Annotated in this window: 52 protein-coding genes and 1 pseudogene (2 of these 53 cut by a window edge); 24 read left to right on the top strand and 29 right to left on the bottom strand. The window is 70.6% G+C overall.

Features of this window, described 5'->3' with window-relative positions; all coding sequences use genetic code 11:
• Positions 1–785, top strand: partial view of a CehA/McbA family metallohydrolase gene (locus ACIBEI_RS27090; protein WP_398892838.1) — the 3' portion only. The gene continues 781 nt to the left of window position 1, outside the view; the window shows 785 of its 1566 coding nt (coding positions 782–1566); its start codon lies beyond the left edge, outside the window; the stop codon is at positions 783–785.
• 170 nt (positions 786–955) lie between these two features.
• Here the strand turns inward: ACIBEI_RS27090 and ACIBEI_RS27085 are convergent, their stop codons facing one another.
• The 3 genes from ACIBEI_RS27085 to ACIBEI_RS27075 form a co-directional block, all read right to left on the bottom strand.
• On the bottom strand, positions 956–2818 hold the full coding sequence (locus ACIBEI_RS27085; RefSeq protein WP_398892837.1) for a protein kinase: 1863 nt from the start codon (positions 2816–2818) through the stop codon (positions 956–958).
• A gap of 155 nt (positions 2819–2973) precedes the next feature.
• A complete protein-coding gene (locus ACIBEI_RS27080) occupies positions 2974–4491 on the bottom strand; it encodes an alpha/beta hydrolase (protein ID WP_398892913.1) in 1518 nt (505 codons plus the stop codon).
• A gap of 124 nt (positions 4492–4615) precedes the next feature.
• Positions 4616–5263, bottom strand: a complete 648-nt coding sequence (locus tag ACIBEI_RS27075) for a TetR/AcrR family transcriptional regulator (protein ID WP_398892836.1) — start codon at positions 5261–5263, stop codon at positions 4616–4618.
• Positions 5264–5484: 221 nt separating this feature from the next.
• Between ACIBEI_RS27075 and ACIBEI_RS27070 the strand changes: the two genes are divergently transcribed.
• Together ACIBEI_RS27070 and ACIBEI_RS27065 are read left to right on the top strand one after the other, a co-directional pair.
• Positions 5485–6516, top strand: a complete 1032-nt coding sequence (locus tag ACIBEI_RS27070) for a medium chain dehydrogenase/reductase family protein (RefSeq protein WP_398892835.1) — start codon at positions 5485–5487, stop codon at positions 6514–6516.
• A 126-nt stretch (positions 6517–6642) separates the two neighbouring features.
• The gene (locus ACIBEI_RS27065) at positions 6643–7038 is read left to right on the top strand and encodes a nitroreductase/quinone reductase family protein (RefSeq protein WP_398892834.1); all 396 of its coding nucleotides are present in this window, start codon (positions 6643–6645) and stop codon (positions 7036–7038) included.
• A gap of 33 nt (positions 7039–7071) precedes the next feature.
• Here the strand turns inward: ACIBEI_RS27065 and ACIBEI_RS27060 are convergent, their stop codons facing one another.
• From ACIBEI_RS27060 to ACIBEI_RS27045, 4 genes are all read right to left on the bottom strand, one after another.
• On the bottom strand, positions 7072–8769 hold the full coding sequence (locus ACIBEI_RS27060) for a protein kinase (RefSeq protein ID WP_398892833.1): 1698 nt from the start codon (positions 8767–8769) through the stop codon (positions 7072–7074).
• Between the two features lie 196 nt (positions 8770–8965).
• A complete protein-coding gene (locus ACIBEI_RS27055; RefSeq protein ID WP_398892832.1) occupies positions 8966–9736 on the bottom strand; it encodes a TetR/AcrR family transcriptional regulator in 771 nt (256 codons plus the stop codon).
• Positions 9733–10647, bottom strand: a complete 915-nt coding sequence (locus tag ACIBEI_RS27050) for an SDR family NAD(P)-dependent oxidoreductase (RefSeq protein WP_398892831.1) — start codon at positions 10645–10647, stop codon at positions 9733–9735. Before ACIBEI_RS27050 ends, ACIBEI_RS27055 begins: the two co-directional genes overlap by 4 nt.
• 63 nt (positions 10648–10710) lie before the next feature.
• Entirely contained in the window at positions 10711–11484 is a 774-nt protein-coding gene (locus ACIBEI_RS27045) for an SDR family oxidoreductase (protein ID WP_398892830.1), read from the bottom strand.
• A 133-nt stretch (positions 11485–11617) separates the two neighbouring features.
• On the opposite strand from ACIBEI_RS27045, the gene ACIBEI_RS27040 reads away from it, so the two are divergent.
• The gene (locus ACIBEI_RS27040) at positions 11618–11848 is read left to right on the top strand and encodes a hypothetical protein (RefSeq protein WP_398892829.1); all 231 of its coding nucleotides are present in this window, start codon (positions 11618–11620) and stop codon (positions 11846–11848) included.
• On the top strand, positions 11845–12144 hold the full coding sequence (locus tag ACIBEI_RS27035; protein WP_398892828.1) for a type II toxin-antitoxin system PemK/MazF family toxin: 300 nt from the start codon (positions 11845–11847) through the stop codon (positions 12142–12144). Before ACIBEI_RS27040 ends, ACIBEI_RS27035 begins: the two co-directional genes overlap by 4 nt.
• Positions 12145–12236: 92 nt before the next feature.
• Here ACIBEI_RS27035 and ACIBEI_RS27030 read toward each other — a convergent pair whose 3' ends face one another.
• The 7 genes from ACIBEI_RS27030 to ACIBEI_RS27000 form a co-directional block, all read right to left on the bottom strand.
• Positions 12237–13688, bottom strand: a complete 1452-nt coding sequence (locus ACIBEI_RS27030) for an aldehyde dehydrogenase family protein (RefSeq protein WP_398892827.1) — start codon at positions 13686–13688, stop codon at positions 12237–12239.
• Between the two features lie 46 nt (positions 13689–13734).
• Positions 13735–15465 carry an amidohydrolase family protein gene (locus tag ACIBEI_RS27025; protein ID WP_398892912.1) on the bottom strand — a complete coding sequence of 577 codons (1731 nt, stop codon included), beginning with the start codon at positions 15463–15465 and terminating at the stop codon, positions 13735–13737.
• Positions 15466–15590: 125 nt separating this feature from the next.
• Complete coding sequence (locus ACIBEI_RS27020) at positions 15591–16709, bottom strand: LLM class flavin-dependent oxidoreductase (protein WP_398892826.1); 1119 nt, start codon at positions 16707–16709, stop codon at positions 15591–15593.
• A 110-nt stretch (positions 16710–16819) separates the two neighbouring features.
• Positions 16820–17602: an SDR family NAD(P)-dependent oxidoreductase gene (locus ACIBEI_RS27015; protein ID WP_398892825.1), complete on the bottom strand. Its 783-nt coding sequence runs from the start codon at positions 17600–17602 to the stop codon at positions 16820–16822.
• 211 nt (positions 17603–17813) lie between these two features.
• Positions 17814–19010, bottom strand: coding sequence for an ATP-grasp peptide maturase system methyltransferase (gene tgmC / locus ACIBEI_RS27010; protein ID WP_398892824.1), 1197 nt, complete (start codon positions 19008–19010; stop codon positions 17814–17816).
• Positions 19007–19978 carry an ATP-grasp ribosomal peptide maturase gene (gene tgmB, locus ACIBEI_RS27005; RefSeq protein ID WP_398892823.1) on the bottom strand — a complete coding sequence of 324 codons (972 nt, stop codon included), beginning with the start codon at positions 19976–19978 and terminating at the stop codon, positions 19007–19009. Before tgmB ends, tgmC begins: the two co-directional genes overlap by 4 nt.
• Positions 19978–20610, bottom strand: a complete 633-nt coding sequence (locus ACIBEI_RS27000; RefSeq protein WP_398892822.1) for a DUF6415 family natural product biosynthesis protein — start codon at positions 20608–20610, stop codon at positions 19978–19980. Before ACIBEI_RS27000 ends, tgmB begins: the two co-directional genes overlap by 1 nt.
• 261 nt (positions 20611–20871) lie before the next feature.
• On the opposite strand from ACIBEI_RS27000, the gene ACIBEI_RS26995 reads away from it, so the two are divergent.
• Genes ACIBEI_RS26995 through ACIBEI_RS26985 form a run of 3 tightly spaced genes read left to right on the top strand, consistent with a single transcriptional unit; the run spans position 20872 to position 22510 of the window.
• The gene (locus ACIBEI_RS26995; protein WP_398892821.1) at positions 20872–21132 is read left to right on the top strand and encodes a hypothetical protein; all 261 of its coding nucleotides are present in this window, start codon (positions 20872–20874) and stop codon (positions 21130–21132) included.
• Positions 21104–21631 carry a DUF6879 family protein gene (locus tag ACIBEI_RS26990; RefSeq protein WP_398892820.1) on the top strand — a complete coding sequence of 176 codons (528 nt, stop codon included), beginning with the start codon at positions 21104–21106 and terminating at the stop codon, positions 21629–21631. The genes ACIBEI_RS26995 and ACIBEI_RS26990 overlap by 29 nt, the downstream gene beginning before the upstream one ends.
• A 24-nt stretch (positions 21632–21655) precedes the next feature.
• The gene (locus ACIBEI_RS26985; RefSeq protein ID WP_398892819.1) at positions 21656–22510 is read left to right on the top strand and encodes a helix-turn-helix domain-containing protein; all 855 of its coding nucleotides are present in this window, start codon (positions 21656–21658) and stop codon (positions 22508–22510) included.
• 150 nt (positions 22511–22660) lie between these two features.
• Here ACIBEI_RS26985 and ACIBEI_RS26980 read toward each other — a convergent pair whose 3' ends face one another.
• On the bottom strand, positions 22661–22975 hold the full coding sequence (locus ACIBEI_RS26980) for a GntR family transcriptional regulator (protein ID WP_398892818.1): 315 nt from the start codon (positions 22973–22975) through the stop codon (positions 22661–22663).
• Positions 22976–23135: 160 nt separating this feature from the next.
• On the opposite strand from ACIBEI_RS26980, the gene ACIBEI_RS26975 reads away from it, so the two are divergent.
• The 4 genes from ACIBEI_RS26975 (at position 23136) to ACIBEI_RS26960 (ending at position 25892) form a co-directional block, all read left to right on the top strand.
• On the top strand, positions 23136–23462 hold the full coding sequence (locus ACIBEI_RS26975) for a hypothetical protein (RefSeq protein ID WP_398892817.1): 327 nt from the start codon (positions 23136–23138) through the stop codon (positions 23460–23462).
• An 8-nt stretch (positions 23463–23470) separates the two neighbouring features.
• Positions 23471–23665 carry a hypothetical protein gene (locus ACIBEI_RS26970; RefSeq protein ID WP_398892816.1) on the top strand — a complete coding sequence of 65 codons (195 nt, stop codon included), beginning with the start codon at positions 23471–23473 and terminating at the stop codon, positions 23663–23665.
• Positions 23666–24272: 607 nt separating this feature from the next.
• Complete coding sequence (locus ACIBEI_RS26965) at positions 24273–25001, top strand: hypothetical protein (protein WP_398892815.1); 729 nt, start codon at positions 24273–24275, stop codon at positions 24999–25001.
• A gap of 105 nt (positions 25002–25106) precedes the next feature.
• Positions 25107–25892: a hypothetical protein gene (locus ACIBEI_RS26960; protein ID WP_398892814.1), complete on the top strand. Its 786-nt coding sequence runs from the start codon at positions 25107–25109 to the stop codon at positions 25890–25892.
• A gap of 123 nt (positions 25893–26015) precedes the next feature.
• Here the strand turns inward: ACIBEI_RS26960 and ACIBEI_RS26955 are convergent, their stop codons facing one another.
• The 3 genes from ACIBEI_RS26955 to ACIBEI_RS26945 form a co-directional block, all read right to left on the bottom strand.
• Positions 26016–26684: a response regulator transcription factor gene (locus ACIBEI_RS26955; RefSeq protein ID WP_398892813.1), complete on the bottom strand. Its 669-nt coding sequence runs from the start codon at positions 26682–26684 to the stop codon at positions 26016–26018.
• Positions 26685–26960: 276 nt separating this feature from the next.
• Entirely contained in the window at positions 26961–27881 is a 921-nt protein-coding gene (locus ACIBEI_RS26950) for an LLM class F420-dependent oxidoreductase (RefSeq protein WP_398892911.1), read from the bottom strand.
• Between the two features lie 62 nt (positions 27882–27943).
• The gene (locus ACIBEI_RS26945) at positions 27944–29176 is read right to left on the bottom strand and encodes an amidohydrolase family protein (protein ID WP_398892812.1); all 1233 of its coding nucleotides are present in this window, start codon (positions 29174–29176) and stop codon (positions 27944–27946) included.
• 223 nt (positions 29177–29399) lie between these two features.
• Between ACIBEI_RS26945 and ACIBEI_RS26940 the strand changes: the two genes are divergently transcribed.
• The 3 genes from ACIBEI_RS26940 to ACIBEI_RS26930 all read left to right on the top strand — a co-directional run bounded on the left by ACIBEI_RS26940 (position 29400) and on the right by ACIBEI_RS26930 (position 33141).
• Positions 29400–32354, top strand: coding sequence for a BTAD domain-containing putative transcriptional regulator (locus ACIBEI_RS26940; RefSeq protein ID WP_398892910.1), 2955 nt, complete (start codon positions 29400–29402; stop codon positions 32352–32354).
• Positions 32355–32583: 229 nt separating this feature from the next.
• Positions 32584–32796: a hypothetical protein gene (locus tag ACIBEI_RS26935; RefSeq protein ID WP_398892811.1), complete on the top strand. Its 213-nt coding sequence runs from the start codon at positions 32584–32586 to the stop codon at positions 32794–32796.
• Between the two features lie 192 nt (positions 32797–32988).
• Complete coding sequence (locus tag ACIBEI_RS26930) at positions 32989–33141, top strand: hypothetical protein (protein WP_398892810.1); 153 nt, start codon at positions 32989–32991, stop codon at positions 33139–33141.
• A 72-nt stretch (positions 33142–33213) separates the two neighbouring features.
• Here ACIBEI_RS26930 and ACIBEI_RS26925 read toward each other — a convergent pair whose 3' ends face one another.
• From ACIBEI_RS26925 to ACIBEI_RS26905, 5 genes are all read right to left on the bottom strand, one after another.
• Positions 33214–33540 (bottom strand): hypothetical protein, encoded by a 327-nt coding sequence (locus ACIBEI_RS26925; protein WP_398892809.1) that lies wholly within the window; start codon positions 33538–33540, stop codon positions 33214–33216.
• Positions 33541–33942: 402 nt separating this feature from the next.
• Positions 33943–34491: a hypothetical protein gene (locus ACIBEI_RS26920; RefSeq protein WP_398892808.1), complete on the bottom strand. Its 549-nt coding sequence runs from the start codon at positions 34489–34491 to the stop codon at positions 33943–33945.
• A gap of 211 nt (positions 34492–34702) precedes the next feature.
• Positions 34703–35926 carry a serine hydrolase domain-containing protein gene (locus ACIBEI_RS26915; protein ID WP_398892807.1) on the bottom strand — a complete coding sequence of 408 codons (1224 nt, stop codon included), beginning with the start codon at positions 35924–35926 and terminating at the stop codon, positions 34703–34705.
• Between the two features lie 201 nt (positions 35927–36127).
• On the bottom strand, positions 36128–36787 hold the full coding sequence (locus ACIBEI_RS26910; RefSeq protein ID WP_398892806.1) for a response regulator: 660 nt from the start codon (positions 36785–36787) through the stop codon (positions 36128–36130).
• Positions 36775–38055 carry a sensor histidine kinase gene (locus ACIBEI_RS26905; RefSeq protein WP_398892805.1) on the bottom strand — a complete coding sequence of 427 codons (1281 nt, stop codon included), beginning with the start codon at positions 38053–38055 and terminating at the stop codon, positions 36775–36777. The genes ACIBEI_RS26910 and ACIBEI_RS26905 overlap by 13 nt, the downstream gene beginning before the upstream one ends.
• Positions 38056–38260: 205 nt before the next feature.
• Between ACIBEI_RS26905 and ACIBEI_RS26900 the strand changes: the two genes are divergently transcribed.
• The 3 genes from ACIBEI_RS26900 to ACIBEI_RS26890 are packed head-to-tail and all read left to right on the top strand — an operon-like array spanning position 38261 to position 41878.
• Positions 38261–38503: a hypothetical protein gene (locus tag ACIBEI_RS26900; RefSeq protein ID WP_398892804.1), complete on the top strand. Its 243-nt coding sequence runs from the start codon at positions 38261–38263 to the stop codon at positions 38501–38503.
• Positions 38500–39264 carry an ABC transporter ATP-binding protein gene (locus ACIBEI_RS26895; RefSeq protein ID WP_398892803.1) on the top strand — a complete coding sequence of 255 codons (765 nt, stop codon included), beginning with the start codon at positions 38500–38502 and terminating at the stop codon, positions 39262–39264. Before ACIBEI_RS26900 ends, ACIBEI_RS26895 begins: the two co-directional genes overlap by 4 nt.
• 4 nt (positions 39265–39268) lie before the next feature.
• Positions 39269–41878: an FtsX-like permease family protein gene (locus tag ACIBEI_RS26890; RefSeq protein ID WP_398892802.1), complete on the top strand. Its 2610-nt coding sequence runs from the start codon at positions 39269–39271 to the stop codon at positions 41876–41878.
• Positions 41879–41998: 120 nt separating this feature from the next.
• Here the strand turns inward: ACIBEI_RS26890 and ACIBEI_RS26885 are convergent, their stop codons facing one another.
• Complete coding sequence (locus ACIBEI_RS26885; RefSeq protein ID WP_398892801.1) at positions 41999–43615, bottom strand: FadD3 family acyl-CoA ligase; 1617 nt, start codon at positions 43613–43615, stop codon at positions 41999–42001.
• Between the two features lie 88 nt (positions 43616–43703).
• On the opposite strand from ACIBEI_RS26885, the gene ACIBEI_RS26880 reads away from it, so the two are divergent.
• The 4 genes from ACIBEI_RS26880 to ACIBEI_RS26865 all read left to right on the top strand — a co-directional run bounded on the left by ACIBEI_RS26880 (position 43704) and on the right by ACIBEI_RS26865 (position 46751).
• Positions 43704–44858 (top strand): lipid-transfer protein, encoded by a 1155-nt coding sequence (locus ACIBEI_RS26880; RefSeq protein ID WP_398892800.1) that lies wholly within the window; start codon positions 43704–43706, stop codon positions 44856–44858.
• Positions 44859–44920: 62 nt separating this feature from the next.
• Entirely contained in the window at positions 44921–45364 is a 444-nt protein-coding gene (locus ACIBEI_RS26875; RefSeq protein WP_398892799.1) for a Zn-ribbon domain-containing OB-fold protein, read from the top strand.
• Entirely contained in the window at positions 45361–46131 is a 771-nt protein-coding gene (locus ACIBEI_RS26870) for an enoyl-CoA hydratase/isomerase family protein (RefSeq protein ID WP_398892798.1), read from the top strand. Before ACIBEI_RS26875 ends, ACIBEI_RS26870 begins: the two co-directional genes overlap by 4 nt.
• Before the next feature lie 113 nt (positions 46132–46244).
• Positions 46245–46751, top strand: coding sequence for a hypothetical protein (locus ACIBEI_RS26865; protein ID WP_398892797.1), 507 nt, complete (start codon positions 46245–46247; stop codon positions 46749–46751).
• 283 nt (positions 46752–47034) lie between these two features.
• On the opposite strand, the gene ACIBEI_RS26860 is transcribed toward ACIBEI_RS26865, so the two are convergent.
• Complete coding sequence (locus tag ACIBEI_RS26860) at positions 47035–49410, bottom strand: PQQ-binding-like beta-propeller repeat protein (protein WP_398892796.1); 2376 nt, start codon at positions 49408–49410, stop codon at positions 47035–47037.
• A gap of 290 nt (positions 49411–49700) precedes the next feature.
• Positions 49701–50597, bottom strand: a complete 897-nt coding sequence (locus tag ACIBEI_RS26855) for a VOC family protein (RefSeq protein WP_398892795.1) — start codon at positions 50595–50597, stop codon at positions 49701–49703.
• Between the two features lie 135 nt (positions 50598–50732).
• On the opposite strand from ACIBEI_RS26855, the gene ACIBEI_RS26850 reads away from it, so the two are divergent.
• A complete protein-coding gene (locus ACIBEI_RS26850) occupies positions 50733–51380 on the top strand; it encodes a TetR family transcriptional regulator (RefSeq protein ID WP_398892794.1) in 648 nt (215 codons plus the stop codon).
• Positions 51381–51532: 152 nt separating this feature from the next.
• Here the strand turns inward: ACIBEI_RS26850 and ACIBEI_RS26845 are convergent.
• Both ACIBEI_RS26845 and ACIBEI_RS26840 read right to left on the bottom strand, forming a co-directional pair.
• Positions 51533–52039, bottom strand: a pseudogene (locus ACIBEI_RS26845) (nitroreductase/quinone reductase family protein); the annotation flags it as partial.
• Positions 52039–53256, bottom strand: coding sequence for an acyl-CoA dehydrogenase family protein (locus ACIBEI_RS26840; RefSeq protein ID WP_398892793.1), 1218 nt, complete (start codon positions 53254–53256; stop codon positions 52039–52041). The gene ACIBEI_RS26840 and the pseudogene ACIBEI_RS26845, both read right to left, overlap by 1 nt.
• A gap of 124 nt (positions 53257–53380) precedes the next feature.
• Here ACIBEI_RS26840 and ACIBEI_RS26835 point away from each other — a divergent pair, with 124 nt between their 5' ends.
• Positions 53381–54571 (top strand): thiolase C-terminal domain-containing protein, encoded by a 1191-nt coding sequence (locus ACIBEI_RS26835; RefSeq protein WP_398892792.1) that lies wholly within the window; start codon positions 53381–53383, stop codon positions 54569–54571.
• 389 nt (positions 54572–54960) lie between these two features.
• Here the strand turns inward: ACIBEI_RS26835 and ACIBEI_RS26830 are convergent, their stop codons facing one another.
• Positions 54961–55141: the end of a dihydrofolate reductase family protein gene (locus ACIBEI_RS26830; protein ID WP_398892791.1), read on the bottom strand. Its footprint extends 431 nt past the window's final position; only the last 181 of its 612 coding nucleotides appear in the window; its start codon lies beyond the right edge, outside the window; it ends in the stop codon at positions 54961–54963.

Below are 55141 nucleotides of genomic sequence, written 5' to 3'. Positions count from 1 at the left end.
ACGGTCACGTCGTCGCGCTCGGCACGGATCCGGGGACGTTCGTCGACTGGCGCTACCGGGCGCGCGACAACCGCTTCGGCAAGTACGCGCGGCGGATCCGCGAGGCGGGCGGGCTGGTCGTGCCCGCGCATCCGCACGCCACGTGCGTCGGCTGCAACTGGAAGTTCGGCTTCGGCGAGGCGGACGCGGTCGAGGTGTGGAACGGCCCGTTCGGCCCCGACGACGAGGTGTCGCTGGCCGACTGGGACAGCATGCTGGTCGCCTCCGTGCGGGAAGGGCGGGGTGACGGTGAGGGTGGGGGTGGCCGGGGCTGGATTCCGGCGATGGGCAACAGCGACGCCCACCGGGATCCCGACCCGGTCGGCACGCCGCAGACCGTCGTCCTCGCCGACGACCTGACCCGCGAGGCGATCCAGGAGGGGATCCGCGCGGGGCGCTCGTACGTGGCCGAGTCGCAGAAGGTGTCGCTGTCGTTCACTGTGGCCGGACCGAAGGGTGAACACGCGGGGATCGGGGGGCGGTTGAAGGTCGACCGGGACGATCCGGTCACCGTGACCCTGGAGGCGTCGGGTGTGCCGCGCTGTACGGTCCGGTTCGTCACGGACCAGGGGGTGCTGCACACAAGTGCGGTTCTGCCGGTGTCCGGGGGTGGGGTGGTGGAGTGGCGTACGACTGCGCAGTACGCGGCGTATGTGCGGGCGGAGGTGCGGCATGAGGCTGCGGTTGGGCCGTTGCCCGGGGCGATGGCCGCGTTCACCAATCCGATCTTTCTCGGGCGGGGGTGAGGGTGTGTGTCTTGTGGCGGTCGGATTGGGTTGCTCGCGCAGTTCCTCGCGCCCCTAAAAGATTGCGCAGTTCCCCGCGCCCCTGATGACTGCGCCGGTCCCCGCGGGCCTAAAAGATTGCGCAGTTCCCCGCGCCCCTGATGACTGCGCCGGTCCCCGCGGCCCTACTGCTAGGCGCCTCCTGCCATGCGGGATCGCTGGATGGATGTCAGCCGGTTCACGAAGAGGATGGCCAGTACGGCGGTCACGAAGCCGACGAGGTTGGTGATCTGGGCGCTGACGATGTCGTCCGTGGCGCCGACTGCGAAGTCCTCGTCGTACCAGCTGCTGATCGAGTCGTTCAGGTACGTCAGGACGTAGAACAGCCAGGACCACCACCAGGTGTGCAGCAGCCACCGACCGGCGCCCGTCGGGCGGCCGGTCGACACTGTCCAGACGTCGTTGCCGATCTGCTTGGGCATGTAGAGGTTGACTACCGGGATGAACCAGGAGCCGGCCGCCAACCCGAGCGAGTGGCGCACGCGCCCCGGTTCGAAGGCCTCGGCGTTGTTGCGCGTGCGCTGGAACCAGAACGACCACACGATCACCACGACCACACCCACCAGCGGGTCGAGGATCTCCGACGCCATCGTCGCCAGTCTCAGGTTCTCGAAGTCCGCGATGAGGGAGGGGTCGGACGTACTGTCCGCCGCGGTGAGTGGGATGTAGGCCAGTTCCAGGACGACGGACCGGAACAGCAGGGGCAGCGTGTAGAGGGCGAGCAGGACGGTCAGGGCCGTCGCGAGTCCCCGGGTCGAACGGGCGGACACGTTACGGGAGTTGGAGAGGGAGTGGTGGGGCGTATGCGGCCCGCTCCGGTGGAAGCCGCCCGGCGGGAGACCGCCCTGGTGAAAGCCTCCCGGTTGATATCCGGCCGGCGGCAGGCTGCCCGGCGGGGGGCTGTTCTGCCACGGCGGCGTCGACGGGTCGTAGCCGACGGGCGGGCCGAAGCCCGGCACCGGGGAGTGTGCGGGTGCGGGGCTCTGCGCGTGGCCCTGCGCCGGGGCGGCCGGACTCCGCACGGCGCCCGCTCCCGGGCCGGGGCCCGACGCCTGTCCGGCGAGTGCGTGGCTCTGCGGGTCCTCGCTGTTCAGTAGTTGCACGGCGTGCCGGCCCAGCTCCGCCAGTACCTCCCCCGGCAGCCACGCGCCGCCCGTGCCCTCCGCGCCCTCGAAGCCGTCGATGGACGTCAACAGCGAGTCCAGCGTGGGCCGTTGGGCCGGATCCTTCTCCAGGCACGCCGCTATCAGTGCGTGCCAGGGCTCGGGTATCCCCTGGAGTTCCGCCTCCTCCGACGCTATGCGGAAGAGCAGCGAGTGGATCCCGCCCTCGCCCGCGCCGAAGGGCAGCCGGCCCGTCACGGTGTACGCCAGCACGGCGCCGAGACAGAAGACGTCACTCGCGAACGTCACCCGCTCCCCGCGCACCTGCTCGGGCGACATGAAGCCCGGCGACCCCACGAGAGCGCCCGTCATGGTGAGGCCGTCGCCGGACTGGGTGGCCGTGTCGAGGGCGCGCGCGATGCCGAAGTCGATGACGCGGGGCCCGTCGATCGTCACCAGCACGTTGGAGGGCTTGAGGTCGCGGTGCACGAGACCCGCGCCGTGGATGGCCTGGAGCGCGCGGATGAGCCCGATCGCCAGCGCTCGTACGGACGTCGCTGGCAGCGGTCCGTACTGCTTGTCCACCACTTCGGAGAGCGAGGGGCCGGCGACGTAGCCGGTGGCGACCCAGGGCGTCGCCGCCTCCGTGTCGGCGTCCAGCACGGGCGCGGTCCAGTCGCCGCCGACCCGCCGCGCCGCCTTCACCTCCTGCGTGAAGCGCCGCCTGAAGTCCGGCTTGCGGGCCAGCTCCTCCTTGACGACCTTGACCGCGACCGTACGGCCGCGCTCGGAACGGGCCAGATACACCCGCCCCATGCCGCCTTCACCGAGTCTGCCGAGCAGTCGGTAACCGCCGATCCAGCCCGGATCTGCCGGGTCCAACCCGTCCATGCGTGCTCCCTCTCCCCCGGCGGCGCGTTCGCCTGAGAATAGGGGAGGGGCGCAAGTGACGTGTGCGGGACCCGTGTCTGCCGGTGGTCGGGTTCCGGTCAACAGTCGTGTTTCCAAAGGCAGTAACGGTCGTGTTCCCAACGGCAGTTCGGTGCCTATCGGCAGTACGTGTCCCTGGCGGGCCGTTCCCCCGTGACCAGGTAGCGGGTGACGGTCGCGTCCCCGCAGGCGTTGCCGTTGCCGAGGTAGGCGTCGTGTCCGGTGGCGTTCACGGTCACCATGACGGCCCGTTTGCCGAGGGCGGCGCGGAGTTCGCGGGCGCCGGCCAGCGGGGCGGCGGGGTCGCGCTCGTTCTGGACCATGAGGACGGTGGAGGGTCCGCGGTCGGTGATCCGTACCGGGTCATGCTTCGGCCGATACGGCCAGGCGGCGCAGAGGGTCGCGTTCCTCGGCATTCCGGCGGTCAGCGGGTACTTGGCGCGGCTCTCGTCGACCTCCTTCTGGTAGCGGGCGGCCGACGCGGGCCACGTCCCCTCGTTGCAGAAGGTCGCGGAGGCCACGGCGAGGCCGTTCTGCAACAGCGCCTCCGGGGGCGGCTCGGGCGCGGGCGGGACGGTGCCCTTCCGGGCGGCCAGGATCAACTGGGCTGCCGCCGGGAAGCCCTCGGGGTCGTAGAACGCGTCGAGCAGGCTCTGCCGCAGCACGTTGCCGTTCAGCTCGGCCGGATTGGCGCCCGGCCAGGGGATCGGCTCGCGGTCGAGGCGGGCGGCGAGCCGCAGGAACATCGGCCGCACCTGGTCCGCCGTATCGGCCAGCCGGTACGGATTCCCGGGCGCCGAGGCCCACTTGGCGAACTCGGGGAAGACGCTCTCGACCCCTTTCTCGAACCCGGCCCACAGGCCACGGGCGACCTGGCCGCCGTGGGCGTCCGCGTTGGCGTCCAGATTGCTGTCGAGCACGAACCGGTCGGTGCGGTGCGGGAACAGCTGGTTGTAGACGGCGCCGAGATACGAGCCGTACGAGACGCCCCAGGCGGACAGCTTCCGCTCGCCGAGCGCCGCCCGGACGCGGTCGACGTCATGCGCGTTGGCGACGGTGTCGATGTGCCGCAGCAGCTCCCCGCCGTTGCGCTCACAGGCGGCTGACATCCGCCGGGCGGCGGTCACGTTCCCGGCGACGGACCCGTCCGGTCCCGCGGGCCACGGCCGGAACGTGGTCGGGGCCAGGTCCTGCCCTTCGAACCCACAACTCACCGGCGCGGACCGCCCGTTGCCCCGAGGATCGAACACGACCAGGTCGTACGCCTCCCGCACCTCCCGCGGCAGCGTCCGCGCCTTCGCCGACTGCTCTTCGAGACTGCTGCCACCGGGCCCGCCGGGGATCAGCAGCAAGGCACCGCGGCGCACGGCCGGCTTCTCACTCCGGATACGGGAGACGGCGATACCGATCTTCTCGCCCTCGGGGTCGGCGTAGTCCATCGGCACGTCGACGGTCGCGCACTCCTGCCGGGGGCCGAAGCCGTTCCCCTCGCACTTCGTCCAGTCAAGTGGCTTGTCCCGTGCGGTGGTTGGAGTGGTCCGGGTGGTCGAAGCGGTCGCGGTGAGCGGCAGGGCGAGCCCGAGCACCACGCCGGAGACGGCGGTCAGGGCGATGTTCCGCTTGCTCTTCTTCATCATGGAAAGAGCCTCGCGAATCCGCGCCGCCCTCCCCATCCGGCCACCCGGCCTCTTGGCACGGCGGTTTCCCGAACCGGCGGCATCGGGGGAGAGGTTCCGGTGCCGGCGCGGCACGGCGTGGTCAGGGCCTGAGCAAGTCGTCCAGTTCGGCCTCGTACAGCAGCGCGGGGTCGAAGCCCATCCCGGTGAAGTGGCCGGCGAGCTCCAGGGACAGGACGCCGTGCAGCCGGGTCCAGAAGGCCAGGCCCCGGTGGAGGGCCGCGGGCGGGGCGGGGTGGCCGGCCGCCCACTGGCGGTGGCTTTCCAGGTGGGTGTCGAACGGCGTCGCGGGACCGTCCGAGGGCAGTGCGGCGCAGGCGTCGAGCAACGTCGCCATGATGCCCTGCGCGATCCCGGTGACGTCGTCCGGAGCGTGGTAGCCGGGCACGGGCGTGCCGTAGATGAGGAAGTAGCGGTGGGGGTCCGCGAGGGCCCACTCGCGCAGGGCGTGCGCGAGCGCGGTGAGGTCGGCGCCGGATCCGGAGGACGTCCGGAGGGCGTCGGCGAGGCTGCCGTACGCGTCCCTGATCAGCTCGGTGATCAGTTCGTCGCGGCCGGCGAAGTACCGGTAGAGCGCGGGGCCGCTCATGCCCATCTGCTTGGCGATCGCGTTGAGGGAGAGCGCGGTCGCACCCGCCGTGGCGATCTGCTCCCACGCGCGTTCCTTGATCTCCGTACGCACCTGGGCGCGGTAGCGCTCTCGCGGGGTGGTCGTGCCGGTCTCCGCCATGACCTGCCGCCTTCCGTACTCGTGGGGTGCTCGTGGGGATGCCTGCGGGCTACATGTTCAAGATTTAGTTAGAGGCTATCACTGAACCTCTTGACGTCGCCCTTCTCGTGAAGTTATAACTTCTAACAGAAGCGAGAGCGAGTAACTCACCTCGTCGCTCGCCGAGCCGCTCACCGAGTGGCTCACGCGGATCCCGAACACAGAGCGCAGTGGAGGAAGTCATGAACGCCGAAGCACTCGTCGAGGTCGTCCTGCCGGGCAAGGTCGAGCCGGAGGGGCTGGAGATCCGGCACGGAGCCGTGCCCGTCGCGGGCCCCGGTCAGGTCCTGATCCGGATGGAGGCGACCGGCGTCTCCTTCGCCGAGCAGCAGATGCGCCGCGGCCGCTACTACGACCAGCCGGCGTTCCCCTTCGTCCCCGGTTACGACCTGGTCGGCACCGTGGCCGCGACCGGTGAGGGCGTCGAGCCGGGCCTGGCCGGCACCCGGGTGGCCGCACTGGTCAAGGTCGGCGGCTGGGCCAGCCACGTACTCGTCGACGCGGCGGACGTCGTGCCGGTGCCCGACGGGGTCGGCGCGGCGGAGGCCGAGACGCTGGTGGTCAACGGCATCACCGCCTGGCAGATGCTGCACCGCAAGGCCCGCGTCCGGGCCGGGCACACCGTCCTGGTGCACGGCGCCAACGGCGGTGTCGGCTCGGTCCTGGTCCAGCTCGCCCAGGCGGCGGGCGCGAAGGTGATCGGCACGGCGTCCGCGCGCCATCACGACGCGCTGCGTGCCCAGGGCGTCACCCCCATCGACTACCGCACCGAGGACATCCCCGCCCGGGTCCGTGAACTCGCCCCCGGCGGAGTGGACGCCGTCTTCGACCACGTCGGCGGGCGCAGCGCGATCGACTCCTGGCACCTCCTCGCTCCCGGCGGCACGCTCGTCTCCTACGGCACCGCCTCCACCCGGGACGACGAGGGCTCCAAGCAGCTGCCCGTACTCAAGCTGCTCGGCCGGATCTGGCTGTGGAACGCGCTGCCCAACCGTCGGCGCGCCTACTTCTTCAACATCTGGGCCGGGCGGGCCCTGGCCAAGAACCAGTTCCGGGCCCGGCTGCGCACCGACCTCACCCAGGTCCTCGCGGCCCTCCAGCGCGGTGACATCACTCCCCACATCGCCGCACAGCTGCCGCTCTCCCGCATCGCGGACGCCCTGCGCCTGGCCGAGTCGGGCACCGTCGCCGGAAAGATCGTGCTGAACCCGTAGCGCGTGAACTGCCGCCACCCCGGCGGGCCGAGCCGCCCGGCCGAGCCCTATCCTCACGACCGACCGACGGCTTCGACCGACAGCTTCGCCATCTATGTCATCGCCCAGGACGAGGATCCCAACGACATGTCGCGCCACCACGAGACCAAGTTCCGCGTCATCACGAAGATCCAGCGATGGGTCGTGAACCCGGTGTCCAGGCTGCTGCCGTTCCAGACGCTGCTGGAGACCACCGGACGCAAGTCGGGGCTGCCGCGGCGGACTCCGGTCGGCGGGCGGCGGATCGGCCAGGAGTTCTGGATCGTGTCCGAGTACGGCGAGAAGTCGCAGTACGTAAGGAACATCCAGGCGAACCCGGCCGTCCGGGTCCGCGACAAGGGCCGGTGGCACCACGGCACCGCCCACCTGCTGCACGACGACGACGCCCGCACCCGCCTGAAGTCCCTCCCCCGCGCGAACAGCGCCGCGGTCCGAGCGGTCGGGACGAATCTGCTGACGGTGCGGGTGGATCTGACGGACTGAGGGACCCCACCCTCCGACGCCGGACGAAACCGGCTAGGCCGCCCCCCGCCAGACCGTCAGGGCGCCGCTCACGAAGCCGATGTCCGGCAGCTCGGTCGACTTCACGTCGACCACGAACAGAGCGATGTCTCCGGAGGGGTGTTCGAAGCAGATCTCGCTGCCGGCCGCCACAATGGCGAGCGGGAGCCTGTTCTCGGCGTCGGCGAGGGTCGCGCGACAGGATTCCAGGGTGGCGCCCGGCTTCTCGGAAGGCACCCAGTCGATCAGACTCGCGTCGCTCTCCAGCGCGCAGGTCTGCTTGCAGACGAAGCGGATGTCCCCCTCGCGTTCCTTCGCGCTCCTGTCGTCCTTGATGTCTTTGGCCTTCTTGAGGAAGCGGTAGGGGTCCTTGAGATCCAGGGGTTTCGTCGCGTTCAGCATCGCCAAGGGGTACGGGATCGGTTTCGGTGGCCCGGAAGCGTCCGAGGAAGGACGCGAACCTCCTGATGTCCGGCCGCCGCTTCCCGACCCCGAGGACTGCGCGGATGCCGATGAGGACGCCGACGACCGTCCGGACGCCTCCGAGCCGGACGTCGAGGACCCGGCCGCGTTCCGGTCACGGAGCCGGTCCGACATGTCCAGGGTCGTCCATGCCACGCCCGCCGACAGCAGCGCGCCCACCGTCACCAGGGCCGAGAACACCCTGGTACGCCGCCGGCGGGCCCGCCGCTCGTCCGGCACCGTCGGCTGCGGACGCCGCTGCAGTTGCGGCTGCGGGAGCAACGGCATCGTGTGCACGGGGGTCGGGTGCGGGAGCAACGGCATCGTGTGCACCGGGGTCGGGTGCGGAACCGGGGACGGAACGGTGACCTCCGGTCCCATCACCTCCCGCCAGACGGCCGACCCTGCGCCCGCGTCGGCACCCGGGCCCAGCCGCTGCCGACACCACTGGACGATCTCCGCCGGAGTGGCCCGCTCCGCCGGATCGGCCGCGAGGCACCGGGCCATCAGCGGACGGAGCTGCGCGGGCAACAGGGACAGGTCGGGTTCCGAGTGCACGATCCGGTACAGCACGCCGACCGAGTTGCCCTCCCCGTACAACGGCTCGCCCAGCGCCGCGAACGCCGCCGTCTGGCCGAGCGCGAACACGTCGGTCGCCGCCGTGACCTCACCCCCGGACGCCTGCTCGGGAGCCATGAACTGGGGCGTGCCGACGGTGGCTCCCGTGGCGGTGTGCGAGGTGATCCCGGCGGCCAGCGAGATACCGAAGTCGATCACCCGCGGCCCGTCGGCGGCCAGCAGCACATTGGACGGCTTCAGGTCCCGGTGCACGATTCCCGCGGCATGGATGGCCTGCAGAGCCTCGGCCACCCCCGCCATCAGCCACAGCACCGCCGGCACCGGCAGTGGTCCGCGCCGGGCGACGGCCTCCGCCAGCGAGGGCCCTGGCACGTACAGCGTGGCCAGCCAGGGCGGTACGCCGTCCGCGTCGCCGTCGATCAACTCCGCGGTGTACGCGCCCCGGACCCGCTGGGCCGCCTTTATCTCCCTGCGGAACCCCCGCCGGAAGACCGGGTCGTCGGCCAGCTCCGGCCGGATCACCTTGATCGCCACCGGCCGGCCGCCCTGGGTGTGCGACAGGTAGACCCGGCCCATGCCTCCCGCGCCGAGCCGGGCGGCGAGGCGATAGCCGGCCACCGTGGGCGGATCGTCCGCCTGCAGTGGCTGGAACACCTCAGTCGCGTGGTCCATCGGCCCTCGTCCCTGTCCCCCGGTCGTCGGAGCGGAAGGCACGGTGCCAGGCCACCCCGTCAAGATCGTACGAACTGGGAATTCAAGCACGCCGGCGCCGAATTCGTGACTCGGTTCGAGAGTCGCCCCGGCGTTCAGGCGAAGGTCGCCGGGTCAGGCAGGGGGGCGCCGGGTCCGGCAGAGGGAGGAGAGCTGCCTAACTCCGAGGGGCGTTCGAGATCCGGTTCAGCCACTCCGTGAGCAGGGCGTCCTCGGCGGGGCTGAGCACCGGGGCCGGGGCCTGGCGGAGGAGGGCGTTGAGACGGGCCGCGGTGGCGGGGAGGCGGGCCTCGTCCGCCTCGGGAGTGGAGGGGTCGCGGGTCGAGGGGCCGGCGGAAGCCGCCGTCGAAGCCGTCATCACGTCCGGTGTGAAGACCATGGTGTGCACCGAGTCCCGTACCCGGCGGGACACCGACTCGTCCGTGAACGTCGCCGGGCGGGAGACCAGCATCAGGGCCACGCCGACGTTCGCGGACATGATGATCTGGGCGGCCAGCTCCGGGGCGAGGCGCAACTTGCCCTGTTCGGCGGCCCGTTGAAGGTCCGACGTGAGGATGCGGTGGGACTCCAGGGCCGCCGCCGGGGGCGTACGCATCGCCGGGGAGTGCATCAGGCGGAACAGGTTCGGGTTGTGCAGGGCGAACTCGACGTGGGTGTCCCAGCCGTCCCGCAGGTCCTGAATGGGATCCGTGCCGGGGGCGCGGTCGCGCTTGGTCGCGAGGTACTTGTCCCAGCCGTGGTCGACGACCGCCGACAGGAGTCCCTCCTTGTCCCCGAAGTGGCGGTAGAGAGCGGGAGCGCCGACCCCCGCCGCCTCGCACACGGCCCGGGTGGAGACGTCCCCGTCGGGCGACTCGGCGACGAGGGCCGCCGTCACTTCGAGAATGCGCGCTTTCGTACTCACGGGAGCGACGCTATCCGAGGTCATACGGTCGGCCGCGAGGAGGCAGGGGTGTGCGGGGCGAGGAGGTCGTCCAGGCCTATGCGGGTCAGGAACTCGGCGCGGATGCGGTCCGCGACCCGGCTGACCTCCTCCGACCCGTCGTTCGCGGGGTCGACGTGGACCCGGAAGGGCCGCTCGCCGGGCGGGGTGTCGACGACCTCGACGATCGCGTCGGCCACCAGGGAAGCGGGGGCGTCGGCGGGCGCGAGGGCGGCGAGGCGCTGGGCGACCTGGTCCATCAGTCCCGCGTACCGCTCCTCGTACGCAGGCAGGACCGCCTGCTCGGCGGGGTGGCCGCCGGTCGCGAAGTGGTTCGTGCCGGAGGTGAAGGCGCCGGGCACGACGATGGTCGTCTCTATGCCGAAGCGGGCCAGCTCGGCCGCGTACGACACCGCGAGCGCGTCCATCGCGGCCTTCGCGGCGAAGTACGGCGCGAGATAGGGCGGGGTGCCGCCCCGGGTCGAGGTCGAGCCGATCCACAGCACCAGGCCGTGCTCCTGGGCCCGCAGGTGGGGCAGCGCGGCGCGGTTGACCCGCTGGGTGCCCAGCACGTTCGTGTCGTACACCGCGGCCAGTTCCTCCGGGGTGAAGGCCTCGGTCGGACCGGTCACCATGTGGCCCGCGTTGTGGACGACCACGTCCAGCGCGCCGGCCCCGGACAGGACCGTGGCGACGGCGGCGTCCGCGGACTCCTGCGAGAGGACGTCCAACTCGACCGTACGCAGGTCCACTCGATGCTCGGCCGCGTACGCCTCGGCCTCCGCGACCCGGCTCGCGTTGCGCCCTGCCGTGTCGCGCATCGCCGCGTAGACCGTGTGCCCCGCGTCGGCCAATGCCCGCGCGGCGAGCGCGCCGAATCCCGAACCGGCACCCGTGATGACGATCGTCCTGCCCATGACGGAACTCCTGAGGAGAGAGGAAGGAAGAGAAAGCAGGTGGGAAGAAAGCGGGTCGGGGGCCTACGCGATACCGCCGTTGGCGCGGAGCACCTGGCCGTTGACCCAGCGGCCGGACGGGCCGGCGAGGAAGGACACGACCCCGGCGATGTCGCTCGGCGTGCCGAGGCGCTCCAGCGGCGGCTGGGCGGCCATCCGCGCGATGGTCTCCTCGTCCTTGCCGTCCAGGAACAGGGCGGTGGCCGTCGGGCCGGGGGCCACCGCGTTCACCGTGATGTCCCGGCCGCGCAGCTCGCGGGCCAGGATCAGCGTCATGGCCTCGACGGCGCCCTTGCTGGCGGCGTACGCGCTGTAGCCGGGTATGGCGAGAGCCAGCACGGAGCTGGAGAAGTTGATGACCGCGCCGCCCTCACGCAGCCGGCGCACGGCCTGCTGGTCGACGACGAACGTGCCGCGGATGTTCGTGCGGTGCATCCGGTCGAGGGCGTCGAGGTCGAAGTCGGCGAGCGGGGCCAGTGTCATGACACCGGCCGCGTGGACGACCACGTCGACCCCGCCGTACGTCGACTCCGCGGCGTCGAAGAGTGCCGCCACCTCGGTCTCGTCCGCCACGTCGGCCCGGAAGGCGAGCGCCTGCCCGCCCGCCTCGGTGATCGCGGCGACGGTCTTGTCGGCCTCGGCCTGATTCCCGGCGAAGTTCACGACGACCGCGAAGCCGTCGCCCGCGAGGCGCTCCGCGGTCTCGCGTCCGATACCGCGGGATCCGCCGGTGACGACCGCTACGCGAGTTGAAGTCGACGCGGAGGTGCTGGTGCCGGTGCTGGACTGCTCACGCATGACGGTGCTCCTTGTCCCGGGGGGGTAGCGTTGCTCGCACCCCGACGACAACAACGCTAACACCAACTCGATAGCGATGCTACCCCTGCGCGTAACATCGCTACCCGATCATGACCAGCCGTATGATGCCCATATGACGGTCAACATGACGATGAGCCTGCCCGACGACGTGGCCGCCTTCGTGAAGGCCAAGGGCAACGCCTCCGCGTACACCGCCCGGATACTGCGCCGCCAGATGCTCACCGAGGAACTGGAGAAGTCCGCGCGGGTAAGGGCCGAGGCCGGGATAGTGACCACCGCGGCGGAGCCCGCCGAGAGCGAGGACACCACCCTGGAGCGCTGGGCACGGGTGGCGGGCCGGTGAAGCGCGGACACGTCTATCAGCTGGCCTTCGCCGGAGGGCCGGCCCATGTCCTGGTGATCTCGTCCGAGGCCCTCAACGAGCAGAACAAGACCGCCACCTGCGTACTCGTCTACCCGCAGCAGGTACGAGAGGCGACACTCGTCGACATCCCGGTCAGCGCTCCTTCATCCGGCACCATCGTGCTCGGCGAGTTCCGCACGCTGTCCGCCGCCCGCTTCACCGAAGACCTGGGACCGGTGGACGAACGCGTCATGGAGGCCGTCGAGATCGGGCTCCGCGCCGTCTTCGACCTGTAGCACGGGCCGGGCTGGAAGCGGGCGCAGCCCTGCTTCCAGGGGCGCGGGGAACTGCGCGACCAGCCGCAGCCTGACCCGCGCCCGAAATCCGATCAGCCCGGCCACACCAGTGACTGCACCTCCGAGTACGCGTGCAGGGCGTACGAGCCGACGTCGCGGCCGACCCCGCTCTGCTTGAAGCCGCCGAACGGCGCCTCCATGTTGCGGCCGACCGTGTTGACGCCGACGCCGCCAGCCCGTAGCCGCCGGGCCACGCGGAAGGCGCGGGCGACGTCGCCGGACCAGACGTAGTCGATGAGGCCGTAGTCGCTGTCGTTGGCGAGGGCGACGGCCTCCTCCTCGTCGTCGAAGGGGAGGACCACGACGACCGGCCCGAAGATCTCCTCACGGACGACCCGCATGTCGGGCGTGCAGTCGGCGAGAAGGGTCGGGGCGACGTAGAAACCCCGGTCGGACGGCGGCCGTTCGCCGCCCGCGACCACCCGCGCCCCCTCCTTGCGCCCCAGTTCGACGTACGACTCGATCCGGTCCCGGTGGGCCGCGGAGATCACCGGACCGACGACCGTGTCCTCGGCGCGCGGGTCACCCACTTTCAAGTAACCGGCGTACGCGGCCAGTTGGGACACCAGCCGGTCGTAGACCGGACGCTGTGCGAGCACCCTCGTCGGGGCCGTGCAGATCTGTCCGCTGTAGAAGGAGAAGGTGGTTCCGATGCCCCGGACCGCCGACTCCAGGTCCGCGTCCTCGAAGACGACCGCCGCGCCCTTCCCGCCCAGCTCCATCAACTGCCGTTTCATACCGCGCCCGCACACCTCGGCGATACGCCGGCCGACGGCGGTCGAGCCGGTGAAGCTCACCATGTCGACGTCGTCCGAGTCGACGGCCGCCTCACCGACCTCCGCACGCGAACCGCTGACGACGTTCACGACCCCGGGCGGCACGCCCGCGGCCTCCAGCGCCTGAGCCATCCGGTACACGGACAGCGGGTCCTGCGGTGCGGGCTTCACGACGACCGTGTTGCCCATCGCGAGCGCCGGGGCGATCTTGCCGGCCGGGTTCGCCCAGGGGTTGTTGTACGAGGTGATGCAGGTGACCACGCCCACCGGCTGGCGGACAGCGAGGGCTCCCATCACGGCCGCCCTGCCGAACGGGCCCGCCTCGTTGATCTGCGGGGGCAACGGCTCCTCGACGGGCTCCACGCGCGCGTACCGCTGGAAACGGGCCGCCCCGACACCCACCTGCATCCCGCGCGCGGTACCGGTCGTGGCCCCGGTCTCGGCCTGGGCCAGTTCGGCGTACGGGACGAGGTTGCGCCGGATCTCCTCGGCCGCCCGGTCGAGGACAGCGGCCCGCCCCTCGGGTGTGGTGCGCGACCAGGTCCGGAAGGCCTCGCGCGCCGCCGCTGCCGCCGCGTGCACCTGATCCCGCGAGGCCTCCGGAGCCAGGCCGACGACGTCCTCGGTCGCCGGGTCGATCACCTCGTAGTGGCCGCCGTCCGGCTCCACCCACGAGCCGCCGATGAACAGCCGCTGACCGTCCGTCACTTGACCCCCAACGCCCGCCACCGCCGCAACCGCCGTCGTCGGCGCGTCACTTCGTGCTCACCGTGCGGGTGTCCCGGCCCGACCGCAGCACCTTGCCCGGTACGGCGCCGGTCACCACGTCGCCCCGTATCGCCTCGACTCCGTTGACCCAGACGGCCGTTACGCCGATCGCCTTCGAGTCGAGGCGCGGGCTGTCTCCCGGCAGGTCGTGCACCAGGGTGGCCTTGCCGGCGTCGATGCGGTCCGGGTCGAAGAGCACGAGGTCCGCATGGAAACCCTCCGCGATCCGTCCGCGCTCACGCAGTCCGAAGAGCCGCGCCGGGTCGTCCGTGAGCATCTTCACGGCCTGTTCGAGCGTCGTCAGCTTCCGGCCCCGCAGGCAGTCCCCGATGAACCGGGTCGTGTACGGCGCCCCGCACATCCGGTCCAGATGGGCGCCCGCGTCCGAGCCGCCGAGCATCACGTCCTCGTGCCGCCACGTCTCCTGGCGCAGCGACCACGAGTCGGGGTCGTTGTCGGTCGGCATGGGCCAAAGGACCGTACGCATACCGTCGTTGGCGCAGATCTCGATTATGCACTCGAAGGGCTCCTGGCCGCGCTCGGCCGCGATGTCGCGTACGACGCGTCCGGTCAGCCCCTCGTTCTCCGTGCTGTAGGTGTCGCCGATGACGTACCGCCCGAAGTCGGCGAGGCGCCGGAAGACGCCGGCCTCCTTGGAGTCGGCCCGCCGCAGCATCTCGCGACGGACCGCGGGGTCCCGCAGCTTCGCGATCCGCTCGGGCACGGGAAGGCCGAGCACTTCCCCCCACCCGGGAATCAGGTTCAGCGCGCAGAACGTCCCCAGCGACATGTTCATGGGCGTGAGGATCGGCATCGTCAGCGCCACGATCCGCCCACCGGCCTTACGGGCCCGCTCACTTGCCGCCAGCTGACGCGGGACGCGCTCGGGTACGGCCGCGTCGATCGTCAGGACGTTCCAGTTCAGCGGACGGCCCGCCGCCGCGCTCATCTCCACGAACAGATCGATCTCGTCGTCGCTGAACTGGTCGAGACAGCCCGCCACGATGGCCTCGATCTGCGTGCCCTCGTGATCGCCCACCGCCCGGGAGAGCGCGAGCAGTTCGGCCGGCTTCGCATGCCGAGAGGCGACGGGCTTCCCGTCCCCGTCGGAGTGGGTGGAGGACTGTGTCGTGGACAGTCCCCAGGCACCGGACTCCATCGCCTCGTGGAAGAGTGCGAGCATCTGCTCCAGCTGCTCGGGCGAGGGCTGCCCGCCGACGGCATCCGGCCCCATCACATACCGCCTGAGCGCACAATGCCCCACCATGAAGCCCGCGTTGACCGCGATCCGCCCCTCCAGGGCGTCCAGATACTCCCCGAAGGAATGCCAGGTCCAGGGCGCCCCCTCCTCCAACGCGACCAGCGACATCCCCTCGACCTTGGACATCATCCGCCGCGTGTAGTCGGCGTCCTCGGGTCGCGACGGATTCAAGGGCGCGAGCGTGAATCCGCAGTTGCCCCCGGCGACCGTCGTCACTCCGTGGTTGAGCGAGGGCGTCGCATACGGGTCCCAGAACAGCTGCGCGTCGTAGTGGGTGTGGGGGTCCACGAACCCGGGAGCGAGTACGAGCCCGGAGGCGTCCTCGGTCGTACGGGCTCCCTCGGTGACCTGGCCGATCACGGCGATCCGCCCGTCCCGTATCCCCACATCGGCGATGAAGGCGGGCCCACCCGACCCATCGACAACGGTCACGCCTTTGATCAGATGGTCAAGCACGACGAAACCCTTCTCTCCCTGAGCCATGTCTCCCTGAGCCTTCCGGCTTACGGCGGGGCGCGCTTACCCAGGGGCGCGGGGAACTGCGCGACCAGCCACACACAACCCGCACCCGCCGACGACCCTCAGACCGCCCCGCGGAACCGCGTCGTCCGATGCACAGGATCCGTATCGATCTTCGGAATCACGTGCTCCCCGATCAGCCTGATCGTCTGCAACGTCTCCTCCTTCGGCACCCCGACCGGCAGCCCGAAAGACAACTGATCGGCCCCGGCCGCCTCCCACCGCTTGCACTGCGTGAGCACCTCGTCCGGATCCCCGCAGATCAACAGCTCCTCGGCGATGAGCAGTTCGATGAACTCCTCGTTGTACTCGGGCAGCGTCTCCGGCCACACGGGGAACCCCTCGGGCCGCGGGAACGTGTCGTGGTACCGGAACACCAGCGACGGCAGATAGTGCAGACCGCCGCCCACGGCGATCCGGATCGCCTCGTCGTGCGTGGGCGCGCAGATCGCGGTCGTCGTCACCATCACGTTGTCGTTGACGAAGTCCCCGATCGGCTCCGCCTCCACGACGGCGGTCTTGTACTGCTCAAGGACCCACTCCATGTCGGAGACCTTCTGCACGCTGAAGCCGAGCACCCCGAGCCCCTTGCGGGCGGCCATGGAGTAGGAGGGCGGCGACCCGGCGGCGTACCACATCGCGGGGTGCGACTTCCCGTACGGCTTGGGGAGGACCTTGCGCGGAGGGAGCTGCCAGTGCTTGCCCGTGAACCCGACGTACTCGTCCTGGAGCCACATCTTCGGGAACTCGGCGATGGTCTCTTCCCAGATCTCCTTGGTGTAGTTCATGTCGGTGATGCCGGGGAGGAAGCCGAGGATCTCGTGCGAACCGGCGCCGCGTCCGCTGCCGAACTCGAAGCGGTTCTCGGTGAGATGGTCGAGCATGGCGACCTTCTCGGCGACCTTCACGGGGTGGTTGACCTGGGCGAGCGGGTTGAAGATGCCCGACCCGAGGTGGATCCGTTCCGTCGCGTGCGCGAGATAGCCGAGGAAGACGTCGTTCGCGGAGAGGTGGGAGTACTCCTCCAGGAAGTGGTGCTCGGACGCCCACGCGTACTTGAAACCGGACTTGTCCGCCTGGATGACGTACTCGGTCTCCTCCATCAGCGCCTTGTGCTCCGCGAGCGGATCGGTCTCGGCCCGCTTGCCCACGTATCCCTGTACAAAGAGCCCGAATTCCAAGGAGGTTCACCGTCCCCTGTCCGTCACCCTGCCGAACCTGACGCACCGTCAGATCCATCTGCCGCCGACTGTTGCACCGCGCCCGCGAGGCGTCAATACCTGATGGACCGTCACATGGCGCTCACGCCCGCCAGCCAGCCCCCATCGATCACAAACGGCTGTCCGGTGATGTACGAGGAGTCCTCCGAGGACAGGAAGAGGGCGAGCCGGGCGACCTCCTCGGGCCTCCCGATGCGGCCCATCGGCACGAGCTTGCGGTAGAGCCGTTCGACACCGGCCGAGGACGCCTCGGCGTCCGTCGTCGGGTCGAGCAGGGCCGGGTTGCTCATCGCGGTGTCGATGGCGCCCGGACAGACGGCGTTGACGCGGATGCCCTTGGGCGCCAGTTCCAGCGCGGCCACGCGCGTGAGGCCGACGATCGCGTGCTTGGTCGCGCTGTACGCGCCGACGTACGCCATGCCCGTGATCCCGGTGTACGAGGCGGTGTTGACGATGGTCCCGCCACCGGCCGCCTCGATCTCGGGGGCCAGGGTCTTGATGCCGAGGAAGACGCCGACCTGGTTCACCTGCACGATCCGCATGAACTCGTCGAGGGGCGTGTCGACGAGGGCATTGAAGCGCAGGATGCCCGCGTTGTTGACCAGCCCGTCGACCTTCCCGTACGCCCCCTTCGCGGCTGCCAGCGCCGCCGCCCAGTCGTCCTCCCGGCTCACGTCGAGGTGGACGTACCGGGCTCGGGCACCCAGCTCCTTGGCGAGCGTCTCCCCCTGCTCGTCGAGCACGTCCGCGACCACGACCTCGGCACCCTCCTCGACGAAGAGCCGCGCCTCCTGCTCACCCTGCCCGCGCGCCGCCCCGGTGACGAGAACGACCCGCCCGTCCAACTTGCCCATGAGTTTCTCCTTCAGAGACGCGGACGCGTGGATCCTTTCTGACGCACCGTCACACGGGTGACGAGCACACCCATGGTCGTATCTGATGCACCGTCAGGCAAGGCGCACGTGGCGATGGCAATATTTACTCAAAGTTTCAAGGAAACACTGTCTGGCTGCCAGCTGTCCCGGACGCCAGGCAACCCGCCAGTAACTGAGTGCCCTCTCCTTGTCAGGCGGGCAGGTCCCAGGCCGGCCCTTCAGGGGAGCCGAGCCAGACCCGCTGACGGTCTGGAGTGACGGTCAGTCCGAACTCGGTCTGCGGTGGCGCTCCGGCTTTCCGCCACGAGCTGATCGCCTCTTCGGCGGCGTCCCACAGCCGCAGAGGGCCGCCCTGCCGCACCAGGCACCCGCCCCTGCCGTCCGGCACGAGCGTGGCGAACGACCTTGTGGCCAGGTCGACCACATGGTCCAGCATCGGGCCACCATCCGTGCTCATCCCGATGTATTGGGCGCCCGGCACCGCAAGCTGGGCGACGAACTGCGTTGTCCAGTCGGCCAGTACCTCGGGGCCGACCTGTGCTGGGCGCTCGTCGGCGTCCTGGATCAGCAGGCCCGCAACGCCGGACACAGCGGGTGCAGCATGCGGGCGGGCGATCATAAAGGACACTGTGCCGGGCAGGAACCGGCCTCCGGCTGTTCCGCCCTCACCGACGGTGAGCTTCACCAGGCCCGACCCGTACAGCCACCCGGAGACGGTGGTGATAATGGTGCCGCCGGGCCTCACCTGTTCGAGCCACGCCCTGGGAACGGTGCGCACGGAACACGTGGCGATCAGTCCGTCGTACGGGGCGCCTTCTGGGTGGCCGAGCAGGCCGTCGCCGTTGACGAGCGTCGGCTCGTATCCGGCCGCCGTGATCGCTGCTCGGGCACGTTCGGCGGCGGCTGGGTCGATCTCGACGGAGGTCACGTGTTCGCTGCCGAGACGCTCGCACATGAGGGCGGTCGAGTAGCCGGTGCCGGTGCCGACCTCCAACACCCGGTCCCCGTCCTGGGGGCCGAGGTCCTGGAGCATCCGCACGACCAGGCTCGGCAAGGTGGACGACGAGGTCGGATTGCCCTGGACGGACCCGTCCAGGTCTGTCGGATGCAGGTGACCGTCCAACTGGGTCACCAGCGTGTCATCGGTGTACACCTCCTCCAGCCACGCCTCCGCGTCGTCGTGGCCCGGGACGACCGGCGTCCACATTGTCGCCTGCGGGCTGCGGGTCCGGCGGAAGTAGGCGCGCACGAACTCGTGCCGGGGTACAGTCCCGACAGCGGACCGCCAGGCGGCCGACCGCAGGTACCCGTCCCGTTCGAGCCGGTCGGCCAGGACGTGGCGCAGTTCGGCGGCACGATGCTCGTCCAGGGGCGGGGGCTCGGTCACGCGGGGTGTCCCTTCTCCAGCAGGTCGGCCAAGGCGCAGGTGATGGCCCCGGTCGTATCACGGTCCACGAACGCCCACTGGCCGTTCGGATTGCACTCCAGGAAGCGCCATGCTCCGTCGGCTTCCAGGGCGAAGTCGAACGCGCCGAAGACCAGGCCGAACGCCTTCAGGTAGCTGCGGATGCCCTGACGGACCGGGGCAGGTACGTCGATGGGGTCGATGGGGGCACAGCTGATCAGGTTGTAGTCGAGCCGCCAGTCGAGGTGATCGCCTTCGGTGGTGATGCGGGTGACGAACAGCCGCTCCCCCACGGCCGCCACCCTCATATCGGCGGTCTTGGTCACTGCTTGCTGGAACAGGTGCGGGCATGCGGCGACACCGTCGCCGATCTCGTCGGCTTCGACCGTGCGGACCCAGACCGTGCGCAACTCGCCGCCTTCGCGGTATGCGGTCGATCTGAGTGGCTTGTAGACCACCGGCCCGAACTCCTTGGTGAAGGACCGGGCGGCTGCGGGGTCGTTGGTGACCAGCGTCGGGGGCACGTCCAGCCCGGCCAGCACGGCTTCCGTGATCTGCCGGGGCTTGAACTCGGCCCCCGAGTTCAGGTGCGGGTGGTTGACGTACAGACATCCCGGAAGGGCCGCCAGAAGGCCGGCCAGGCCATGCCGGAACTGAACCGCCGCGAAGTCCCGCTCCTGTGCCTCCAGGCCGCCGGGCGGGAGGTAGCCGGTCGGGCGCCGGTAGTACACGGCGCGGGCGTCCTCCAGGCCGAGGGTGCGAGTCGGGGTGGAGAGCGGGCCGTGCCACGACCAGCCGCTGCCCGCTTGAGCGGAGAACGTCACGTCGGCCGGGGAACCGGGGTCGAGTCGCACAACCGGGACGCCCCGGCCGTTCAACTCGGTGATGACGTGGTCCGCCGTCAAGTCGTCCAGGGCGGTCAGCACGACAACCGGACGCGGAGAGAACATCAGTCCTGGTCCGAGTCCTGGTCATGGCCCTCATCTGAATTGGAGGGGCCGGAGCCGTCGCCCTGGCTGGTCCGGGTCTTGGTCTCCGTGCCGGTGCCGGTGCCGTGCTTGCCCATCTCGACGGGACGGCCCTGGTGGTCGTGGAAGACGGCCGTCTGCGACGCCGGGTCCAAGACCACGGCGGTGGCGGCGGCGTGCAGAGTCGGGTATGGCTCCATGCGGGTCAGGCCCCACGGGCGGAGGGTGCGGACGGTCGGTTCCATCGGCGCTTCCTCGCTGCCGGGTTCGCGCTTCGCCAGGTTCTGGTGGTGGTCGCACAAGGCGTTCACCGAGCGGGCGAGACGCTGGGCATGTGCAATGCCGGAGGGGAGCGTGTGACCGGGTGCGAGGCCGAGGCGCTTGCGGGCCTCGCCGACGCAGGCAAGCGCGCAGGCACGGGGCACGTCATCCCCGGGAAGCCGTCCGGCCGCGGCTTCCACCTCGGGGATGGCGACCATGATGTGCCCGCGCAGCTGGAGGGTGAGCGTCTCCAACTCGTCGGGCGTGGACAACTCGGCGTCCTCTGTGAGTAGGCGGCGTGCGGTGACTCGCATCGTCTCGATGTCGAGCGGGATGCGATCCAGTTGTCCCATAGCCGAAGAACGGACGTTTGATGTTGCTGCCATTCGGCGCTCCTCAGCAGCGTTGGCCGTGCCCCGGGAGGCTGTCGTCGCACCGGAGCTTCGTCGTAACTGCAGACGCTAGGCACTTGTTGCGTACGACTTCCAGCAATGTGCAGATATGTGCAAGTGCTCTTTCTGGCTGGGTTGTTGGTGGCAGTGTGCCCTTGACTCTGTCGCTTGCGGGTCCCACTGTGATGCAGAAAAATGCACACCTGGTGGAAGGGGACTGACGTGCCACTACTGTTCATCGGAATCGATCCGAACACCGGTGACGACGAGAGCCCGACGGTGTGGGTCGATCAGGAGAACAAAGAGCTTGTCTTCCAAGGCTGGAAGCCTGGCCGCGAACTCGAAGCGGAATGCGCCGCGTTCGACGTCCCGGGTCACGGCGAAGGAATCCCGGAGGGCGAGGCAGTGATCCGTATTCCGGCCAGGATGGTGCACATGATCAGGGAGGCTTGCGATGCCGTCGAGCGCGCCGCAGTTCAGTGAGCTGATCGCGGGCTGCAAGCACTCGGCCGTTCACCTGGAGATGCGCGACGCCTACGCCGTCGACCATGAGAAGGGACCGTTCGCCCAGTGGCGTGCGGGGTTCCGCCACGACCCGGAGGATCGGGCGTCGTGGTGGCGGCCGTGGCTCGACCTGATCCAGGAGACGGTCTCTCGTGGGGTCGTCGTACGCCGAGCCCGGATCGTCTCTGAGCCGGTCACCGAGTACATCCGCTTCGAGCACTCGAACACGTTCACCAACATCGCCGCAGGCGAGCAGGTGCGCTGGCTGCCCCGCCGACGAGCCTCAGACATCGCACTGCCCGGCAATGACTTCTGGCTGTTCGACGACCGGCTGGTCCGGTGGAATCACTTCACCGGCGACGGCAATTCGGCCGGCCAGGAAATCTCTCACGATCCGGTGGTCGCCAAGCTGTGCGCGGACTCGTTCGAGGCTGTGTGGGCGCGCGCCATTCCACACGACCAGTACGCGATCCGCTGACAGCACGCCCCGATAGGCCAGCTCATGCCCATCTCCCCGTCCTCGTCTGCTCAGGCCGCGCGCGAGACCGTCGCCCAGCGCCTGCGCGACCTCCGGAAAGAGGCGGGGTTGACGGTCGTCGAGCTGGCCGAACGGTGTGCCTGGCACCACTCCAAGACGTCCCGCATCGAGAACGCGATCACCGGTCCCACAGCGAAGGACATCCGCCGCTGGTGCAAGGCAGTCCACGCCGAGGACCAGGCGGAAAACCTCATCGTCCAGTCGGTGAACGCGGAGTCGATGTACCGGGAGTGGCGTCATCAGGTCCGGAACGGCCTGAAGCAGCTGCAGGAAAGCTCCGCACAGATCTTCAACAGCACCGAGTTGTTCCGCGTGTACTCATCCACCCTCGTCCCTGGACTGCTTCAGACGGAGGGATACGCGACGAGCATTCTGCGAACGGTCGCCCGCTTCCGTGAACTCCCCTCCGATGACAGCTCCGAGGCGGCCCGGGCCAGGGTCGAGCGCTCGCGAGTCATCCACGAACCGGGGCGCCGCTTCGTCATGCTCGTCGAAGAGGCCGTTCTGTACTGCCAGATCGTCGACGAGGAGGCCATGGCCGCGCAACTCGGCTACCTCCTCACGGCAGGGGCCCTGCCGTCGGTGTCGCTCGGCATCATCCCGATGATCACACGAGAGCGCGCGCAGTGGCCGCGGGAGACGTTCCACATCTACGACGACGAGCTCGTATCCGTGGAGCTTGTGTCAGCCCGCGTGAGAATCACCCAGCCCGACGAGATCGCCCTCTACCTGAAGGCGTTCGAGCAGCTGCGCGGAATGGCCGTGTACGGGGCAGAGGCACGCGCCCTGATCCTGAAGGCCGTCGAAACCCTGCGCTGACCCCGGATCCTGCCCCGACACCGGAGAGGCATCGGCCGCGCTCGGCCCCCGTCACGACGTCTGCGCCACCATGAGCGGGCGAGGCGCGGCCAGGGCGGTGCGTGCACCGGGCCCATCACGGTCAAGGGATACGACTCGTACCTGTCGGACTCACTCGTCAGTCGAGCCCGACCCGTGGCCGTCCGGCGCATCGGCGGACTCTCGCTCGATGACGAACGACCCCTTGCCGACGACCGTACGCACGTAGCCCAGCTCGGCCAGCAGGACCAGTGTCTTGCGGGCCGTCCCACGCGCGATCCCGAATTCCTGCATCAGTCGGTCCACGCCGGGCAGCGCCCGTCCCAGCAGGTACACGCCGTTCTCGATGCGGGAGATCAGGACTGCGGCGAGTTGCAGGTACAGCGGGTCCGCCGCGTCCGGGTCCAGTTCGTCATCCGGGCCGTAGCCCGCCGGGATGTCCACCATGGGTTGACTGTAAGCGGCCAGGGAATTCCACACTCATTTGTTTCATGGCATGGCATGCCATGACCAGGTTGCCCTAGTGTCGGTCAGGACACGAGAAGACCCCCGCGACGGATGCGACCCGTCCGGGGGCATGGCCACCAACTGCATGGAGTTGATGACGGTGAGCATTATCCACACGTTACTGCGATGGGTTCTGGGCGTACTCGCCCCCGGCACCGGGAGGCGGCGGGCTGCTCGCCACCACTGCGCACCGGCCGCAGCGCTCCGAGCGGCGGCACTCCGCGCCACCGCGCCCTGGCCCCCAGAGCCCCGCTCCCCGTACGGCCTGGCCGAAGCGCCACTCGACGGGGGCGCTTCCCCCTTGGTCCGCCCCTACCTCGTCGCCGTCGAGCGGGAGCGAGCCCGGCAGTCGCGGCGGCGGATCGCGCTCCTCCTCGCCTCCGAGTTCGGTATCGACCTCGACCGGCATGTCGTCGGCGCCGAATGAGTGGTGGCGTGTTGAGGGCACGGGAGGCGGACGCGGCGTTGCCCGCAGAGTGCGCGCTCGCCGGGCGGCCGGGTGACGAGGGCCTGCACCGGCACTGCCACCAGACGGCCGACGTACCGCTGCCCGGCCCCACGGGCCTGCTGCCGATGTCCCGCCGCCCGTGCTCCTGCCACGCTCCGGGCTCGGGCGGCAGGACGTGGTGAAGGCCGGGCGGTACCCAGAGGGCGAGGTGTCCCGGCTGACCATCCGCACGTACCAGGTCAGCCCCGACGGCGAACCCGACGGCCCGGTACGGCAGCGCACAGTCACGAGCAGGCATGACAGCGAGCGGCTGCCGAAGTCGCACGAGTGGCCCCCGTGCCTCTGCCCCCGCTGCCGGACCGGCCGAGGCCCAGCTCCCTGGTAGCAGCCGCATGAAGGGCTGTCCGTCCCCGGGCCACGGGACGGACAGCCTCCTACAGCAGCGGTCCCACCTCTACCCCGAACTCCCTTATCTGGTTGATGAGTTCACTCCGGCTCCGGCTGCGGAACCGTCGCCGACGCCCTCGACAACCGGGGCGAGGCCTTCACCAAGGCGCCTGTGACGAGGACGACACGTCCGTCGAGCTTGCCCATGTGGACTCCCTTCGCGGTGCATTGGCCGAGGTCAGCGTACCTCTGGATCTGACGATGCGTCAGACCAGGGACGGATGCTTGCTTCTGCGATCTCAAGTGACCGACGAGTAGGGACATTTGACTCTGTCGGCGCCTCCCGCGGAACCCCAATACTCCTCAATCAAAAGGCAAAGGAACCCCAAAGGAGAGCTGAGCATGGCCAAGAGGCGCTTCAAGAACAAGAAGGTCCGCTACGTGGCGATCGGGGCCTCACTCGCGACCTGCGCGGCCGTCGCCACCGTGCTGCTGCCGTCGGCCAATGCCGCCGACGAAAAGACGCCCGAGCAGATCATGCAGATGTGTGAACAGTCCAGGGTGATCAGCGGTGAGAAGCAATCGTTGGACAGCAGCTTCGCGGACGGTTTCCTGGCCGACTCGTGCGAGTTCGTCGAGACGAAGTTCGAGACCTTCGACGGACCCACGCAGAAGGTCACGGTCGATTTCCCGAACTGCGAACCGAACGCCACCGAACCCACGAAGGTCACGACCAAGTGGTCGCAGGGTATTGGTCAGGGCGAGGGCAAGTACTCCGCGACGCAGCAGGGTGGCTCGGCAGGCCTTTTCGGATTCCTGAACGGCTTCTACCAAAGCCACAAGGGAACGCTGGACCTGACCATCAAGACGGTGACCGCCTCCGAGGACGAGGGAAGGGAGGTCCCCGTCGGGAAGGTTCTCGCTGTGGAAATGACCCCGAAGATGCAGCGTATGACCGGTTTCTGGCGAGTGAAGATCGACGCCGTCGAGGCGACCACCACCACCAACGCCGTCCCGGAGCAGATCTTCGAGGCACCGGAGGACGTCGAGGGGCCCGTCGTCCTGCCAGGAGCCGCAGGCGCACCCGGAGTCGCGGACTTCGTCTCCGAGGCGGTCCTGACCGACTGCTGACGGGCCGCCCCGCCCGGTCCCTCCCGTTCCTCCTCCGTCGCGGGCACTCCCACCCGCGATGACCCTCACCTCTGCACTCCAACGAACTCGCACAGGAGACACACCATGACACGCACCGGCCGCAGTGGAACTCACCGGAGCAAGAAGAAGCGCATCCTTCTGGCCCTGGCGCCGGTGGTCGCCCTCGCGGTGGCCGTCCCGCTGATGAGCAACGCGGGTGCCGCCACCCCCGACGAGGTGTCCGCCGACTGCAACGCGAACTCGGATAAACTGGAGAACTGCGAGTTCGTCGACGTCCAGAACAAGCGCGACAGTTTCGGGCCCAACGAGCGGGTGTCCTCCGTGACCGACAACTGTGGAATCACGTCCGCGGCGACGAAGACGTTCGGCGTCAGCTCATCGGTGACCCGGATTATTCAGCTGGAGGACGGAACCAGCGCCGAGTCCAACACCATCCTGGGAAACTCGGTCGCCTCGGTCGGCTTCAAGTACAACTCGGTGGACTTCAACATCACGCGTGACGACAAGACCACTTCGTTCTCCTTCGACATGAGCGGCACGGTGAATCCCGACCACATCGGGTTCTTCATGTGGTCGAGCAAGCGCACCGATGTGAGCGGCTTCCTCAAGGCCACCTACAAGGAGGCACAGGACGGCCAGAAGGTGTTCTTCTCCCCCTCGGAAGGGGGCACCACCGTGCACGTCTTCTATCCGCAGATCCTGGACAGCGGAACCCCGGACGGCCGCCTCTGGCTGCGCAATGTCAAATGCGGCACCCCGCAGGCCGACGGAATCATCAACAGCGATGGAAGCAGTCGCGCAGAACCCGGATTCGGTGAGGGTGGCGAGAACATCACCGACGTCGAAGTCGCGCTGCCGAACGCCTCGTAGCAACAGCGGCGCCGACAGGCGGGTGAAGCGGGATCGAGCCCCCGGTACGAATACACGGGGGCTCGATCCCACGAACGTTCTCACACACGAACCGAAGGTTTCTCACCCACGGACCGTTCGTTCTCATACGCGAATCGAGAGCGCCGCCCCCAGCCACTTCACGACAGCTTCCGTGCTCCCCCGGGCATCCAGCTTGGCGTAGATGTTGCTGAGGTTGTTGCGGACGGTCTTCTCGCTCAGCCCTAATCGCAGGCCGATCTCCTGGGCGCCGAGGCCGGTCGAGAGCAGTTCCATGATCTCCCGCTCCCGGGGCGAGAGCAGGGAGCGCAACTGCTCCGTCTCCTCCCCGCCGGCCGGCATCCGCCCGGCGGCCTCCCGCAGGGCGGCGCACGCGGTCGGCGAAAGGTAGGTGTGGCCGACCACGGCGGCGACGGCCGCCGCGGACAGCATGGTGGTGCAGTAGTCGCCGTCGACCAGGTAGCCCGCGCCGCCCTGGAACACCTCGACCACCGTCTCGGTGTCCCTCACGGGGCTGACGACGACTACCGGGGCAGTCGTCGCGCCCCTGGCCTTCAACAGCTCCGCGAAGTCGGCCGACGGATCCTGGCACCGGAGAACGACGACGTCCGCCGCACCCTCCAACGGGCTTTCCCGGAGGGCGCGGTAGGGCGGGGACACGGGCAGCACCCGGCCCACGTACGGGTCGGCCGGCACCGGCCAGTCCTCGTACGGCCAGTCGCCGTCCCCGTCGGCGCGGGCGAGCGCGACGGTCAGCTTGCGGGAGGGACCCATGGGAAGGATGGTGCCGACGGGCGGAGCGGAGGTGTCTATTAGCTCGGAGATGTGCGCGGAACCGTGCTGTGAGCCGTGCTCTGAGCCGTGCTCTGAGCCGTGCATGGAGGTTCGGACGTGCTGGGGGGATCGCACTTCGCGTGTCCTTCCGCCGTGGCCATGACGTCCTTACATACGCGGCCTTACATACGCGGCACGAGCGGATTTTGTTCGAAGTTTCAAGAATGAACGGTCTGGCTGTCAGACAGTCGTGTCCCACGGTGCCTGAAACAGCACCTACAACAGCGGGGCGACCTCGGCCCCGAACGCGGCCATCTGGTCGGTGAGTTCGGCACGGCTCCGGCTGCGGAACCGCACCTGGATCTGGTGCACCCCCATCGCCCGGTACGCGCGCAGCGACTCGGCGAGCACCTCGGGGGCCCCGCTGAGGGTGCGGCGCCCCACGCTCCACCCAGGCTCCCCCACGTACAGCGGCTCGGTGATCGCGCCGACGACGAGGGGCTCGACGACCCCCGCCTCTTCTCTCAGCCGTCGGACACGGGCGATCTGCTCGGGCAGCCGCTCCCGCGGGTCCCCCTGCGGCAGCCACCCGTCGCCCCTGACCGCGGCCCGCCGGACGGCGGCGGGCGAGGACCCGCCGACCCAGACGGGCACCCGTTCCTGCGCGGGCCTGGGCCGCTGCCCGAGCCCCTCGAAGTCGTACAACTTCCCGTGGTGGGTGGGGAATTCATCGGGCCCGAGGGCGGCCCGCAGCGCGTCGACGCACTCGTCGAGCACGGCCCCGCGCCGCTCGAAGTCCACCCCAAGGACCTCGAACTCCTCCTGTACGTGTCCGGCGCCGACCCCGAGGATCAGTCGCCCTCCGCTCAGGTGGTCGAGGGTCGCGTACTGCTTCGCGGTGAGCAGCGGGTGCCGCAGCCCGACGACCGCGACATGGCTCAACAGCCGTACGCGCTCGGTGACCGATGCCAGAAAGGCGAGGGTGGCGACGGGGTCGTACCAGACCGTGCTCATCGCGGAGGCGAGGCGGCGCGGGATGGCGACGTGGTCGCAGCTCGCGATGTAGTCGAAGCCGGAGCGATCGGCGGTGCGGGCGATCTCGACGAGGTCGCCGGGACCCGCGTCCGCCTCCCAGGCCTCCGCGTACATGGTGCTCTGGGACTGGACGGGCAGCTGGATCCCGTAGGTGAAGGACACCTTGCCGCGGGCTGCGTTGCCGGAGGATGAATTGCCGGAGGACGAATTGCCGTTGGAGGCGCTCAACGGGCACCGCCCGGCCCGGCCCACAGCCCGTCCTCGGTCAGCCCCAGGAGCTCGATCGCGTTGCGCCGTACGATCCGGTCGACGACGTCCGCGTCCAGGTGACCCATCTGCGCCTCGCCGACCTCCCGCGACTTGGGCCAGGTGGAGTCGGAGTGGGGGTAGTCGGTCTCGTACAGCACATTCCCCACGCCGATGGCGTCGAGGTTCTTCAGCCCGAAGGCGTCGTCGAAGAAGCAGCCGTAGACGTGCTCGGTGAAGAGTTCGGACGGCGGCCGATGGACCTTGTCGGCGACGCCGCCCCAGCCGCGGTTCTCCTCCCACACGACGTCCGCGCGTTCGAGGATGTACGGGATCCAGCCGATCTGGCCCTCCGCGTACATGACCTTGAGGTTCGGGAAGCGCTCGAACTTGCCGCTCATCAGCCAGTCGACCATCGAGAAGCAGCAGTTGGCGAAGGTGATGGTGGAGCCGACGGCCGGCGGGGCGTCGGCGGAGGTGGAGGGCATCCGGCTGCTCGACCCGATGTGCATGGCGATGACGGTGCCGGTCTCGTCGCACGCGGCGAGGAACGGATCCCACTCGTCCGTATGAACGGAGGGCAGTCCGAGGTGCGGAGGTATCTCGGAGAAGGCGACGGCCCGTACCCCGCGGGCGGCGTTGCGCCGCACCTCCCGCGCGGCGAGTTCCGCGTCCCACAGAGGTATGAGGGTGAGCGGTATCAGGCGGCCCGCCGCATCGGGGCCGCACCACTCGTCGACCATCCAGTCGTTGTAGGCGCGCACCGAGAGGAGCCCCAGTTCTCGGTCCTTGGCCTCGGTGAAGGTCTGGCCGCAGAAGCGGGGGAAGGTGGGGAAGCAGAGGGCGGACTGGACGTGGTTGACGTCCATGTCGGCCAGGCGCTGCGGGACGTCGTACGAGCCCGGGCGCATCTGCTCGTAGGTGATGACCTCGAGTTTGATCTCGTCCCTGTCGTATCCGACGGCGGTGTCGAGACGGGTGAGGGGGCGGTGCAGGTCCTCGTAGACCCACCAGTCGCCGATCGGGCCGTCGTCCCCGGGGTTTCCCATGACCGGGGCGAACTTGCCGCCCAGGAAGGTCATTTCCTTGAGCGGGGCGCGGACGATGCGCGGCCCCGTGTCCCGGTACTGCGACGGGAGCCGGTCCCGCCAGACGTTGGGGGGCTCCACGGTGTGGTCGTCCACCGAGATGATCTTCGGAAAGGTCTCCATCTGTTTTACGGTAGCGCTGATCTGACGACCCGTCAGCTATCGGGCGGCGGCTCTCTGGAATGCGGGAACCTCGTCACGGGGTTGCGGGGAGGGGGTGTGGGCTCTGTGAGGGCTTGCGCCACTCGGCACGGCGGCCTGTGATCGGTATCTCCCACGGCTGACGCATCCGCCATGAACAAGGCAAACTGGCCTGGTTGTCATGACGTTTCGGCAGGGGGCAGCGATGGACGGTGTACCGCGAGTACCGGAGCAGTGGCGTCCCGAGGATTCGGCGGCGCTCCGCTTCAGCGTGCTCGGCCCGGTGCGCGCCTGGCGTGGGGCGGATTCCTTGCCCACCGGGTCCCCCCAACAACGTGCCCTGCTGGCGGCCCTGCTGCTCCGCGAGGGCCGCACGGCCACGGCGGGCGAACTGATCGACGCGTTGTGGGGGGAGGAGCCGCCTTCGCAGGCGTTGGCGGCGGTGCGTACGTATGCCTCGCGGTTGCGGAAGATCCTCTCCCCCGGTGTGCTGGTCAGCGAGTCGGGCGGATACGCGGTCCGGCTCACCGACGAGTCCGGCGTGGGCGCTTCGCTGGACCTCGCGCTGGCCCAGGAGCTGGCGGCCGACGCCGAGAAGGCGAAGACGACGGGCGACCTGTGCCATGCGCGCGCCCTGCTGAACAAGGCGCTGAGCATGTGGGACGGCGAGGTCCTGGCGAGCGTCCCGGGCCCGTACGCGGAGACCCAGCGCACCCGCCTGGAGGAGTGGCGGCTCCAGCTGATCGAGTCCCGGATGGACATGGATCTGGAGCAGGGGTGCCATGCGGAGGCGGTCTCGGAGCTGACGGCTCTGACGGCCGCGCATCCGCTGCGCGAGCGGTTCAGGGAACTGCTGATGCTGGCGCTCTACCGGTCCGGCCGTCAGGCGGAGGCACTCGCGGTCTACGCGGACACGCGACGCCTGCTCGCCGACGAACTGGGGGTCGACCCCCGTCCCGGTCTGAAGGAACTCCAGCAGCGGATCCTCCAGGCGGACCCGAACCTGGCGGAACCGTCCGCTCCGGTGGCGGAGCCGGCCGCCGCTCCCGTACGCCCCGCGCAACTCCCCGCCACGGTCTCCGACTTCACCGGCCGGGCCTCCTTCGTCTCCGAACTCGGCGATGTGCTGGCCTCCGCCGAGGGCCGGGTCATGGCGGTGTCGGCACTGGCCGGCATCGGCGGCGTGGGCAAGACGACACTCGCGGTGCACGTGGCACACCAGGCCCGCGGGGCGTTCCCGGACGGGCAGTTGTACGTGGACCTGCAAGGCGCGGGGGCACGGGCCGCCGAGCCGGAGACGGTTCTCGGCGCCTTCCTGAGGGCCCTGGGCACGGCGGACTCGTCGATACCGGACTCCCTCGAGGAACGGGCCGCGCTGTTCCGCACGATGCTGGACGGCCGGCGGGTACTGGTGCTGCTGGACAACGCCCGGGACGCGGCGCAGGTACGCCCGCTGCTGCCGGGCACGGAGGGCTGCGCCGCGCTGATCACCTCCCGGGTGCGGATGGTGGACCTGGTCGGGGCCCACCTGGTCGACCTCGATGTGATGTCCCCCGAGGAGGCCCTCCAGCTCTTCACGAAGATCGTGGGCGCGGAACGGGTCGCCGCGGAGAGAGAAGCGGCGCTGGACGTGGTCGCGGCATGCGGCTTCCTGCCCCTGGCGATCAGGATCGCCGCCTCCCGCCTGGCGGCCCGGCGGACGTGGACGGTATCGGTCCTCGCTGCGAAACTCGCGGACGAACGACGCCGCCTGGACGAGCTCCAGGCCGGGGACCTGGCGGTAAAGGCCACCTTCGAGCTCGGCTACGGCCAGCTGGAGCCGGCCCAGGCCCGCGCCTTCCGCCTGCTGGGCCTCGCGGACGGCCCGGATATCTCCCTGGCGGCGGCCGCGGCGGTACTGGACCTCTCGGTCGAGGCGACCGAGGACCTGCTCGAATCCCTCGTCGACACCTCACTCCTGGAATCGGCCGCCCCCGGCCGCTACCGCTACCACGACCTGGTCCGGCTCTACGCGCGTGCGTGCGCGGAGCGGGACGAGCAGCCGCCCAGTGAGCGGGCGGCGGCGATGTCGCGGATGCTCGACTTCTACCTGGCCACGGCCGCCGGGGTCTACGCGATCGAGCGGCCCGGGGACCGACTGGTGGATCACCTGGAGGTGACGGAGTACCCGGGGCTGCGGTTCACGGAGGGCAGCGCGGCCCTCGACTGGCTGTACAACGAGGCCTCGCCCCTGCTGGCCTGCGTACGGCAGTCGGCGGGTACGGACCGGTTGCGGCGGGCGGTCGACCTCCTGTGGATGGCCAAGGACCTGACCGAGTCGGGCGCGAACTCCCACCAGTACGAGACAACGGCCAGGGCGGCGTGCGAGGCCACCCGGGCTGCGGGAGACGTACGTGCGGAGGGCAGAGCGCGTACGACACTCACCCAAGTCCTCCTGGTCGCCGGGCGTATCGAGCAGGCGGCGGAACAGGCCGAGCTCGCCATGGAACTCGCGGCCTCCGCGCAGGACATCACCGCGAGGAGCTGGGCGGCCAACGACCGGGGCAACATCTTCCTGCGGCAGAAGCGGTATGTGGACGCCAAAGCTCTCTTCGACCAGGCGATAGAGGGCTACCGGGCGGTCGGCAACAGGCTCAACGAAGCAGTCGCCCTGGCCAACCTCTCCCGCGCCCACCTGGGGATGGGCAACGTCGCGAAGGCGGTCGAGATCGCACAGCAGGCGCTCGCGGCCCACGCCGAGCTGGGGAGGCCGATGCGCAAAGCCAACGGGCACTACAACCTGGGAATGGCTCTGGCCGGGGCCGGACGTCACGCCGAGGCGCTCAGCGAGTTCTCGGACGCGCTGAGCATCTTCACCGATCACCGTCAGCGGCTCTGGCAGGGAAACACCCACTTCCGGATCGCCGAAGTGCATCTCGCCGTCCGTCACCCCGCGCGAGCGGCCCAAGGGGCTGAACAGGCGCTCGCCCTGGGCTGCGTCGGCGGCGACTGGATGCGGGGCAATGTCCTGACCCTCCTCGGGCGGGCACTCTCCGCTCTGGGGCAGGCGGACCGGGCGCAGGCATGCTGGCGGGAGGCTCTCAACCTCTACGAACAGAGCGGCGTCGCCGAGGAAGCCAACGAGGTACGCGCGTTGCTCAGGCCTGCCGCGGCGGCCTGAGCATGCCTGAGCATCAGAGGCGCTCCAGTATGTTACGGACGTTCAGCATTCGTTTATCGCCGCCAGGCACTCTCATATCTGTCACACCGTCGCGTCGGGGGGCAGACGGTCTGACGAGGAGCCGACCGCGGGGGATACGGCTCCACGACGCCCGTCCGGTGGCCCTCGGGGGAGCATCCGGACGGGCGTTCCTCACTCCACCTTCACTAGAGCAGAGGAACTCGATCACATGACCGAGAAGCCCAAGGACACGGACGTCAAGCCCTACGACAACAGCCCGCCCAGCCCGCCGGCAAGCGAGGAGACCTTCACCACGCTGGACAACAGCCCGCCCAGCCCGCCGGCGAACGGCGGGGACGCCACCACGCAGGACAACAGCCCGCCCAGCCCGCCGGCGAACGAAAAGCCCGTCAAGCCCCTGGACGACGGCGCGTCGGGCTGAAGTCCCAGTAGCCCACTCCTCGACGGGGATCGGCCGCGGTGGCGCGGAGGGGGAGCCACCGCGGCCGAAGTCTGTCCGGGCACCGGTTCGGGCCAATCGGTGGCCCGAACCGCTCGATGCCGTCGAACAGACATCCCGCTTGTCGCTGGCGTCCCTTGATGTCCGGAAGTCCCCTCTCCCACAGGAGCCGGCATGACCCGAGCCAAGAAGATCCTCACCACGATCGCCCTGTTACTCACCGCCGCCGCGGCCTCCGCGAGCCCGGCCCTGGCCGACAACTCGCTGCCCGCGCCTGCCCCGGACACGGCTGTTTCCGTGGCCCCGCCGGCCAACTCCGCGCCGTAGAAGACCCGATGGGGGCCGAGCCGGGCGGGCTCGGCCCCCATCGCCGCTGTGCTCCGTCGCTCCGCTCCTCGGTCAGGGCCTGAATCCAGGCGACGCGGTCACCACGCCCGGGGTGGTGGGCCGCGCCGTCGGGGCGTTCGCGGGCGGGGCCTGCTCAGGCCGTTCCCAGTGCGCCGACGCGAAGAGGACGCCGACCACCACGGCGGCCAGGACGAGCAGCAGAACGGCGCGGCGAACAGGAACACTGACGAGCGGCCGGAACCGGGCACTGCCGGACGGCGGGGCGGCGGGCCGCAGATCGGACAGGCCGACCGAGTCCGCCCGGGCCCGCAGGGCATCGCCCAGCCGTTGTTCGAGGGGATCCGGGGGCGGGCCGGAGCCGTGGTCGTGTTCGATCATCGCGACGCCTCCGGGATCACGCAGGACTTCAGGACTTCAGGACTTCAGGACTTCAGGACTTCAGGACTTCAGGACTTTCGGGCCTGCAGCTTCAGGGCCTCAGAGCCTCATCAGGGGGTTCTTCGGCTGCCGACGGGCGGACAGTGCAGGGCGGCGGCCGCGACCGCCGGGATCTCCTCCCGCCGGTCCGGCACCCCCCGCCGCCCGGACCGGACCCGCAGGAGCCACCGGACCGAGGGACGGTGGGGCCGCCGGGCACACGCCCGGCGGCCCCACCTCACCTCAGGCCGGACCGCTGAACAACCCGAAGCCGATCAGCGGTCCCCCGCCCGCGTTTCCCCAGGGATCCCCCCGGATCCCCCGGCTCCCGCGGGTTTCCCGGCTCCCCCCGGTCCCCGGCCGTCAGTGCCTCGAAGGAGCGAGAGGCTTCGCATCCATGTAGGAGTCGGGCTTCGCGACGTCGTCGCTGTCGCCCGGGACCGCGTCGACCGGGTCGTCGTCGCCGGGGCCGGGCTCGACGCACCCGTCACCGTCGCCGGGCACCGCGTCGATAGGGCCCCCGGCGCCGACGTCGATCCGCCCCTTGTCGTCGATGGTGACGTCCGTGTAGGAGTCGGGCTTCGAGAGTTCGCCCTTGCCGGGCACCGCGTCGACAGAATCCCTGTCACCGAGGTCGATCGGACCCTTGTCATCGATGTCGACGTCCTTGTACGAGCCCGGCTCAGGGAGTTCGCCCTTGCCCGGCACCGCGTCGACCGGCTCCGGCTCCTCGCACACGTCGGAGTACCACACCCGCTGGACCTTCTCCGGGGCGGGCGCGGAGTTGCCGGCGCTGGCCTGGGCGGTGAACGCGCCGCCCATACCGATCGTGACGGCGGCAGCGGCAACTCCGACGGCGATACGCAGCCGACGCGAACGGAGGCCGCCTCGGGCAGTCTGACCTGCGAACATGTGATTCCTCGAATCGTCGATGGTGACTGGTTCTGTCGGGCCACCGCCACAGGTGGCTTCCCGTGGCGAAGGCCTTGGCTCGGAGGCGCCTCCACCCGGACAGACGTTCCGGCCGCATCGAGGTTGCAGGTCCGGGAAAACTTTTCCCGCGGGCACCACAAGGCCGCGACAACCCCGGAGGGAAAGCCGTCGCGGCCGGGGCACCCCGGTCTCAGGCGCAGAGTTCGCCGTCGATCAGGTCGTTCTGGGCCTTCTCGGTCGAGAGGTCGGAGGCGCCGTCGCCGGTCGAGTTCAGGGCCACGGCCCGGCGGCCGTCCGGGCTGACGCCGTCGCGGGTGGTGTAGCCGGGGAGATCGCCGCCGTGGCTGTAGTAGACGCCGCCGCAGGTCAGCGGGATCTCCATCAGGCCCAGGCCGTAGCGCGCGCCGGGCCACACCGGGTCCATCTCCGCGGCCCGTACCGTCGTCCTCATCTCCGCGAGCTGGGCCGGGCGCAGCAACTTGCCGCCCAGGAGCGCCTGGTAGAAGCGGGTCAGGTCGGCCGTCGTACCGATCATGGCGCCGGCCGCGCCCCCGGCCGACGGGTTGAACGCGGTGGTGTCGATCGTCGGCCCGGTCTTCTCGAAGTCGGAGTAGCCGTGCAGGTGGCGGCCGTGGATCCGGGAGTCCGTCGTCGGGGCGGAGGTGTCGCGCAGGCCCAGCGGGCGGATGACCCGCTTGGTGACCTGCTGCTCCCAGCTCTGCCCGGTGACCTTCTCGATGATCATTCCGGCGAGGATGTAGTTGGTGTTGGAGTACGACCACTTGGCGCCGGGCTCGAAGTCCGGGGCGTGCCGCATCGCGATGCCGACCAGCTGCTCCGGGGTCCAGGTGGTGTAGCGGCCCGCCTGGTAGGCGTCCACGCTGGTCAACGCGGGGAAGTCCGCGGTGTAGTTGAACAGTCCGCTGGTGTGCTGGAGCAGCTGCCGTACGGTGATCCCGCTGCTGTCGTTGCCGTTGCCGGACACCGCTCCCGGCAGCCAGTGCTCGACCGTGTCGTCCAGCGACAGGCGTCCCTCGCCGACGAGTTGGAGTACGACCGTGGCGACGAACGTCTTGCTGGCGCTGGCCATCCGGAACCGGTCGCCGGAGCGGGCTGCGGCGCCGGTGGCCTTGTCGGCCACCCCCGCGGTGGCGTACCGGGAGCCCCGCGGCCCCGTCGACTGGGCCACGACACCCACGGTCCCGGTCTTCAGGATCGCGTCCACGCCCGCCTGAAGACGGTCGTGCGCCGGCTTCGCCGCCTGCCCCGTCGCGTCCGTCGCGTCCGTCGCGTCCGTCGCGTCCGTCGCGTCCGTCGCGCCCGCCGCGCCCGCCGCGGGCAGGGTCAGTCCGATACCGGCCAGGGCGGTCACCAGCGTCGTTGCCACGATGCGGGAAGTGAGCTTCGTCTTCATGCGGGCGGGCTCCTTGCGGGTCGGTCGTCGTACCGCCGTTGCGGTGTGATCACCAACCTAGGAATTCCGGCCCCCCGTCACGATCCGGCAGCCTGGCCGTTCGAAGCGGGGGCTCACCCCACCGTGCCGGTAGCGCCTGCTGCACCCGACCCGCTCCGACCTCGGCCAACACCGCCGCGATCAAGGGCTGGTGACGGTACGTCAGGTGCGGCGGCGCGCGTCGTCGAGGTAGCGCAGGACAGCCGCGACCCGCCGGTCCACCTGGTCGGCGGGCGACAGGTCGAGCTTGGCGAAGATGCTGCGGATGTGCTTGTGGACGGCGCCGTCCGTGACGACGAGCCGTTCGGCGATGGCGCCGTTGCCCAGGCCCTCGGCCATCAGCCCGAGCACGTCGCGCTCGCGCGGGCTGAGCCGTTCCAGACGGGTGTCCTGGCGGCTGCGGGTGAAGAGCTGCGCGACGACCTCCGGGTCGATGGCCGTACCCCCGGCGGCCACCCGGTTGAGCGCGTCGAGGAACTCCTCGACCCGGCCGACCCGCTCCTTGAGCAGGTAGCCGAGCCCGGTGACCCCACCGACGAGCAGCTCCGTGGCGAAGGACTGCTCGACGTACGCCGACAGGACGAGGACCGCGAGATCGGGCCTGCGGCGTCTCGCCTCGACCGCCGCGACGATCCCCTCGTCCGTATGCGTCGGCGGCATCCGTACGTCGAGGATGGCGACGTCCGGCTTGTGGGTGTCGATGGCGTCGAGGACGCCGTCGGCGGTTCCGGCAGTGGCCACCACGTCGAGGCCCTCCGCGCGCAACAGCAGGGCAAGCCCCTCCCGCAGCAACGGGTCGTCCTCGGCGATCACAATCCGCATGGCATGTCCACCTTGAGAGTCGTCGGGCCGCCGGGCGGGCTGGCCAGGTCGAGGGTGCCGTCGTGGGCCGCGACGCGGCGGCGGATGCCGGTGAGCCCGGAGCCGCCCGCCTCGTCGGCGCCGCCGCGGCCGTCGTCGGTGATGTCCAGCCGCAGCCGGCCGCCACGGCTGCGGACCGTGACGGTGGCGCTCTTCGCCCCGCTGTGCTTGGCGATGTTGGTCAGCGTCTCGGCGACCACGAAGTACGCGCTCGCCTCCACGGACGCGGCGCACCGCTCGGGCGCCTCGACGTCGATCCGGCAGGGCACCGGGCAGCTCGCGGCGAGCCCGGTGAGCGCACCTTCGAGACCGCGGTCGGCCAGCACGGGCGGCAGGATGCCCCGGGCGACCGAGCGCAGTTCGGCGAGGGCCTGCTCGGCGGCGCTCTGGGCCCGCTCCAGGAGTTCGTCGGCGCCCGCCGGATCGCGGGCCACCATGCGACGGGCGGCGCCGAGCAGCACGGTGACGGTGACGAGGCGGTTCTGGGTGCCGTCGTGCAACGACCGCTCGATGCGCCGCAGTTCGGTGGCGTGGGCGTCCAGGGCGGCGGCCCGGGTGGCGGTGAGTTCCGCGACGCGCAGGGACAGGTCGGTGTCGGGTCCGGCCGCGAGGAACGCGCGTCCCGGGCGCGCCTGGAGCCGTGCCATGGCGGGGGTGAGGCCCAGGATGATCGCGATCCAGCCGAGCCCCAGCAGAGTCACGGCCAGGGCGTCGGGCCAGCCCTGGGCATGGCCGAGGCCCACGGACGTACTGGTCGCGCTCTCCGGCATGAGGCGCCAGTACAGCGGGAACAGCGCGTCGCGTACGGCCATCAGCGGCAGCAGCAGCGCGATCAGGCCGAGCAGCAGCCCGAGCGTGCCGTGCCGGGCCAGCCAGCGCAGCTCCCGCCGGGTGGCCGGATCGACGAGGGCGAGCCGCAGCCTGGCAGGAGCCGGGTCGGGCCCGATGATCTCGGGACCCCACCGGGCGAGCCGGTGGCGTTCACGGTCGGCGAGGGAGTGCAGGGCGCGCAGCACGGCCGGGGCCATGAGCAGTCCGACGCCCACGACGGACGTCACGGCCGAGACGGCCAGCCAGATCAGCACGGCCGGCGCGAGCATCGCGGTCCCGAGCCCGCCGATGAGCTGTCCGAGCGCGGCGACGGCAGCCTCGGCGGCCCGGATCGCGCTTGCCCTGATCCCGGGCCGGTCCGCGTCGGCCGGCTCACCGTGCCGGGTCGAGGTCGACATCCGCACCACCTCTCTCCCTCGTCAACAGCCCTGTGCGGGCGGCCGGTTCGCTGTCGATGAGGAGCGTAGGGGTACAGCCTGCTGTACCCCCACTCGGGCTGCTGGCTGGCTCGGCCGCGCAGGGTGCTGATCCGTAGCTTCGAAGCACGCCGGCGGGACCCGCCCAAGGGCCCCCGGAACGCGACGAGTTCGGAGAAGGACAGCGATGACGACCACAGACCCCTACCGCCTCACCGGCGGCACAGAGACCCCGGACGGGACGAGGCCCGGCGTGCAGCGGGCCGACATCGTACGTACGGCGCTGTGGCTGGTGCTGGTCATCAGCACCGTCGGCAACATGGTGGCCTCCTACGGCGCCGCCTCCACCCGGGTCCACCTGGCCTGCGGCGCCGTCACCGCGCTGTGCGTGACCGCGCTCGTCATCCGCCACCTGCGGGGCCGGCGATGAGCGGCGTCCACGCGGGAGCCGCCCACCCGATGGCGACACGGACCGCTCCCGCCATCGCGCTGGCGAACGTCAGCAAGACGTACGCGGGAGGCGTCCACGCCCTCGACGACGTGTCGCTGGCCGTGGAGCACGGCACGTTCCTCGCCGTGATGGGGCCCTCCGGGTCCGGCAAGAGCACGCTGATGCACTGCGCCGCCGGCCTCGACTCCCCCACCTCGGGGAGCATCCGGATCGGCGGCCAGGAGATCGCCGGGCTGAACGAGACCCGCCGCACCGAACTGCGCCGCGAGCACATCGGGTTCGTGTTCCAGTCCTACAACCTGGTGCCCGCGCTCAGCATCGCCGACAACATCACGCTGCCGCTGCGCCTGGCTGGGCGGGCCCCCGACCGGGAGTGGCTGCGGACCCTGGTCGAGCGGGTCGGTCTCGGCGACCGCCTCTCGCACCGGCCCGCCGAGCTCTCCGGCGGCCAGCAGCAACGGGCCGCGATCGTACGGGCGTTGGTGGCCAAGCCGGCCGTCGTATTCGCCGACGAGCCGACCGGGGCGCTGGACCTGCGCAGCGCCCACGAGGTGCTCGGCCTGCTGCGCGAACTCGTCGCCGAGCTGCGCCAGACGGTGGTGATGGTCACCCACGACCCGGCCGCCGCCGCCCAGGCGCACCACGCGGTGGTGATGGCCGACGGCCGGGTGGTCGAGCGCCTGTACCAGCCCACCGCCCCCGAACTGGCCGACCGCCTCGTCAAGCTCGGAGAGGTCTAGAACCATGCTGCATCTCGCGGTCCGGATGGCCGGACACCGGATCACCGCCCTGCTGGCGGTGGCGTGCGCGGTCCTCGGCGGGGCGGCCCTGATCACCGGCACCGGAGTGATGGCCGAGTCCGGGTTCCGCTCCCAGCTGCCGGCCGGGCGCCTCGCCGGCGCGGAGGTCGTGGTCTCCACCGAACAGAGCTTCAGTTCGGGCCCCGACCTGCCGATCGCCCTCCCGGAGCGCGGCGCGGTCCCGGCCGAGCTGGTCGACGAGCTGGCCCAACTGCCCGGCGTCACCGCGGCGGTCGGCGACATCGGCTTCCCCGCCGCCCTCGTCGACGCCTACGGACGGGTCGTACCGACCCAGGATCCGCGGACGGCCGGGCACGGCTGGTCCTCGACGAAGCTCCTCGTGGAAGCGAAGGTCGACGGATCCGCTCCGGCCGGCACCAACGAGGTCGCCCTCGACAGCGCCACGGCCGCCACCGCGGGAGTCCGGGTGGGCGACAGGGTCGAGGTCGTCGCCGTCGGCCGCGCCGCAGCCGCCTACCGCGTCACGGCACTGGTCGACGCACCGGACGCGGGAATCCTCTTCGCCGACCCGACGGCCGTACGGCTGTCCGGCCGCGCCGCCGGAGAGCGCGCCGGGACCGTGGACCTCGTCGCCCTGCGCACCGAGCCCGGCACCGAAGCCTCGGTGGCCGCCGCGGCCCGCGAGAAGATCAAGGACACCCGCAAAAGCACCGCCAAGAACACGGACACCAGCACCAGCACCAGCGCCGAGGCCGACGCCCCCGCCAACCTGATCGTCTCCACCGGCTCCGAGCGCGGCGACATCGCCTCACCCGGCGCGGGCGCCGCCCGCTCCCTGCTGATCCTGCTGGCCAGTTCGCTCGCCGGAGTCATCATGCTGATCATCGGATTCGTGCTGGCGAGCGCGCTGGCCGTGTCGATCGGCGGCCAGCGCCGCGATCTGGCCCTGATGCGGGCCGTCGGGGCAACTCCCAAGCAGATCAGGCGACTTGCGGCCGGACAGGCCTCGATCATCGCGGCCGTGGCGGTCGTGCCCGGAGTCGGCCTCGGCTATCTGCTGGCCGGACAGTTCCGGCGGATGCTCGTCGACCGCGAGGTGATCCCGGAAACCCTGCCGCTCACGTTCAGCCCGCTGCCCGCGCTCGCCACCGTCCTGCTCCTCGGCCTCGCCGTGCAGGTGTCGGCCCGCGGCGCCGCGTGGCGCACCTCGCGCATGCCGGCCACCGAGGCGGTCGCCGAGTCGCGCAGCGAACCCCGCACCCCGTCCAAGATGCGGGCGCGCTTCGGGCTGCTGCTGATCGTCGCCGCCACCACGCTGTCGGTCGTACCGCTGCTGAGCCGTACGGTCCTCGGCGCGACGGCCACCTCCATGGCCGGGATCATCGGGGCGATCGGCCTGGCCCTGGCGGGACCCGCGCTGGTCCGGGGCATCGGCGACGCGGCGGGCCGGCGGCTCCGCCCCAGTGTCTCGGCGCCGACCTGGCTCGCGGTGTCCAACATCCGCGGCTACGCGCTGCGGCTCTCCGGGGTCGTCAGCGCCCTGGCCATGGCGGTCGTGTTCGTCCTGACCTACACCCTCGCCCAGACGACCGTCATGAGCGCCACCGCGCAGGACACCCGCACCGGCACCCTCGCCCAGCAGCGCCTGACCGCGCCGGGCCTCGGTGGCCTGCCCGCCGGCACCCTCGCCGCCGTCACCGGGACCTCGGGCGTCGAGGCGGCGGCCCCGGTCAGCGACACCACCGTGATCCGGGAGTACAAGCAGTTCGGTGACCCGGTCGTCGAATCCGGCTCGGCCATGATCCTGACCCCGGCCGCGTCGGGCGTCCTCGACCTGGACGTACGGGACGGGAGCCTGGCCGAGCTCACCGGAGACACGGTCGCCGTCAGCACCGAGGTCGCCCGCTCCCCCGGCTCGGGACTCGGCAGCCGCGTCACCCTGGTTCTCGGGGACGGCACCCGGGTCACCCCCAAGGTCGTCGCCGTCTACGACCGAGGCCTCGGCTTCGGCCCGATCGCCCTCTCCCACGACCTCGCCGCGGGCCACACCACCGCGGGCCTCGACCAGAGCGTCCTCGTCCGCACCGACGGCACCGACAAGGCCGAGCGCGCCCTCACCGCCCTCGCCGCGGCCCGCCCCGGCCTGGCCCTCGCGCCCACCGACACCGGGTCGGGCGAGAGCTTGAGCGACGCCCCGCCGACGGTCTGGATCAACCTGGCCCTCATCGTCGTACTCCTCGGCTACCTCCTCCTCAGCATCGCCAACAAGCTCGTCGCCACCACCGCCCAGCGGCAGGGCGAGATCGCCACACTCCGCCTCAACGGCACCACGCCGCGCCAGATCCTCGCGATGATGCGCCGCGAGGCCGCGGTGATCGGGGCCGCCGCCCTCACCACCGGCCTGCTGCTGTCCGCGATCCCCCTCGCGCTGCTCGGCATCGGCTTCCTGGACCGGCCGTGGCCCGCGGGCCCGGTGTGGCTGCTCCCCGCCGTCGCGCTGACCGTGATCTGCACCGCGTTCATCACGGTCGAACTCCCCACCCGACAGGCACTGCGCACGGCCCCCGCCCATGCGCTGTCCGCCCGCGAATAGGGCCAGGCACCACGAGGACGGAAGCGGGAGTACGGGCAGACGCGCGGCCGGATCGTCCCGGCCGCGCGTCTGCCCGTACTCACATTTCCGAACCGGCCCCTCAGCACCCCCTAGCGCCCCCTAGCGCCCCCGCAACTCGCCCTTGACGACCTTGCCGCTCGCGTTCCTCGGCAGCTCACCCACGAACTCGACCGTCCTGGGCACCTTGTAGTTGGCCATCTCCCGCCGGGCCCAGGCGATGAGGTCGTCCGCGGTCGCCACCGCTCCCGGCCGCCGCACCACGTACGCCTTGCCGACCTCGCCCAGCCGCGCGTCCGGTACGCCGATCACCGCCACGTCGGCCACGTCCGGGTGCAGGCCGAGGAGTTGCTCTATCTCCGCCGGGTACGCGTTGAAGCCGCCGACGATGAACATGTCCTTGATGCGGTCGGTGATCCGGAGGTTGCCGGCCGCGTCCAGGACTCCGACGTCGCCGGTGCGGAGCCAGCCGTCGGGGGTGAGGACCTCGGAGGTGGCCCGGGCGTCCTCGTAGTAGCCGCCCATGACGTTGAAGCCGCGGACCAGGACCTCGCCCTGGGCGCCGGGAGCGACGGAGACGCCCGCCGCGTCCACCACCCGCACCTCCGTGCCCGGGATGGCCCGACCCGACGTCGACGCGATCACACCCGGCTCGTCCCCCCGTCGGCACATGGAGACGATCCCGCTCGCCTCGGAAAGTCCGTAGGCGGTCAGAACGGTCCCCACCCCGAGTTCCTCCCGCAACCGCTCCACCAGGCGCAACGGCACCACGGCCGCGCCCGTCACCACCAGACGCAGTGGCGAGAGGTCGTACGCCTCGCGGCCCGGGTGGTCCAGGAGCGACTGGTGGAGGGTGGGTGGGCCGGGCAGCACGGAGATCCGCTCCGAGGCCACGTTCGCGAGGACCGTGTCCACGTTGAACACCGGCTGCGGAATCATCGTCGCGCCCCGCATCAGACAGGCGATGACACCGGCCTTGTAGCCGAAGGTGTGGAAGAAGGGGTTCACGATCAGATAGCGGTCACCCTCGCGGAGGCCCGCGAGATCGCTCCACACCTCGTACGCCCGCAGTGTCTGCGCGTGGGTGATCACCGCACCCTTGGGGCGGCCCGTCGTGCCCGAGGTGTAGACGATGTCCGACGGGGAGGACGACTCGACCGCCGAGGCCCGCGCCCGTACGTCCTCCGCCGCCACTCCGTCCCCACTGGCCAAAAAGTCCTTCCAGGTACGGAAGTCGGCGGGGGCGTCGTCCGAGAGAACGACCACCTGTTCCAGATGCGGAAGCCCGCCGAGCGGACCCGCGGACCCCGAGCCCTCCCCCGCCGCCCGCCGAAGCGACGCCACGTAGGACGTCCCCAGGAACGTCCCCGTCACGAACAGCAGCTTCGCCCGGCTCCGGGAGAGGATGTACGCCGCTTCCGTGCCCTTGAAGCGGGTGTTGAGCGGGACGAGGACCGCGCCGGCCGACACGGCACCCAGTGAAGAGACGATCCAGTCCAGGGTGTTGGGCGCCCAGATGGCCACGCGGTCACCGGGGTTGACGCCGTTCGCGACGCAGGCCGCCGCCGCGCGTTCCACCCGGGCGCCCAACTCCGCGTACGAGACACGGGTGCGGCCCTCGACGACCGCCTCCACGTCGGCGTACCGCTCGGCCGCCCCCCGCACCAGCCCCGGGATGGTGCCCCACTCCATGTCACCGCGCACTACGAGCCTCCCCATGGTCGACTCCCACTAGCTGACTACCCGTCAGATTAGCTGTAGCCTGACGCCCTGTCAGCATTCGTTGGACCACGGTGGAGGTGCGCCCATGACAGGGGCAGGACTCAAGGACGCCACGGCCATCGTGGGGATCGGGCAGACCCCCTTCGCCAAGCAACTCCCGGAAAGCGAAAAAGCCTTGGCCTGCCGGGCGATCCTCGCGGCCCTCGACGACGCAGGGATCGACCCCACCGAAGTCGACGGACTCGCCTCCTACACGATGGAGGAGACCGACGAGGTCGAGGTCGCGAAGACCGCGGGCTTCGGCGACCTCACCTTCTTCAGCAAGGTGGGTTACGGGGGCGGCGGTTCGTGCGCCACCGTCGCGCATCTGGCCGCCGCCGTGGCCACCGGTCAGGCGACGGTCGGAGTCGCCTGGCGCTCACGCAAGCGCGGCAGCGGCCCACGCCCGTGGAAGAACACGGCCGTCCAACTCCCCACCCCCGCCCAGTGGACGCGCCCTTTCGGCCTCCTCCGCCCGGCCGACGAGATAGCCATGCTCACCCGCCGCTATCTGCACGAGTACGGGGCGACCCGCGACCACCTCTTCAACGTCGCCCTGGCCTGCCGCAACCGGGCCAACCAGAACCCCGCGGCGATGATGTACGAGCGCCCGCTGACCCGGGACATGTATATGACCTCGCGATGGATCAGCGAACCACTCTGCCTCTTCGACAACTGCCTTGAAACAGATGGCGCGTTGGCCTGCGTCATCGTCTCCGCCGAACGGGCCCGAGACTGCCGCCGCCGGCCCGTGTACGTACACTCCGCCGCCCAGGGCCTGCCCGCCCAGCACCACGGCATGGTCAACTACTGGAACGACGACCCGCTGACGGGCCCCGCCTGGACAGCCGCCCGCCATCTCTGGAAACACGCGGACTTCACCCCGGAGGACGTCGACGTCGCCCAGATCTACGACGCGTTCACGCCCCTCATACCGCTCTCCCTTGAGGGGTACGGCTTCTGCGGCCGGGGCGAGGGCGGCGCGTTCACGGAGGGCGGCGCCCTGGAGATCGGCGGACGGCTGCCGCTGAACACGAGCGGCGGCGGCCTCTCGGAGGCGTACGTCCACGGCTTCAACCTCATCAACGAGGGCGTGAAGCAGCTCCGGGGCACAAGCACCGCGCAGGTCCCGAACGCGGCCACATGCCTGGTAACAGCGGGCGAGGGCGTACCGACGTCCGCCCTGCTCCTGAGGACCTGACCAAGCCCATGAGGGCCCGACCGCCCGAGCATCCGCCGAAACCAAGTACCCGAAGGGCCGACATGCTGACACCTGTCGTGGACGACGACGGCGCCCCCTTCTGGGAGTACGCCGCCCAAGGCGAGCTGCGCGTCCAGGCCTGCGCCGATCCCGACTGCGGCGAACTCCGCTTCCCGCCCCGGCCCTGCTGTCCGCACTGCCACTCCTTCGACAGCGAGTGGCGCAGGATGAGCGGCAAGGGCCGCGTCTGGTCGTACGTGATCCCCCATCCGCCTCTCCTGCCCGACTACGCGGCGCAGGCCCCGTACAACGTGATCGTCGTCGAGCTGGCGGACGCCCCGCGCATCCGACTCGTCGGCAACCTCGTCAGCAGTCCCGAGGCACCGCTCAACTCCGTCGCCCAGGAGCGGATCAGGATCGGGGCGAAGGTGCAGGTGGTCTTCACCGACGGCGAGGACGGCGAGAGCGGCACCGGGCTGCCCCGCTGGGTACTGGAGCGGCCATGACCCTTCACCTCTCCACCGACAAGGACACCGGCGTCGCGGTCGTCACCCTCGACCGCCCCGAGAAGCTCAACGCCATCGACCTCACCACCGCCGCCGAACTGACGGCCGCCTGGCGGGAATTCAGGTTCGACGACTCCGTACGGGCGATCGTGCTCACGGGCGCGGGCGGACGGGCCTTCTGCACGGGGCTCGACCGCGACGCCGACGTCCCGCAGCCCAACTCCCCCTACATGGTGGACGATCCACTGATCAGCATCGGGCCGAAGGCGTGCGACCTGTGGAAGCCGGTCATCGCCGCCGTGAACGGGATGGCCTGCGGCGGGGCCTTCTATCTCATCGGCGAGGCGGACTTCGTGATCGCCGACGAGACGGCCACGTTCTTCGACCCGCACACCACCTACGGCATGGTCAGCGCGTACGAGTCCATCCTCCTGGCACAGCGGACGCCGTTCGGGGAGGTCGCCCGGATGGCGCTGATGGGCACGGCCGAGCGGGTCTCCGCGCGGCGGGCGTACGAGGTGGGGCTGGTCAGCGAACTCACCGCGCCGGGTGAGGCGCCGGCCGCCGCCGTGCGGTGCGCGGACGTCATCGCCTCCTACCCGACCGAGGCCGTGCAGGGGACCGTACGGGCCGTATGGGCGGCGAAGGAGGCGACCCGGACGGCCGCGCTGGCGCACGCCCCGCATCTCGTGTCGATGGGCAACCTGCCGAGCGAGGCGCAGGCGGGCCTCTTCACCGGCCGCCGCACGGGCTTCCGAACCCGCTGACCACCGCGCGAGCGCCCTCCGCCCGGACCGTCACCGAGCGTGACCGTCGCGTGGCGGGGGTCGGGCACCCGGCGTAGCGTCTGCATCGAGAGCCCGGGAACGGAGGTCCGCGCATGGTCCGCAACCTGCTCGGGTCCGTCCTCGCTCTCGCCGGAGCGACGGCCGCCGTATGGAGCCCCTTCCGTGCCTGGTACGACGGCCGTCACGGCAGGCACTACCGCCTCGGGGACCTCTTCTCCGCGACCGGCGTCACGAGCGTCCCCGCGGAGCTCTTCGCCTCGCTCTTCCTGCCCTTCGCGGGCGCCGCGCTGATCACGCTGGCCGGGCTGCTGCTCCGGTCGCGACTGCTGGTGGCCCTGGCCGGCGTGATCGTCCTCGCCTTCACCGTCCTCTGGCTCATCCGCGTGGGCCAGGCCGAGGGCAGCCTCGTCATCTCCGCCACCCCGACCAACGGCCTGGGCCCCGGCACGGGGCTCGCCTTTGGCGGTGGTCTGGTCCTACTCCTGGCTTCTGTCGTCCTGCGTGGCCGCGCGGTGCGGGCGGAGCCCGCGTACGCACCTCCACCGGATCCGACGGTACCGACGCTCGACGGCCCGACTGCGGACTATCCCCGCCCCTAAAAGCCAAAAGATTGCGCAGTTCCCCGCGCCCCTAAAGGGGCCCGCCCCCACCCTCCGGCAGCCGCTCTCCTCCGTGAGGGGTCGTGTCGGGGTTTCCGATCGCAGCACGACCTCTGATGGGCACCCCATAGGTGCTGGATGACACAGCTGCGATCGGATGCCCCGTCGCGGCCCCGACCCGAAGACAAACGGCAGGCGCATCTTTTAGGGGCGCGGGGAACTGCGCGACCAGCCACACCCAACCCGCACCCGACAACGCCCCCTGGCCCCCCGGCCCGCCCCCTCAGGAGCGGGCCGTCCCCGTCCCCTTCTCCGCATCGAGCGCGTACACACACCGATCCTTGCTGCACGCATACACCACCCCGTCCTTGACAACGGGCGCCCCAGTGATCTCCCCACCAGTGGCCAGCTTCCACCGCAACCGACCATCGTCGGCCTTCAGCGTGTAGAGCAGATGATCGGTGGACCCGAAGTGAATCCGCCCGTCGGCGACGGCGGGCGCACCCACCACGTCACCCCCCGCCTGGAAGCGCCACTTCGGCGTACCGGTGACGGCGTCGAGCGTGTAGAGCCCCTTCCCGGACCCCACATGGACATGCCCCGCGGAGACAAGCACGGGATCGAGCGAGGACCGCGCCTCCGTGGCGATACGCCACCGATCGCGCCCGTCCGTGGCGTCCAGGGCATACACCGTGCCGAGATAGTCGGCAAGATAGATCCCGCCGCCCGTGACGGCGGGCCCCGGCGCAAACGTCGGCGGGCTGAGGAACACGGCAGGCGCCTCGAAGTGCCAGCGCACATGCCCACCGGCGACATCGATGGCGAGCACCCGCGTACCGGCGGACACGTAGACGTACCCGTCGTCGGCCTGGGTGATCCGGACGGGCACGCCGCCGCAGGACGCAGCGTCCCCGATGGGGTACGACCAGCGCTCCTCACCGGTGCGGGCCTCCAGCGCACGCAGCCGGGCGTCCTTCCAGACGTAGACCGTGCCGTCGTGGACGGCGGGCCCGGCCTCGGGCGACTCGAAGTCGGTCTGGGCGCCGGTGATCTCCCAGAGCTTCTGCCCGTTGGCGGCCTCCCAGGCCTGTACGCCACCACCGCGCGTGCCGGTGACGACCGTGCCGCGGTCGGCCTTGAGGGAGTACACCCAGGCATCGGTCGGCAGCCGCCACAGGTCGGTGCCCTCGCGGGCGTCCAGGGCGAAGAGGGTGGGACCGTCGGAGGCGTGGACGCGGCCGCCGGCGACCGCCATCGACCAGGCGACGTCCCGGGTCTTGAAGCGCCGCCGCCCGGTGGCCACGTCCAGGGCGTGGACCTCGAAGGACGTGACGTAGACGAGGTCTCCGGCGACGGCGGGCGTGCCCCACACGTCGTTCGACATGCGGAAGCGCCACGGCCGCCAGGAGGTGGCGGAGTCGGCGCCGGGGGCCGCCGCGGGCGCGGGTACCGGAACGGGCCCGGCGCCGGGTACGACGGGGTCGGCGCCGTTCACGCCGGGGCGCGGCCGGGACCAGGAGGCGGCGAGGCCGGCTTCGGGAGGAGGTGCCTTCACGGCGGCGGCGCGGGCGTCGGCGACGCGCGGGCCGGGGCCGATGGGCACCTGGGCGCCCGCGAGGCGTACGGGCCCGGTGTCGGGCGGGCCGCCGTGCCGGCCCGTACCGGCGCCGACCGGGACGGGCGGCGGGTCGTGGGGCGGCGGGGGCGGCACCACGGGGGCGCCGCGTCCGCCGCTGCGGCCGGAGGACGGCTTGGCCGCCGGGCGGCCGCCGCGGCGCTGCTCGATCAGGCCCACGGCCCGCTCGGGCAGCCACGCGGACGCCGTACCGCTGTCGTCGGAGCCGGAGCCGAAGAGGTGGGGTGCGAGCTGGGCCTGGAGGTCGGCCGGGTTGGGGCGGCCCGTCGCCTCCATCTGCATGCAGGACTCGATGAGCGGGCGCAGCTCGTCCGGGAGGCCTTCGAGGTCCGGGCCCTCCCGCAGGAGCATGAAGACGGTCTCGACGGGGTTCGCGCCGTGGAAGGGCGCATGGCCGGTGGCGGCGAAGACGAGCATCGAGCCGAGCGAGAAGACGTCGCTCGCGCCGGTCACACTGCGGGAGTCCTTCGCCTGCTCGGGCGACATGTAGGCGGGGGTGCCGACGGCGACATTGGTCATCGTCAGACGTGTGTTCGATACCCCGGAGGCGATTCCGAAGTCGATGACGCGCGGCCCGTCCTCCACGACGAGAACGTTCGACGGTTTCAGGTCGCGGTGGACGAGACCGGCCCCGTGGATGGACTGCAGGGCCTCCGCGACACCCGCCGCGAGCCAGCGGACCGCCTGGGCCGGCAGCGGCCCGCACTCGGTCACTATCTCTTCGAGGGAGGGCGCGGGCACATAGGCGGTGGCCAGCCACGGCACGGCGGCGCGCGCGTCGGCGTCGACCACGGCGGCCGTGTAGAAGCCGGAGACGGCACGGGCCGCCTCCACCTCGCGCGAGAAGCGGACCCGGAACAGCTGGTCCTCGGCGAGCTCCGTCCTGACCGTCTTGATCGCCACCCGCCGGCCCGAGGCCGAGCGCGCGAGATAGACCAGCCCCATGCCGCCGGCTCCCAGCCGTCCCAGCACCTCGAACGGCCCGATCCGCCGCGGATCGTGCTGTGTCAGCTGATCCACCACTTGCCTGCCACCTCCCCGTACGCGGCCGCGCTTCCAGCCACCGCTCCAGCCGCAGCTTCAGCCACTGCGCAGCGTCTCACCACCGAACCGCTCCGGCGGCACGCAACCCGATTCTTCCTGGCCGGGGCCCCGGTTGCGAACCCGGGCCCGAATCGGGATGTCTTAGCGCGTCCTGGGACAAAAGACCCGCACTCGCCTTGCTTTTCAACGCCGCCCGGTGTTTTTCGACGCCTTTCGCAGCTTTGCGCACGCCGTTCGTACGCCCTTTCAGTGCTGAAGCACCGCGAATTTCAAGTTTGCAGCAGGGCGAAGGACGCCCCCTGATTGTCCGTGACGACGGCCACGCGCCCGTACGACGTGTCGAAAGGCGGCGCCTGGACCCGTCCGCCGAGCCGCACGACCGTCCCGAGCAGCGCCTCGCAGTCTTCCACCCCGAAGTGAACGAGGAAGTGGGGCGGCATCTCGGCCGGGAATGCCTCGGTGACGAGGACGCGGCCGAAGTCACGGGTGGTGCCGGGGCCGAAGAGGGCGTCGTGGAAGAGACCGGTGTAGAAGGAGTCGGCGACGGCCGTGTCCCGGGCGTACAGCTCGACCCAGCTGAAGGAGCCGGGACCGTGCCGTCTGCCGAAGCCGGGGAGCGTGCCGCCCTCCCAGAGCCCGAAGACCGCGCTCTCGGGGTCGGCGGCGAGCGCCATCGTGCCGTACGGACCCACGGGCACCGGTGCCGTGATCACCTGGCCGCCCGCCTCCCGGATCCGGTCGGCCAGGTCCTCGGCGTCCGGAGTGGCGAAGTACACCGTCCACACGGTGGGCATCCGCCCGTCCCGCTTCGGCACGAGGGCCGCCACGGGCCGGCCGTCGAGGTGCGCCCGTACCGAGCCCGCGTACGGGCTGGGGCCGGCGTAGGCCGCGGGAGCCGGGGACTCCAGGGAGCCCGGAGAGCCCGGAGAGCCAGGGGAGCCCGGGGAGCCCGGGGAGCCCGGGGCCGCCGAGGAGCCCGGGGCCGCCGAGGAGCGCGGGGCGCCCGGTGAGGGCCCGGTCGTCTCCTCCATCTCATCGAAGGGCTCGAAGGTCCACCCGAAGAGCCCGCCGTAGAAGCGCTTGCCCGCCTCGACGTCCGGAAGCTGGGCGTCGATCCAGCAGGGGACGCCCTCGGCGAAACCGGCAGATGCCTCAGATCCAGCCATGCGGCCAAGCTAACGGCCTTTCACGCATCCCGCAGGGCGGGCGGCACCCCTCCTCCAGACCCTCTCCGAGAGCCCGCGCACCCCATTTGCAGTCGGCCGAATCGCGCTCCGATCACCCCTCGGTAAGCTGACGGCATGACAGGACAAGTGCGTACCGTCGACGGCCGTGTGGCCGGTCGGCGCGGGCAGGCGACGCGGCAGAAGCTGCTCGACTGCCTCAGCGAGATGCTCAGCTCCTCGCCCTACCGCGACGTCAAAGTCATCGACGTCGCGCGGAAGGCGGGCACTTCACCGGCGACCTTCTATCAGTACTTCCCGGACGTCGAGGGCGCCGTCCTGGAGATTGCGGAGCAAATGGCGGCGGAGGGCGCCGGGTTGACCGAACTCCTCGAAGGACGCTCCTGGGTCGGCAAGGCCGGCTGGCAGACCGCGCAGGAACTCGTGGACGGCTTCCTGGAGTTCTGGCGCAAAAACGACGCCATCCTCCGAGTCGTCGACCTGGGCGCGGCCGAGGGCGACAAACGCTTCTACAAGATCCGTATGAAGATCCTCAACTCCGTGAACAACTCCCTCACGGACACGGTCAAGGAGCTTCAGGCGAAGGGCAAGGTCGACAAGGACATCAGCCCGGCAGCGATGGCGGGTTCCCTCGTCGCGATGCTCGCGGCGGTGGCCTCGCACCAGAAGGGCTTCCAGTCCTGGGGCGTGAAGCAGGCCGAACTGAAGCCGAACCTCGCCCTGTTGGTGCATCTGGGCGTGACCGGCAAGAAGCCGACCAAGTAGTCCGCCGCACCCCGCGCCGGACGCCGGGTCTTTCCAGGCACAAGTCCTGTCACGCAGGCGGCAGTTCACTCAGGTGGGCTGCCGCCTGTCGCGCTCCCGGAACCCCCGGAATCCCCGGGAGTTCCGGAACTTCCGGAACTTCCGGGTGCCTCCCGCCGGACGATCCGGAACAGCCGGATCTCCCGCTCGACCCGCGCCTGGTACGTCGCGTACGGCGGCCAGAACTCCAGCAGCGCCTTCCAGACCGTGCCCCGCTCCTCGCCCCGCAGAAGATGCGCGGTGACGGGGATGTCCCTGCCCTTCCAGCTCACCTCCGCGTCGGGATGGGCGAGGAGGTTGGCGGTCCAGGCCGGATGGTCCGTACGCCCGAAGTTGGACCCGATCAGAATCCAGCTCGCGCCCTCCCTCCCCTTCCCTCCCTCCGGCATGCAGGCCAGCGGCGTACGCCTGGGCAGTCCGCTCTTCGCGCCGCGCGCGGTGAGGATGACGCCGGGCAGCATCTGGGCGCTGAGCAGGACCTTTCCGCGGGTGAGCCGGTGGACGGCGCGGTCCAGCGCGGGAATGAGATGGGGCGCGACCTTCGCGAAGGCGGGTGTCGAGGACACCCTCTGCACGATCCGAACTCCTACTCCTGCTCCTGCTCGTACTCCTACGCCCATCAGACCGCCACCTCCCCGCCGCCGAACAGCCGGGCCGCGTCCGCCGCGTGCTCCCGCAGCCGGTGCACCGGCCCGAAGAGCAACTCGTCGCCGGCCGACCGCTTGAAGTAGAGATGCGCCTCGTGCTCCCAGGTGAACCCGATGCCGCCGTGCAGCTGCACGGCCTCGGAGGAGGTGATCCGCAGCGCCTCCAGCGCCTGGGCCAGCGCGAGCCCGCCCACCCGCTCCTCCCCGGCGCCCGCCGCCCAGGCCGCGTAGTACGCCGCCGAGCGCGCTGCCTGCACCTGTACGTACAGGTCGGCGAGCCGGTGCTTCACGGCCTGGAAGGACCCGATCGCGCGCCCGAACTGCTCACGCTGCTTGACGTATTCGACGGTCCGCTCCAGTACGCGGTCGGCGGCACCGACGGCCTCCGCGGCGAGGACGGCGGCGGCCGAGTCACCGACACCGGCGAGCACCCCGGCCACATCGGCGGACTCGTCGTCACCGAGCAACTCGGCTTCCACGTCCCGCAGTTGGATCCGCGCCTGCGACCGCGTCTCGTCGAGGGAGGTGAGCCGCACGCGGGTCGCTGCCCCGCTCCCGGAACCGTCCTGTTCGGCGGGCGGTGAGTCCTGTACGAGAAAGAGGAGGGTCCGCGAGCGGGCGAAGCCTCCGGTGTGCGCGGCCACGAGCAGCAGGCCCGCGCTGTGGCCGTCGAGCACCTGGTCGGCCTGCCCGTACAGCCGCCACCCGCCGTCGGTCTGCCGCGCCTGTACGCCTCCCGCGCGGCCGCCGCCCGCCCAGTCGCCGCGGTTGTCGCCGGTCAGTCCGAGGGCGGTGGTCAGGCTCGCGCCCGGCACCGCGAGGGCGGCGGTGAGTTCGCCGGAGGAGATACGGGGCAGCAGCGCGGCCCGCTGCCGCTCGCTCCCCAGGGCCAGCAGCAGAGGCACGCTCAGCACGGCCGTGGCGAGAAGCGGCGAGGGAGCGAGACTCCGCCCCAACTCCTCACTGGCGAGGGCAAGTTCGGTGGCGGAACAACCAACTCCACCATACGCCTCGGGCAATGCGAGCCCGGGCAGCCCGAGTTGCTGGGCCAGGGTTTCCCAGAGGGCGGGGTCGTACCCGCCCTCGCTCCGCACGGCGGTCCTGACCTCCTCCGGACCACAGCGTTTGAGGAGGAGCTCACGGAGGGTGCGGCGGATCTCTTCCTGCTCCGCGGTGAAGGTGGCGTCCATGGGCAGCACACTCCTTCGCATCTGACGGCGCGTCATGTTAGAGCGGCGACGGCCAGATGCACAGAGGCGTGACGCCTCGTACACCGCCTGCCGAGGGGACCGAATCTGATGTACCGTCAGATTCATGACTCGGACCCGGACTCGTACCCGGCGGAAGGTGGCGGTCGTCGGCGTGTCCCTCTCCGACTGCGGCCGGGTGGACGAGGCGACGCCGTACGCGCTCCACGCCCAGGCCGCCCGCCGGGCCCTGGCCGACTCGGGCCTGGACCGCACGGTGATCGACGGCTTCGCCTCGGCGGGCCTCGGCACGCTGGCGCCGGTCGAGGTGGCCGAGTACCTGGGCCTGCGGCCCACCTGGGTCGACTCCACCTCCGTCGGCGGCTCCACCTGGGAGGTCATGGCGGCCCACGCGGCGGACGCGATCGCCGCCGGGCACGCCGACGCGGTCCTGCTGGTGTACGGGTCCACGGCCCGCGCGGACATCAAGGCGGGCCGCCGCACGGGCAACCTGTCGTTCGGCGCGCGCGGTCCCCTGCAGTTCGAAGTCCCGTACGGCCACACGCTGATCGCGAAATACGCGATGGCCGCGCGCCGCCACATGCACGAATACGGCACGACGCTGGAGCAGTTGGCGTCCGTGGCGGTGCAGGCGCGGGCCAACGCCGCGCTGAATCCCGACGCGATGTTCCGCGACCCGATCACGGTCGACGACGTCCTGTCGGGCCCGATGATCGCGGACCCCTTCACCAAACTGCACTGCTGCATACGCTCCGACGGCGGCGCGGCGGTCCTGCTCGCGGCCGAGGAGTACGTCCAGGACTGCCGTACGACTCCCGTCCAGGTCCTCGGCACCGGGGAGCACGTCTCCCACACGACGATGTCCGAGTGGCCCGACTTCACGGTGTCACCGGCGGCGGTGAGCGGCCGAACCGCCTTCCAGCGGGCGGGAGTCGGCCCACAGGACATCGACTTCGCCGAGATCTACGACGCCTTCACCTACATGACCCTGGTGACCTTGGAGGACCTCGGCTTCTGCGAGAAGGGCGAGGGGGGTGATTTTGTGGAGAAAGGCCGCCTGAAGGTCACCGGCGGCGACTTCCCCGTCAACACGGACGGGGGCGGCCTGTCGGCCCAACACCCCGGCATGCGGGGCCTGTTCCTCCTCGTGGAGGCAGTCCGCCAACTCCGCGGCGAGGCGGGCGCCCACCAGGTCCACCGCCCCGACGGCCACCTCCCAGAACTGGCCATCGCCTCCGGAACGGGCGGCTGGTTCTGCTCCTCGGGGACGGTGGTGCTGGGCCGAGGCATGTCCTGAACCTGCGGGCCCGGTGGGGGCTGATCGCGCAGTTCCCCGCGCCCCTTAAAAGCAGGGGCTACCGCCCCGTCTCTAGGGGCGCGGGGAACGGCGCAGTCTTTCGGTTTTCTTGGGGGCGCGGGGAACGGCGCAGTCTTTTGGCTTTTTTGGGGGCGCGGGGAACGGCGCAATCTCGTGGCTTTTTTTGGGGGCGCGGGGAACTGCGCAATCTTGTGGCTTTTAGGGGCGCGGGGAACTGCGCGCTCAGCCCAAACCAACCCGCACCCAACACATCACGCCAACCCCCACCCACCCAGGGGCGCGGGGAACTGCGCAATCTTGTGGTCTTTAGGGGCGCGGGGAACTGCGCGACCAGCCCCCACCCACCCGCACCCGACAACCCCCCAGCCCTACTCCCCCTGCGAAAGATGGCCTTTGGCCTCCCCATACGTGCCGGCACCAGCCACACCCTCCGGCCCATAGACCAGGCTCAAAACCCCCGTCTGAAACGTCTGCGAGGAAATCAACCTCAGCGGAATCGAGGAGTCGCTCTCCTCGAACAACCGCATCCCCTTCCGCACGGCAATCGGA

It is taken from the genome of Streptomyces sp. NPDC050988 (assembly GCF_044456225.1).
In the GTDB taxonomy this organism is placed as follows: domain Bacteria; phylum Actinomycetota; class Actinomycetes; order Streptomycetales; family Streptomycetaceae; genus Streptomyces.
This window is presented reverse-complemented; position numbering and strand designations above follow the sequence as displayed.

What these genes read in the sequence shown, in the direction of transcription:
- ACIBEI_RS27085 (WP_398892837.1), bottom strand. Translation starts at nt 2,818, where the DNA reads ATGGACGGGTTGGACCCGGCAGATCCGGGCTGGATCGGCGGTTACCGA.
- ACIBEI_RS27080 (WP_398892913.1), bottom strand. Translation starts at nt 4,491, where the DNA reads ATGAAGAAGAGCAAGCGGAACATCGCCCTGACCGCCGTCTCCGGCGTG.
- ACIBEI_RS27075 (WP_398892836.1), bottom strand. Translation starts at nt 5,263, where the DNA reads ATGGCGGAGACCGGCACGACCACCCCGCGAGAGCGCTACCGCGCCCAG.
- ACIBEI_RS27070 (WP_398892835.1), top strand. Translation starts at nt 5,485, where the DNA reads ATGAACGCCGAAGCACTCGTCGAGGTCGTCCTGCCGGGCAAGGTCGAG.
- ACIBEI_RS27065 (WP_398892834.1), top strand. Translation starts at nt 6,643, where the DNA reads ATGTCGCGCCACCACGAGACCAAGTTCCGCGTCATCACGAAGATCCAG.
- ACIBEI_RS27060 (WP_398892833.1), bottom strand. Translation starts at nt 8,769, where the DNA reads ATGGACCACGCGACTGAGGTGTTCCAGCCACTGCAGGCGGACGATCCG.
- ACIBEI_RS27055 (WP_398892832.1), bottom strand. Translation starts at nt 9,736, where the DNA reads ATGACCTCGGATAGCGTCGCTCCCGTGAGTACGAAAGCGCGCATTCTC.
- ACIBEI_RS27050 (WP_398892831.1), bottom strand. Translation starts at nt 10,647, where the DNA reads ATGGGCAGGACGATCGTCATCACGGGTGCCGGTTCGGGATTCGGCGCG.
- ACIBEI_RS27045 (WP_398892830.1), bottom strand. Translation starts at nt 11,484, where the DNA reads ATGCGTGAGCAGTCCAGCACCGGCACCAGCACCTCCGCGTCGACTTCA.
- ACIBEI_RS27040 (WP_398892829.1), top strand. Translation starts at nt 11,618, where the DNA reads ATGACGGTCAACATGACGATGAGCCTGCCCGACGACGTGGCCGCCTTC.
- ACIBEI_RS27015 (WP_398892825.1), bottom strand. Translation starts at nt 17,602, where the DNA reads ATGGGCAAGTTGGACGGGCGGGTCGTTCTCGTCACCGGGGCGGCGCGC.
- tgmB (WP_398892823.1), bottom strand. Translation starts at nt 19,978, where the DNA reads ATGTTCTCTCCGCGTCCGGTTGTCGTGCTGACCGCCCTGGACGACTTG.
- ACIBEI_RS27000 (WP_398892822.1), bottom strand. Translation starts at nt 20,610, where the DNA reads ATGGGACAACTGGATCGCATCCCGCTCGACATCGAGACGATGCGAGTC.
- ACIBEI_RS26990 (WP_398892820.1), top strand. Translation starts at nt 21,104, where the DNA reads ATGCCGTCGAGCGCGCCGCAGTTCAGTGAGCTGATCGCGGGCTGCAAG.
- ACIBEI_RS26985 (WP_398892819.1), top strand. Translation starts at nt 21,656, where the DNA reads ATGCCCATCTCCCCGTCCTCGTCTGCTCAGGCCGCGCGCGAGACCGTC.
- ACIBEI_RS26980 (WP_398892818.1), bottom strand. Translation starts at nt 22,975, where the DNA reads ATGGTGGACATCCCGGCGGGCTACGGCCCGGATGACGAACTGGACCCG.
- ACIBEI_RS26965 (WP_398892815.1), top strand. Translation starts at nt 24,273, where the DNA reads ATGGCCAAGAGGCGCTTCAAGAACAAGAAGGTCCGCTACGTGGCGATC.
- ACIBEI_RS26960 (WP_398892814.1), top strand. Translation starts at nt 25,107, where the DNA reads ATGACACGCACCGGCCGCAGTGGAACTCACCGGAGCAAGAAGAAGCGC.
- ACIBEI_RS26955 (WP_398892813.1), bottom strand. Translation starts at nt 26,684, where the DNA reads ATGGGTCCCTCCCGCAAGCTGACCGTCGCGCTCGCCCGCGCCGACGGG.
- ACIBEI_RS26945 (WP_398892812.1), bottom strand. Translation starts at nt 29,176, where the DNA reads ATGGAGACCTTTCCGAAGATCATCTCGGTGGACGACCACACCGTGGAG.
- ACIBEI_RS26940 (WP_398892910.1), top strand. Translation starts at nt 29,400, where the DNA reads ATGGACGGTGTACCGCGAGTACCGGAGCAGTGGCGTCCCGAGGATTCG.
- ACIBEI_RS26935 (WP_398892811.1), top strand. Translation starts at nt 32,584, where the DNA reads ATGACCGAGAAGCCCAAGGACACGGACGTCAAGCCCTACGACAACAGC.
- ACIBEI_RS26930 (WP_398892810.1), top strand. Translation starts at nt 32,989, where the DNA reads ATGACCCGAGCCAAGAAGATCCTCACCACGATCGCCCTGTTACTCACC.
- ACIBEI_RS26925 (WP_398892809.1), bottom strand. Translation starts at nt 33,540, where the DNA reads ATGATCGAACACGACCACGGCTCCGGCCCGCCCCCGGATCCCCTCGAA.
- ACIBEI_RS26920 (WP_398892808.1), bottom strand. Translation starts at nt 34,491, where the DNA reads ATGTTCGCAGGTCAGACTGCCCGAGGCGGCCTCCGTTCGCGTCGGCTG.
- ACIBEI_RS26915 (WP_398892807.1), bottom strand. Translation starts at nt 35,926, where the DNA reads ATGAAGACGAAGCTCACTTCCCGCATCGTGGCAACGACGCTGGTGACC.
- ACIBEI_RS26910 (WP_398892806.1), bottom strand. Translation starts at nt 36,787, where the DNA reads ATGCGGATTGTGATCGCCGAGGACGACCCGTTGCTGCGGGAGGGGCTT.
- ACIBEI_RS26905 (WP_398892805.1), bottom strand. Translation starts at nt 38,055, where the DNA reads ATGTCGACCTCGACCCGGCACGGTGAGCCGGCCGACGCGGACCGGCCC.
- ACIBEI_RS26900 (WP_398892804.1), top strand. Translation starts at nt 38,261, where the DNA reads ATGACGACCACAGACCCCTACCGCCTCACCGGCGGCACAGAGACCCCG.
- ACIBEI_RS26895 (WP_398892803.1), top strand. Translation starts at nt 38,500, where the DNA reads ATGAGCGGCGTCCACGCGGGAGCCGCCCACCCGATGGCGACACGGACC.
- ACIBEI_RS26890 (WP_398892802.1), top strand. Translation starts at nt 39,269, where the DNA reads ATGCTGCATCTCGCGGTCCGGATGGCCGGACACCGGATCACCGCCCTG.
- ACIBEI_RS26885 (WP_398892801.1), bottom strand. Translation starts at nt 43,615, where the DNA reads ATGGGGAGGCTCGTAGTGCGCGGTGACATGGAGTGGGGCACCATCCCG.
- ACIBEI_RS26880 (WP_398892800.1), top strand. Translation starts at nt 43,704, where the DNA reads ATGACAGGGGCAGGACTCAAGGACGCCACGGCCATCGTGGGGATCGGG.
- ACIBEI_RS26875 (WP_398892799.1), top strand. Translation starts at nt 44,921, where the DNA reads ATGCTGACACCTGTCGTGGACGACGACGGCGCCCCCTTCTGGGAGTAC.
- ACIBEI_RS26870 (WP_398892798.1), top strand. Translation starts at nt 45,361, where the DNA reads ATGACCCTTCACCTCTCCACCGACAAGGACACCGGCGTCGCGGTCGTC.
- ACIBEI_RS26865 (WP_398892797.1), top strand. Translation starts at nt 46,245, where the DNA reads ATGGTCCGCAACCTGCTCGGGTCCGTCCTCGCTCTCGCCGGAGCGACG.
- ACIBEI_RS26855 (WP_398892795.1), bottom strand. Translation starts at nt 50,597, where the DNA reads ATGGCTGGATCTGAGGCATCTGCCGGTTTCGCCGAGGGCGTCCCCTGC.
- ACIBEI_RS26850 (WP_398892794.1), top strand. Translation starts at nt 50,733, where the DNA reads ATGACAGGACAAGTGCGTACCGTCGACGGCCGTGTGGCCGGTCGGCGC.
- ACIBEI_RS26840 (WP_398892793.1), bottom strand. Translation starts at nt 53,256, where the DNA reads ATGGACGCCACCTTCACCGCGGAGCAGGAAGAGATCCGCCGCACCCTC.
- ACIBEI_RS26835 (WP_398892792.1), top strand. Translation starts at nt 53,381, where the DNA reads ATGACTCGGACCCGGACTCGTACCCGGCGGAAGGTGGCGGTCGTCGGC.